Genomic DNA, 57671 nt, shown 5'->3' with positions numbered 1-57671 from the left:
TGTATCTTCCCAAAATTCACCTTCAAACTTACCTGCAAGCTTTGCCAGAGGATGCTGGGGAATTGGAGTTTTTTCATCTTTCTTTTTAGGTAGCTTGTTAGTTGTCATTGGAATTGTAGTTGCTTTATATGCAAATATTATCTTAGCGTGATAAAGTTACGGTTCGCTTGCGCGATCGCATGATGGATTTAGTCCGCTCCACGCTTGATAATAGCTTGAAACATAACGCACCACTCTTTACTATTTCTTCCATCATATAAGTGGAATTTTATGCAAATACCCGAAACTAATCCGCAGATGGCAAATATACCAATGTCTGCACCCAGTCTCTACGAAACTGATTTTTATGGATGGACACAGCAGCAAGTAGATTTGATTCGCAAGCAGCAGTGGAATCAAATTGAGTGGCAAAATGTGATTGAGGAAATTGAGTCTTTGGGTAAACAGCAGCGTCAAGAACTACGTAACCGTTTGAGTGTGTTGGTTGGACATTTATTAAAATGGCAGTTTCAACCCCAATGTCGTAGTCGTAGCTGGTTGGCAACTCTTCGGATTCAACGTCGTGATACTTTACGTTTACTCCAAGATAATCCTAGTTTAAAATCCTATCTTGATGATGGGTTAGTAGAAGCCTATGAAAATGCTAGGGATTTGGCAATGGGAGAAACTGATTTACCTGAGGAAACTTTTCCCTTAGAATGTCCCTATGATTTGGAAGATATTTTTAGCAATAGCTTTTATCCTGGTGAACCTAGCGAGTTAGTTAATCGCCAATAAGGAATGTGGATTAAATAAAGTGCAACAGTAGGGTGTGTATAGCCTGACGGCATACCCTACGGGAAGCAAGCTACAAGAAAAGCCTTGCGTAACGCACCATTCCAAGTTTAGTTATGATTACAGGCTATTAAATTTACGTTCCTAACTGAAAAATATATCTCAAAAAGTAATGCAACCAATTGAATCTTAACCACGACTATTGACTTATGTCGCCTAAATGTTGACTATTGACTATTGATTAATGGCTTTTGGCTACTAATGAAAAATCGAGGTTTTGAGCAGTTTTTTCGAGAACTTGACAAGCGTCCAGTCCTTGCTGTGATGCTTTCTGTGTTATGGTTGGCGGTATTTGGGGGGATAGGGTTCTTCCTGAATTTGGGAAGTGTGGGTTTGGTTGATGAAACTGAACCTTTGTTTGCGGAAGCTTCCCGACAGATGTTGGTGAGGGGTGATTGGATTACGCCATTTTTTAATAATCAGACTCGTTTTGATAAGCCAGCACTGATTTATTGGTGTCAAGCGATCGCGTATTCTATTCTAGGGGTAAATGAGTGGGCTGTACGTTTACCTAGTGCCATCGCTGCTATGGTGGTGGTGGGTTTGAGTTTCTATGTGTTGCAGTGGTACCAGTTGCAACGGGATAATTTAACTGGGATTTCTTCCCCAACTAAACGCTGGGTAACTGCTGCTTTCTGCGGTGCGGTGATATGTTTCACTCCAGAGATGATTATCTGGGGACGCACGGGTGTTTCTGACATGTTATTAACTGGTTGTATTGCTTCAGGTTTATTCTGTTTCTTTTTGGGTTATGCAACTTCCCCAGAAGAAAATCGGAAAAAAACTAATTGGTATATGTTTTTTTATATATTCGTTGCTGGGGCAATTTTAACAAAAGGTCCTGTGGGTATTGTTTTACCTGGTTTAATTATTGCTGCTTTCCTACTTTATGTTGGAAAATTGCGAGAAGTTATGGGTGAAATGCACCTAATTCTCGGCACTTTAACTATTCTAGTTTTAGCTGCACCGTGGTACATCTTGGTAACTTGGCGTAACGGTTGGAGTTTTATTAATTCTTTTTTTCTATACCATAATGTTGAACGTTTTACAAGTGTCGTCAATAGACATTCAGCACCTTGGTATTTTTATTTTTTAGTCGTATTACTACTTTTTGCTCCCTACTCAGTTTACTTACCAATAGCCATCGCCAGGTTGAAATTTTGGCGACGTAGCTGGTGGAGTTCGCAAACGCGATCGCATCAATTACCCCTATTCGCTGTATTCTGGTTTTTGGGTGTGTTTGGCTTTTTTACCGTTTCCATTACCAAACTTCCCAGTTATGTTTTACCCTTAATGCCAGCTGCGGCAATTCTGATTGCTTTACTTTGGGCTGAGTTGCTGCCAAACTCTTCAGATGCACCAAATTACTTTTGGTTAAGAGTTAGTGGTTGGGTGAATGTAGCTTTCATAATTACTCTGGGAGTAGTTTTATTTTACGTCCCGCAAATGCTGGGTAGTGATCCTGCGCTACCAAATTTTGGGGAAGCTTTGCAAAAGTCGAATTTGACGACAATTGGGGGTGTAATTTGGCTGGTATGTGGATTGATACTAGCGTTTTTTGTCATACGTCGTCAGTGGGTAACTATTTTGGGTGTAAATTTAGCAGCATTTTCCCTATTTTTGCTCATCGTCATCACACCAGCCCTATTTTTGCTGGACGAACAACGACAATTACCCCTACGGCAATTATCAGCGATCGCACTCCAAAACAAACAGCCCCAAGATGAGTTAGTTATGGTAGGGTTTAAAAAACCAAGTGTTGTATTTTACACAGGTCGTTCTGTTAACTACATCAGAACAACTCCTGGGGGTAAAGATTACATCAACAGCAAAACTACAAATCAATTAGCTTCTTTATTACTCATTACCCAATCACCGAAAATCCCGCAAATGGGACTACAACCCAAAGATTACACTAGCTTGGGTAAAAGCGGTGTTTATGAGTTAGTCAGATTGGGTAAAAAACAGTAGTTAGGGAAAGGGAAACAGGAAATCTGTTTACTCTTCACTGTTCACTGATAACTGATTCAATATCCCTTTAAACCCAAATTAATCCGATTCAGTAATTCTTCCATGGAAGTTGAACGTGGCAATACTTGAGTTTGTGAATCAAAGGGATTATCATCCTTACTTGTCAGTGAACTAATAGCTACCTGCATAGATTCAGACAGAGTTAGTGGTTCCTCATCACTGACACGTCGATCTAAAACCAGCACTGGTGGGAGTTTAAATGGCAATTTGCTCAAAGCTGTGATAGCTGAATGAATCTGCTTTTCATCTGTAGATTCACTTAGGCACACCAGTAATAGATCAATGCTGCGATGACGGATTTGTTGCAGTAACTCTGCCCAAGAACGAGCCATAGAAGACTTTAAACCCGCTGTTTGTAGGTATTGAATCAAAGCTTGAAACCACTCACAACCATGGGAAACAGTCAAGGGTTGTAATCCTGGGAATAATTCCAGTTCAACATTTTTTCGGAGATTTCCCCGTTTAGCCTTCGGCAAATCTGGTAATACTGTTAAATCTACCACTAAAATGCTTGGGGGACAGCACACACCAGCGGCAATTTGCAGTACCGATAATAAAGCTTCGGTTTTACCAACATCAGAAATATGTTCATTTTCTGATGATGCTAAACATGGAAACACTGAAAGTCCTTCAATTTGTGAAGCAGCTTGAGTGGTTTCAACAGTACAGGTAACTAAGGGAATACCGGATAAACGGGGACGCTTGGCTATTTTTTCCAGAAAATTTAATGCCGTTTGATTTTCAGCATCTAACAAAATGACATCAAACTCCCACACTTTCGACAAAACATCAGCTTGTTCAAAATCATCGACTTCAATGATGCGATGTTCGCAAAGAAATGGTTGCGAATTTGACTCCATATCTGGTTCAACTAACCGAAGAATCCGCAGAGGATTATTAGTTGTAATGGTTTCCCGTTGATCTTTACCAGATTTTTTCGGTTCGGACAAGCTTTGCAAAGCTTCTAAGGTTGGTGCTAACATCTGGTGTTGAACAGGCAAACTCAAGAAACTATCAGCACGATTTGTAAATGCTTGTTCTTTTTCAGCGGCAGTAGCAGTCACAATTACTTTGATTCCCCGCGTTGCTGAGTCAGATTTGAGCAAAGTTAACACATCCCAACCTGATAACAAAGGTAGCAAAGGGTTGAGGAATATGGCTTTGGGTTGTAAACGTCGAGCTTTTTCCACCGCTTCACAACCTGATCTAGCAATGACGACGCGATAACCTAAACCTGTAAGTTGTTCTGTTAAATCTTCAATATATCGTCCCACTGCTTCCACGACTAAAACTAGACGTTGTGATGAATTGGAATTGGGTACAGACTGAGACAGAGGGACTTTCCCATGGAGGATTAAATCCTCGTTTTCGTCCCAGAAAACGTCATTGTTGTTTTGTGATGGTTTGGATGTTTCCCGAAATAAGCCGGCATTTTTAGATGAATTTACGGTGTTATTCTGGTTACTAATATTACTGTCGTTAAAAGCCGACCAACGCCGTACCTGTTGATCTGTAAAGGAATTTTTGGCAGGAGTTGGGGGTAAAAGAAGGGTAAATTGGCTACCTTTACCTTCGCGGGAAAGAAAGCTGACATCTCCACCATGGAGTCGTGCTAAAGCACGGGTAAGTACTAATCCCAAACCTGTCCCCTCAAATTGTCGAGTTAGGGGATTTTCCAACTGTTGAAATTTTTGGAAAATTAGGTGTTGTTGATGTTCTGGAATTCCGATTCCTGTATCCCAAATAGTGAAAGCAATCCAGCCTTCCCAACGGCTAATCTTAAGACCAATTTTACCACCTGTTTCGGTGAATTTTAAGGCATTGGAAAATAGATGGACTAACATTTGTCTTAATCTGAGTTCATCGGCAACGATTTCTTCCAAACCTGGTTGAATGTTGAGGGTAAATTGGTGAGTGGGTGAATTTGAGGAACTACCAATGGGGGCTTTGCTACTTTGTTGATGAATTGTCTTGGCTTCTGCGATCGCGCGATCGCATACTACCTGAATATTAACAGTGGCGGGTGTCAATTCCATCTGCCCGGTTTCCATCCGGGTCAAATCTAAAATATCATTGACAACGGTCATCAAATGCCGTCCACTTTGATGAATTAACCCCGCATATCTGGCTTGACGTTCGTTCAGTTCTCCTAGTTGCTGTTCCACTAGTAACCGTGACAACCCCAAAACAGATGTTAACGGTGTTTTCAACTCATGGCTGATGCAGGCTAAAAACTCATCCTTGAGACGGTTAAGTTGAATCAAATCGGCATTTTTGGCTGCCAATTCTTTACAAAGCTGTTGTTTTTCGGTAACATCTGTTGCCAACATCAACCACAAATTCGCATGAAGAATGGCTTCAGCGGGGGTAAATGTTGTTTCATAATCAATGCCGTAAGCCTTAGATTCTGGACTATCCAAGGGAATTTTGGCAAATTGCCACACCCGTTCCTGTCCACTTTGCACTTCCACCACACAGGTACAAGTACCTAACTCATTATCTAAAAAACAACGTCCTGGCGCATTAACTTCAACAGGTTTAACCTTCTGAGATTTGGTTGCCCTTTTGGTACGAGATACCTGTGGTGATGAACTAGGCGCTACTTTAGTAGAAGAACCTACCGATTGAGAAGCTTGCGGCACTAAATCAGGTGTATATTCCTGTTGTTGTCGAGAAAACGGAGATAGCACCATTTCCACTTCTTGTCTAATTCCTTCAGGATCTTTTAACATACCCAACTGTTGCCACCAAGCTGGGTTTTGTGTCACCACCTCACCACTTGTAGTTTGCAGCATTAAGGGCCAAGGTAAGCGCTCCAATAATTGAATCAATGGATGCTGATGGGGGGATTGGTGACTGCTGCTGACTTTGCTGGGGACATTCAAAGCAGGTGTAGGTAATTTCGCTTTTTGGCGTTGACTGGGGCTAGATTTTGCCGTTGAAAGCTGTTTTTTTCGCTGTGGCTGCTGTTTTGTGATGGTTTGTTGAGAGATATATTTCAATATCCGCAGGCTATCGAGAACTCCTAGTAACCGATTATCAGCATCATCAACAACTATCCAATTTAAATCATGGTGATTTTTGTGATCACTATGTTCTTGCTTCAGGATTTGGCAAAAATCCTCAAATTTAGTTTTAGCTGAGATAACTTGAATCGGTTCAATAAATTCCCCGTTTAAACTTCCATTTAGGAGGTTTCCTAACTGTTGCTGTAAATCAACCTCAGGAAGCAATAATAATTTTCGTAGCAAACAAGCAGAATTGAGTAAGCCAATCGGAATATTTTCCTCGTTTAAAACAATTATGCGATCGCACTGTGTTTGCTCAAACATCTCCAAAATAGTCGCCAATCTCAATGTCCCTTGGCAACTAGGCAAACTTAAAATAAACTCATAAAGTGAATAATGTAACATTAGGTTAAGGCATGGATTAAGTCTAAAATAAGATTTCAAGCACCTAACCCCACCGATTGCCCAAATCGCTAATGGTGTTGTGGCTTAGATGCCATATCTTTACAAAAAAATTCAATTCAATTCAAATCGATACTATAACAACAAAAAAATACAACTTACGTTACAAAAAGCTGCAATCCCTCTTGGAAGAAGCAACGATCCACCTATTGCCATCTAGCATTAGTATCATCCCTACAAGCTCCAATATTTGGAAAACATTGATTCAGCGTTAATAGACAAGCTGATGCTCACAATCTAGTTGTCCTCTCAACGGTAATTCCCAACCATCGCTACCTGCCTGAGGAAAAACACCGACCTTATGCTTAACCAGCTTACTGGTGGTGATACCAACATTGTTTTGGTGCTTTAACTCCACAATTGTATTGATCGATAGAACAATTATGACCTTAGATCATCCCTTTCAAACCTTTAGGAATTATAATGATTTGGAAAGAGACATTGTTTTATTTTTGTTTAATTATCTTATCAACTAGCAAGATAACTTTATCTGAATACAAACAATTTTTGCATAATTCAATTGGTTAGTAGTAAGCAAAGCTAAATTTGGAGTTTTTTGCTGATAATTTTAGAAATTTAACTTTAACCGATATATAAAAAATACATCTCAAGTTAGATACAAATCTTCAGTTTATGTCTTAACTGTTAAGTTAAAGATATCTTAACTAAACCTCATCCGTGTTGAAACATGGAGTTTATTAGCTGTCAAATATGTCATTGCATTAAGTGTTAACCTTTGGTGTTTCCTTTGCGATTTAGGGAAATAAAGCATAAAACCGAAGGGTTCACGCTCCAGAAACGCAAAGGTTGAGATTGCTTCGCTTCATTTGATTACGCTGGCAATGACTAATTTTGGCAAATAGCCCATCAGGCTCAGTAAGTCGGCGGGAATAAACACAACTTCTTGGAAACTATTTTTGGAAGTTTCCGCCCCCAAAATAGTTCCCGCTATGTAACGTAATGTAAATTAGCTTCAAAGTCTGATCCCTAATGACTTGTAAGTGAGTAGTGAGTAGGGAGTACTAGTACGTGAAGGTAGAAGTAAAAAGGCAGGAGGTGTTACCCTGAGCTTGTCCAAGGGCAGAAGGAATAAAGCCCATAAAACAAGCTTTTTGTCTATTTGCAATGGTTGCTTTATTTCCGCCGATCTGTACTAGGAAAATCCCTTACATCCTTGACGGTGAAAAAAATTTTTCATCGTGACTGCTTACTGCCTTGTCATAAAGACGATTTTCAACACCCACCTACTTATGTTGACTCATCAGTCATTCCCCATTCTTCTGGGACTCCTACCCCGCATTTTTACTTTGACAGACTACTAGGATCCCCTTCATCGTCTGACTCATAAGCAAAGTAAATATTAACTACAAACCCTGATTATCAATAGATAAATAAAATTATCTATTACCAGCTAGCTTTACTTGCAGGAGAGTCCACAAACAACAATGAGGTGGTAAGAAAATATGCAAAGATATTGATTGGATTGATCAATCTAGAGTAGGCAAGATATCTATTTCATGGGATAATTAGATATTTGAATTGTATAATCTATAGACATTCGTCCTGGTCTGTCCGATACCCCAAGTTCAAATTTGATTTTTATGAACTTATTCCAGATACACTTTAGATAGGATATAAAACAGCATATTCAAATAAAATATAAAATTGACAGATTTATATATTAATGCTGCCACCAGCACAATAGCCGTTCTTAATAAAAAATGACGAGCGCCGAACAGCAAGTACTATTAAAACAAATTAAATTAGACTACCGCCAGATTTTGATAATTTACTTTGCACCCGATAAAACGCTACAAGATAGGATTGATAAATTGGTCGAGACTCTCTTTCGTGCTAATATTCCTGTGCCACGAATAATTGAAATCCATATGGAACTGATTGATGAGTTTTCCATACAACTAAAACTAGAAGGAAGGACTAATGAAACACTGCTAGATTACCGTTTGACCTTAATCGATCTCCTCGCCAATTTATGCGAAGCATATCGGCGTTCCGTGTCACAATCAAGCCAAATACAACATAATCTTCAATAGCTTTGAGTTGTCAGAGTTAAGATTCTGAGAAAAAATTATTACTCCTGCTCAATCAAGAATAATTTATCCGCTAAATCTCCATTCTCAACTCTAATGTACTAATATTTATGGATAAAGTTAGAAAAACCTACGTTCTGAAATTATACGTAGCTGGGAACACCGCCAACTCAGTTCGAGCATTAAAGACACTAAAGAACATATTAGAAACCGAATTTCAAGGAGTTTATGCCTTGAAAGTAATAGATGTACTCAAAAATCCCCAACTTGCTGAGGAGGATAAGATTCTTGCAACCCCCACATTGTCAAAAATATTACCTCCGCCTGTGCGTAAAATTATTGGTGATCTTTCTGATAGAGAAAGAGTTTTAATTGGGCTAGATTTACTTTATGAAGAACTAAGTGACGATAATTATTTTGAAGAAAATACTTAAGTGGGAACAGAGAATTAACATGATATATAACATCATATAAATTATGGCTTCTATAGCTTCATCACTGATTGGCTAGAGTTTATTTATCTGCTTAAATCAATATTATAGGTATTGAGCGAAATAAACTTGACTATGAATTAAAGGTTATATGTCAATGTGAATTTCACATTTTTGAATATTCAACTCTAGATATGGGCTCTTTTTTTGATAAATTAGGTAAATTGGCAAAAATTAACCGCCAAATCCAAGTTGTTCCAACAGTAATTAATTTATTCCCGTTTGTTAGCGTCAAATAATGAGTGATAATGATTTGCCTTCGCAACAAAATACCAATTTACCTTCACCAAAAGTAGGTGGTGTAGAGAAAATTCGCACGATGATTGAGGGGTTTGACGACATCAGTCATGGAGGTTTGCCTATTGGTAGAACAACTTTGGTTAGTGGTACCTCTGGTACAGGCAAAACTCTGTTCTCCCTCCAATTTTTATACAACGGGATTCATGAGTTTAATGAAGCTGGGGTATTTGTGACCTTTGAAGAATCTCCCAGCGATATTATTAAAAATGCCTATATATTTGGTTGGGACTTACAAAGGCTGATCGAAGAAGGTAAATTGTTTATTGTTGATGCATCTCCAGATCCTGAAGGACAGGACATAATTGGTAGTTTTGATCTTTCTGCTTTAATCGAAAGACTTCAATATGCTATCCGTAAATACAAAGCAACTAGAGTATCAATTGATTCCATTACTGCGGTATTTCAACAGTATGAAGCGGTAGGTGTTGTACGTAGGGAAATATTTCGTCTAGTAGCAAGACTTAAACAGCTATACGTAACTACAATCATCACGACTGAACGTAGTGAAGAATATGGTCCAGTAGCTTCTTTCGGGGTTGAAGAATTTGTGTCTGATAATGTCGTAATTGTCAGAAATGTTTTAGAAGGGGAACGTAGACGCAGAACAATTGAGATTCTTAAGCTACGGGGTACCACTCACATGAAAGGAGAATATCCTTTTACAATTACCAACGATGGTGTAAATATTTTCCCTCTGGGAGCGATGCGCTTAACCCAACGCTCATCAAATATCCGTGTTTCTTCTGGTGTAGAAGCTTTAGACGTAATGTGTGGGGGTGGTTTCTTCAAAGATTCGATTATTTTAGCAACGGGTGCAACTGGAACAGGGAAAACACTTTTGGTAAGTAAATTTATCCAAACTGGTTGTACTGGTAGCGAAAGAGCAATTTTATTTGCCTATGAGGAGTCTCGCGCTCAATTATCTCGTAATGCTTCATCTTGGGGAATCAACTTTGAGGAACTAGAAGAGCAGGGATTACTGAAGATTATTTGTACTTATCCTGAATCTACAGGTTTGGAAGATCACCTACAAATAATTAAATCAGAAATTGCTGAGTTTAAACCTTCACGTATTGCCATTGATTCGCTGTCAGCTTTGGCACGGGGTGTTGGGAACAATGCTTTTCGGCAATTTGTCATTGGTGTAACTGGTTATGCCAAACAAGAGGAAATCACAGGATTTTTTACTAATACCAGCGACCAGTTTATGGGTTCTCATTCCATTACTGATTCCCACATCTCGACAATTACTGACACAATTATTATGCTGCAATATGTGGAAATTCGCGGTGAAATGTCGAGGGCAATTAATGTATTTAAAATGCGTGGCTCTTGGCATGACAAAGGTATTAGAGAATACAATATCACAGCGGAAGGTCCAGAAATTAAAGATTCATTTCGTAATTATGAGCGGATTGTCAGCGGCGCACCAACTCGTGTTGCAGTTGACGAAAAAGCAGAATTGTCGCGTATTGTCCAGGGGATTCAAGAAAAAAGTGACACCAATTCTTAAGCAAGCATTGTGTTATATTTCTCTATGCATGAGAAATGATGTGTGCCGCTTATTTTTTTGTGTGGGGGAATGCGGTGAAAGGATATCGATTGTTTTATAGTTTCTTACCAGGATTCACATTCGTTGTGTTATCCAGTCAATCAGTTTGGGCTAATAAGGTGAAAGTCACAGGTGTACAGCCAGGGATTTTACCAACTACCGAGTTGGGATTTTTAACGACCATGAGAAATGGTTTGCTAGATAATCACTTTAATCCCCAGTTATCAATTGAGGATGACTTGGGTAATTTAGCCAGTTTTAGTTTTGCTGGCGGTAATATGGTGGAAATGTTGGCAAATCCAACTATTATCTCAACTGTGTTGACACCGCCACAATTATCCCAATCAAGTTCTCCTGGGGAGGTTATCGTCAAAGATAATATACCTGTTTCAGGAGTGGTGAAGACAGTCCAATCAGAGCCAAAATTAGATCTAAATAATCGGGTTGAGGCTAAAGCACAATCCCGAATTTCAACATCTGTAAATAAAAAAATATTACCTGCTTCTTGGCAGAAAATACTAGATAGTCAGAAAAAAACAAATACTCTAAATAATTTTTTAGCAACTCGTAAAGTTGATTCAAAGGCATCTGTATTAATTGCTGATAAGTGGTGCGATGATTTACCCAATAATCAACTAACTAATTTGTCAGTTTCTGAGTGCCGGAAGTTGGTGTTACAGAAAGCAGGGCAAACCCGGAATCTGCATCTGGCACAAACAAAGCCAAAGACAGTACCACCCACTGTTACACCAGTAGTGACACCAGTTATGGCAAAACCTGCTGGTGGTTCTACTAAAACACCTAATTCTGGGGGAACAGTACCACCCACTGTTACACCAGTAGTGACACCAGTTACGCCAAAACCTGCTGGTGATTCTACTAAAACACCTAATTCTGGGGGAACAGTGCCACCAGTTATGGCAAAACCTGGTGCTGGTTCTACTCGGATACCCGATTATCTCAACCCAAATCCAAATTTACTGACATTTCCAACCAAACCCAGCGAAGTAAAACTGCAAGCTTCCCAACCACTGAGTTTGGAGCAAGCTTTGGAACTAGCGCGACGTAATAATCGAGAGTTACAGGTGTCATTGTTACAGTTGGAAGGTAGTCGTTCGGCACTGCGGGAACAACAAGCATCGCTTTTTCCTAACTTGAATTTGAGTACTGGTATTAATAAGGTCGAGTCACCTGATTTTTCATCTGGAACAAGTATTGATGGACAAGCGCAGATAAATTATAACTTGTATACTTCTGGTGCTAGACAGGCGGCTATTCGTTCGGCAGAAGAGCAGGTGCGTTCTAGTGAGCTAACTGTTGAGCAGCAATCGGAGACGATTCGTTTAAATGTTACGGGTCAGTATTATGATTTGCAACAAGCTGATCAGAATGTTCGCATATCCAGAAAAGCTGTACAGAATGCTGAAGTGAGTTTGAAGGATACGCAAGCATTGGAAAGTGCTGGAGTTGGAACACAGTTTGACGTGTTGCGATCGCGTGTTAATTTAGCGAACGCTCAACAAGACTTAGTAAACGCACTTTCATCTCAACGGGTTGCTCAGAGGCAGTTGGTGGTGACGTTGAGTTTACCGCAAACTCTGACAGTTACTGCTTCTGACGAAGTTAAACCTGCTGGGTTGTGGGATTTGAGTTTGGAAGAGAGTGTTGTTTTGGCGTTACAGAACCGACCAGAATTACAGCAAACCTTGGTAGCGAGAAATCAGAGCGAACAACGCAGAAGACAAGCACTTGCTCAACTTGGTCCTCAGGTTAGTTTTACTGGTCAATATAGATTGACTGATCAGTTTAAAGACACTATTCCAGTTAATGATACTTATTCGCTGCGAGTACAAGCTAGTTTAAACTTATTTGATGGTGGAGCCTCTCGCGCTCGTGCTGCTCAGGAGAAAACGAATATAGCGATCGCTGAAACCAATTTCGCTAACCAACGGGATCAAATTCGCTTTGAGGTTGAGAGGTTTTATTCACAGCAAGAGTCGAACCGCCAAAATATTCAAACGGCAAATGTGGCAGTTGATGAGGCGGAGCGAGCTTTACAATTAGCAAGATTACGTTTCCAGGCTGGTGTTGGTACTCAAACTGATGTCATTAACTCAGAAAATGACCTGACCCGCGCTGAAGGAAATCAAGTTCAGGCGATTCTTAACTACAATCGTGCTTTGGCGAGTCTTCAACGTTCAGTAACGCTGCGAGGATTACAAAGAAGGTAGCAGGGGGTAGGGGATGCAGGGGGCAGGGAGCAGGGGAGGCAGGGGAAGTGAGTATGTAAGTGACTTTTTTACTAGTAACTACTCACTAGCCACTACTCACTTACAACCCAATGCCTGATGCCCCAAACCGCTCCTAAATCAACTTGACAGCACGTAAGCCAAATAGCAAGCCGATTGCCAAGCCGATAAACGCACCTATGAACAGAACGAAAAGAATAGCGCCCAACATTTATTTTTCTCCATTTTTATTGATCATTCTCTATTGAACCATTAGATTCTGGATAAGGGAATTGGCAGGGTGGTGTAATGGAGTAAGAATATAGAGCAGATGTCAGGTAGTGCAGGGATTTATGACCTATGGCTTCAACGATTACAGTTAGTTTACCGCAGCAATCTTACGAAATAGCGATCGCACCCGGCAGTTTGAGCTTACTGGGTGGACATTTAGCTAAATTGAACTTGGGAAAAAAGATTCTGGTGGTGTCAAACCCAACGGTATTTCCCCTTTATGGTGAAAGTGCGATCGCGTCACTCCAAGAAGCTGGTTTTGATGTCTTTACCTGCATCCTCCCTGATGGTGAACGTTATAAAAATTTGGAGGTTTTGCAAAAAATATATGATGTTTGTTTGCAAAATCGCCTAGAACGCTCCTCCACAATGGTGGCTTTGGGTGGAGGTGTAATTGGTGATATGACTGGCTTTGCTGCTGCTACCTGGCTTCGAGGAATCAATTTTGTTCAGGTTCCCACGACACTTTTAGCCATGGTGGATTCTTCCATCGGTGGGAAAACGGGTGTGAATCATCCCCAAGGGAAAAACCTGATTGGCGCATTCTACCAACCTCAATTTGTGCTAATTGACCCGGATGTGTTGAAGACTTTGCCTGTAAGGGAATTTCGAGCCGGGATGGCAGAAGTAATTAAATATGGGGTAATTTGGGATAGGGATTTTTTTGCTCAGATGGAAGCTAGCTCCCATTTAGATGCGATGGATAATATTAGTCCAGAGTTGATGGAACTCATATTAAAGCGTTCTTGTCAAGCTAAAGCTGATGTAGTTAGTCAGGATGAAAAAGAGTCGGGAATCCGGGCAATTCTCAATTATGGACATACCATCGGACATGCAGTGGAAAGCTTGACAGGTTACACCGAAGTGGTTCACGGTGAAGGTGTGGGGATTGGGATGGTAGCAGCGGGGAAGATTGCGGCTGAATTGGGAATGTGGACACAAGCAGAGGTAGAAAGGCAAGATAGTTTGATTGTCAAAGCTGGCTTACCCAGAAAATTACCCCCAGGTTTGGACATTAGTCAAATAGTTGAAGCGCTGCAAATCGATAAAAAAGTTAAAGCGGGAAAAGTCAGGTTTATTTTACCGACTCAAATCGGGAATGTCACAATTACTGATGAAGTGCCAGCAGATATTATTCTTCGAGTTTTAGCTGAAATGGGAAATTAGGAACTATCGAAATTATGATGATTCCTCCCGGATATCTCTAAAGAACCAGCGGAAAAATAAATAGTAGATGCACCCTGATTAAATTATTGACCCCAGTTACTTGTCGCTGGGGTCTTTTATTAGCTATTTTTACTCAATTTGCAATAAATTAGCTGTTTTTTCCTGATATATCTGGAACTGCCTTGGATAAGTAAATGGTAGATGCACCCTGATTAAATTTTAACCTCAGTCGATTTATTGGCTGAGGTTCTTTATTTTTTAACCAAACTTGGGGAATTCCCCACGGCTCTATAGCCTGGGGATGGATAGCAACAGATGCTCCATCCAGCATCTAAAATATTTGATTTGATCTGATTGTAGAAAAATGGTAAGATCACAGTGGTTGAGACCCACCCATAAGACTAAGAGGCTACGGTACTCGACTAAGATTGGGGAAGAGACATAAACCCAGCTGGTCAGCTGTTTCTGTAATTCCAAGGTAAGTCTGCCGACAAAATAATCAAACAATCTCAGGAAGTGGGATTGCTGCCTGTGGACGCGGTGTAAGACCAAAAGCTAGACGGCTGGTGGAGGCAATTGCGAATGAGACGGGAAACTCCGTAGACGAATAAAACCGTCCTTGTGCTAGTTGAAATTGGAAGCCCCATTTTCAGCCAAAGGCAAGATGGGGTACTTCACAAGGAAACAGGGAACAGGGAATGAGTAATAAGTAATAAGTAATGAGTTTGAAAGTATTTTATAAATTAAACCAAATAAATTGAATCTTCCGGATTGTAGCGCGATCGCATCGGATAACAAGTGTAGATGCACCCTAATTCATCGTAGTCCCTGGTTCCCAAGACCGGGGATTTTTTTAATCAGTTATCAGGTGTATTAATTTTTACTGTTCCCTGTTCCCTGTTCCCTGATTTAATTGGGGACAAATACAGCTATAGCTTTGGGAATAACGCGGAAATGTGCGGGTGTATAGGTTGTAATTTCGCCGTCTGTGTTGATGGGACGGGGCTTGCGGGTGTATACTTCAAATTCTTGACCTTCTAAAGCGCGGACATTTCGCCAATGGATATGTTTACCATCTCGCATTGCTGGTAGTAAGGGGATAATTTGCCACCAGTGTTTCATCTCTAAACTATATAAATCAAGCCTTTGGTCGTCTATATTGGCATCAAATACTACCGCCATTCCGCCTCCGTAATATCGACCATTGCCCACGGCAATTTGGACAGTTTTCACAGAAATGGTTCTACCTTGAAGAATAATATCAGCGCTGAAGGGTCGAGATTCCCAAATAACTTTGAGTGCGGTAGCTGCATAGGCAAGAACACCCCAACGACGTTTAGCTTGTTTGGTTAATCGCTGGGTAATTTTGACGCTTAGTCCTAAACTTGCGACATTGAAAAAGTGTTTACCATTAACCCAACCTAGATCAATGTAGCGGATTTTTCCGGATGCGATCGCATTACAAGCTGCGGGTAAGGAATTTGGTATATTCAAAGTCCTAGCTAAATCGTTTGCGGTTCCTAATGGCAAGACTCCTAGGGGTAATTTAGTTTCTAGTAAACCTTCGATAGCTGCATTTAGGGTACCATCTCCCCCACCGACAATTACCAAATCAACTCGATGCTTATATTGGTGAATCATCTCCGTCATGTGGTGGGGTTCATCGGTAGATTCGATAAATAACTCCAAACCTAGATTTTGCAGATATGCAACAACTTCATCACTGCGTTGTTTACCTTGACGGGAATGATGATTAATTAGAAGCAATGCCCGCTCATTCATAACTTACCATTTTGCTTGCTTGGATATCAGGCGTATTCCCCGATTCTATCTTGTTTTGACATTGACTCCGTTGCTGCTCAAAATGGAGTTTCTACTTGTAAACATAGATTTTCCCCAGATTGAGGATGTCCAAAACACAATTCTTTGGCGTGGAGATGTAAACGCCTACCATCATCACATCCGTACAATGAATCACCTAAAATCGGTATATTTAATCCTGCTTTATCGGCAGCATGAACCCGTAACTGATGAGTGCGTCCTGTTAACGGGTAAAAATTAATGCGAGTATAGTTTCCTTCCCGCTTTATAACTTCAAAATTAGTTACACTGGGTTTACCATATTCCCAGTTAACCTGTTGATAGGGACGATTTTCTGGATTTCCCCATAGTGGCAACTCCACCGTACCTCTATCACTACTTAGCAAACCAGAAAGTAAAGCCTCATAAACCTTCTTTACTTTTCTACCTTGAAATTGCCCACTTAGTTGACGATGGGTTTGGGTATCCTTTGCCAGTAACAAAATACCAGAAGTTTCCCCATCCAAACGGTGTACACTAGCAATCTTATTCCCATCCGGCAATACATTCTGCAAACGACTCACCACACTATCTTGAGTATCGTAATATCTTCCCGGAACTGATAACAAACCAGCAGGTTTATTCACCACCATCAACCATTCATCCTCATAAATCACCGAAATCTCAGCAATTTCAAGTTTCCTGACTTGTAAGTGAGTAGGGAGTAGTGAGTAGGGAGTAGTAGAAAAATCCCTTACATTTTTGACGGGGGAAAAAATTTGTTCATCGTGACTGCCTTCTGCCTCCTGACTTCTGCCTTCATTTAACCCCGACAGTAAAAACCCCATCATGGGTTGGCAACGTTCGACACAAGCACCATAAAATTCACCCGATACCTTCCCAGTAAAAGTTCCAGCACCCCACCAAAATTCAGCCATAGCCAAAGGCTTAAAACCGTTACTAGCAGCATAATTTAGTAACTTAGGAGCGCAACAGTCTCCAGTTCCCGTCGGCAACCCATGGGGCATAAACTTCTGTAAAGATTGAGACATTCCATAAAAATTCATCACTGAATAAGCCGCGTGCATCTTAACTTGAAGCTGACGAGAAAGTTGCCGACGTTGGCTTTTTAACTCCTGAATTCGTGCATCTGCTGCCTTAATCACCAACTCCAAAGGTTCTAAAACACCTCTAATTTTCCGTTTCAGCAACCTTCTTTCAGTTCCATCCTTACGACTTTCATAATCCAACCGAGTCAAAACAGTGATATCCTCAGCAAAAGCCTGTCTTTCTTGACTTCGTTGAGACTTGCGATCGCTATGAACAACAGACATCTGTTGTAACGTTACTTCCCATTCCCGTGCCAAATTTTCATACTCTAAACGTTCCGGCAACTCCCGAAGACGAATCAACTCCTGCTTAATGGCATCCAACATCACCAAAGTTTCCGTCTCATCCACCACCACCGACTCACGTCCCGGAATCGGAGGTACCCAACCCTCCACCAGATTACAACCATTTAGCAACCCAGAAAAAGCCTTCAACACCCTCTGTTCCCCACTTGGCAACTCAACCAACAAAACACCAAACATCTTTCCCTTTTGAGCATACCCCTCATCAACCGCCAAATCAGCCATCAAACCCCGTGCAACAGACTCCACCAAAGCAGTGCGGGGCAACCTCAACAACACCCCCGTCTGTGGACAAACACCTTCATAATAGTAACCCGGCAACAAATCCGGAACTGCAAACCCCTCACCCACAAAATCCGTAACCCGATGTAAAACCATCAACCTCCTCCCCTCTTCCTCTCCTCCTCTCTTCCTCCTCTGCGAAACTTTGCGCTTTCCTCCGCGTGCTTTGCGTTAAAACTCTTAATCATCATAAAACTCCATACATATCAACCAGGTATGACTATAGTAAATCCCTATGATAAAAACGTTACAAAATTTAGTATGATGACAGCATCAAACAAATAAGTATTTCTTCCTATTGACTATGATGGCGGATCAATTTCCTTGGCTGACCGCGATAATTCTACTACCATTAGTAGGCGCTTTTTTGATTCCTTTACTACCCGATAAAGATGGTAAATATGTGCGCTGGTATGCACTAGGTGTAGGCATCGCCGACTTTATCTTAATGTGCCTTGCATTCTGGCTCAACTACGACCCCAATAGTACAACCTTTCAAATGGCGGAAAGCTACAGTTGGCTTCCCCAAATAGGTTTAAGTTGGTCAGTTTCCGTTGATGGGCTATCATTTCCCCTAGTATTACTAGCAGGATTCGTCACCACATTAGCCATTTTTTCTGCATGGCAAGTTGACAGAAGACCAAAACTATTTTATTCATTAATGTTGGTACTTTACGCTGCCCAAATAGGCGTATTCGTTGCCCAAGACTTGCTATTATTCTTTATTATGTGGGAAGTCGAACTGATTCCCGTTTATCTACTGATTTGCATTTGGGGTGGACAAAAACGCCGCTATGCAGCCACAAAATTTTTAATATATACCGCTGCTGCTTCTATATTTATTATCGTCGCTGCGATCGCTATGGCGCTGTATGGAGGTAATGACGTTACTTTCGATATTGTTGCCCTTAAACTCAAAGATTATCCCCTCGGTTTAGAACTATTCCTCTACGCCGGATTACTCATTGCATTTGGTGTTAAATTAGCAGTCTTCCCCCTACACACCTGGCTTCCAGATGCTCATGGTGAAGCTTCTTCACCAGTATCAATGATTTTGGCTGGTGTCCTCCTAAAAATGGGTGGATATGGAATCATTCGCCTCAATTTAGAAATGCTGCCCAATGCACATATCTACTTTGCCCCAGTTTTAGCGATTCTTGGTGTTGTTAATATTATCTACGGCGCTTTAAACTCCTTTGCTCAAAACAACATGAAGCGTCGTTTAGCATACTCATCCATATCTCACATGGGATTCGTCCTGTTGGGTATTGCTTCTTTTACCGACTTAGGCATCAACGGGGCAATGTTACAAATGATATCCCATGGTTTGATTGCTTCAGTTCTATTCTTCCTTGCTGGTATTACTTACGACCGTACCCACACAATGATGATGGAGGAAATGGGCGGTGTAGGTCAAGCTATGCCCAAAGTTTTCGCCCTATTTACCATCGGTGCTATGGCATCTTTAGCACTTCCAGGCATGAGTGGTTTTGCGGGTGAGCTTTCAGTATTTCTAGGTATTACCACCAGCGATATTTACAGTTCCACCTTCTGTACAGTCACAATTTTCCTTGCCGCAGTGGGAGTTATTCTTACCCCAATTTACCTTCTCAATCTTCTCAGACAGGTATTTTATGGAAATGGGAAAAGCCTGATTTGTGACATAAATAACACCACATCAACAAATTTGACAGACGAAGAAGTTGCCTGTTTTGGAACAGACTGTCTTTTACCCAGTCAATCCATCTATCGAGATGCTAGTCCCCGCGAAATATTTATCGCTGCTTGTTTCATAGTGTTGATAGTTGGAATTGGTTTATATCCCAAGGCGGCAATGGGAATGTATGATGCGAAAACTGTGGCTATAAATACTCAAGTCCGCCAATCTTACACCCAAATTGCTCAAACCAATCCTCGTGTATACGCTAATGGCTTTTTGAATCCTCAAATTATTGAGTCGGAGATGCCTTCGGTTTTAGGAACTTTGAATCAGTAAGCAGTAAATAGCAGCCCTTTCAACGCGAACTAGTGTACTAGCTTTTCTGTCCAAAATACACGTCCAATTAACCCCCTAAAAATAAGGCTTGTGATAAATCTTCGACAAAACGAATAATTTAATCGGCGGTATATTGATCGTTTTTGATCTGCGGAGATCGTAAATTTGTATGGATAACTAAAAAACTTAATTTTACGGTAACGCAAGAATGAGGGTTTCAGCCGGAAAAATGGTAGTACGTATGAACGCGTTGAAAGGACTGGCAGTAAATAGTTATCAGGTACATTTTTTGTAGGGTGTGTGACACTTAGAGAGATTCTGAATGTAGTAATAAAGCTTTTGGTGTCACTCACCAAACGAGTGTTGTGACAATACAGTAAGTCCTGGTAGTATAATAATCGTTTGTCTCTGAACTAGATCATTGGCGCGTGACACAAGATTGATATTCCTCTTTGAAATGAGAATCTTTCGTGTCACACACCCTACAAGTTTATTTCAGGTTTTCAGAAAAGAAACTCATTGTCAATTGCCATGCTTCCTTTGCCGCAGGAGCGACATAGCTATCACGACGATCACTAAAAAAGCCATGTCCTGCTGCGGGGAAAACTGTTAGGGTGTAACGTTTTTTGGCAGACGACAGTGCTGTGGCAATTCTGCCATGTTCATCAGGGGGAATTAAGTTATCCTCAGCACCATATATCAACATAATTGGTGCTTTCATCCCAGCGACTTGATCTAAAAGTGATTTACGTCCTAATTGATCTTTCGGGTTATCGATTCCCCCACCATAAAAAGCAACTGCACCTTTAAATTTATCAGCGTGAACTGCATTCGCTAAAAATGTATAGCGTCCACCCATGCAAAAACCCATCACACCAACTTTATTAGCTGTAACCTCTTTACGTTTAGCTAAAAATTCTAATCCCTTACCAACTTCAGACATAACTGTGTCATCATTGAGGGTTTTTAATTTAGCGATCGCATTTTGAATATCTGTATAGTTATAGGTAGCACCATGATAAAAGTCTGGGGCAAGCGCTGCATACCCTGCCCTTGCCAAGCGATCGCATACTTCTTTAATATAGCTATTTAAGCCGAAGGCTTCCATAAATACCATCACCGCAGGGGCTGACTTTTTACCTTGGGGATAGACGTAATATCCTTCTAATCCCTCAGCTAAAGTAACAGTTTTGCCTTTTACAGCTTGTGCCGCTATAGTTTTATCCGTTCCAAATTTAGCAATGAGTGACGTTGAAGCAACAGCAGCAGATGTAATTAATAAGTCTCGTCTTTTCATCAATTCTTCAAGGGACAATAGTCAAAGTAGCTCTGTAATTATATATCCCTGGCGGTAAGTCTTGAGGAGCTTTCACTAAAGTCTGTAGTTGTAAGTCTACTTTACCTGCGGGTATAGTTGTAAAGTTTTTGCCACTGGTATCACTACTATCTTGCTCAAATTTCAATAAGCTTGTATGAACTGTTCCACGGGGTTCAGGGTGAGAACCAGATACAAATTCCGGAGGAGAAACTATAATATTGCTTGGTTGGGTGGAATCAAAATGCAGAGTTGTAGATCTTTGTCCTTGAGGTGACTTAATGATTTTCAAACTCGAAAGTAACTCAGAATTAGGTGTTGGTGAAATCCTAACAGATGTTCTTTCTGGAACCACTCCACTAAAATGAATTTGAACCTCAGTGCTTTCTGCCCAAGTAGCTGGGGTTACTATCAGTATATTTGTCAGTATTAAACCAGAAGTGATGGCAAAACGCTGAAGCATAAGTAATTTCTCTAATATATAAGCTATCCTCCGAGGATACATTCTGGGTAAATACTCTTACAACCGCGAAAACGCCAGAGAAAAAAGCCAGAATAGGAGTTTTTGAACACCTAATTTGGTTAAACTTAAAGTCAGTATCTATTACTTATTCAGTATATACTTAATCAATAATTACTTATTAAACAAGCTTTTAGATTCAAATCTATAAATTTCTTTTTTAGTATAATTTATTGTTTATTTATACTATTATGCTGAAAACTTTAGTTGAACATCCACGCAAAAAAAGTGAGACATACTTTTGTATATATGTCTCACTTAAGCGTCTGAAGGCAATTAAACTTAATAATCCTAAATTTCCTGGTTAACCACCAGCAACAGCAGGAACAATACTCACTTCATCCCCATCTTTGAGGGGGGTAGATGTTCCATCCAAGAAACGAATATCTTCGCTATTTACATATAAATTCAAAAATCTGCGGGGTTTCCCGGCTTCATCACACAAACGCGCTTTAATACCAGGACAAACATCCTCTAAGGAATTGATCATCTCATCGATGTTAGTACCACTACATTCAAGGGTAGCTTGGTTGTTGGTGAATTTTTGCAGCGCAGTGGGGACTAAAACTTTTATCGTCATAAATTTAGAAAGTTGTGGAGGATGATGGTTGAAGATTTTGGACTATATCTTAGTAAATCCAAAATCTGGAGGTGCTGTCAATTAAACCAAGACTTGCTGCCATTCTAAGCGATCCAAAGTACGCGATCGCTCAAGCGCACTTTCAAAGCTATCGAGTTTTGCATCAATTGTGAAGGGTTCACCAATGTAACCTTGAACAGCTTCTTGGGTTTTCAAACCATTACCAGTAATGTAAACCACGGTAGTTTCATCTGGATCGATTTTTCCAGCTTCCACCAACTTCTTCAATACAGCAACGGTGGTTCCACCTGCGGTTTCCGTAAATATGCCTTCGGTTTCAGCCAGTAACTTGATGGCTTCGATGATTTCGGCATCAGTTACTGATTCAATATTACCACCTGTCTTCTGTGCCAGTTCCACCGCGTATACACCATCTGCGGGGTTGCCAATAGCGAGGGATTTAGCGATTGTGTTGGGTTTAACTGGTTTTATGAAGTCTCTTCCTTCTTTGAAAGCTTCAGCGATGGGTGAACAACCTTCTGCTTGAGCACCACTGAAACGGACTTTTTTATCTTCGACTAAACCAACTTCGACAAATTCTTGGAAGCCTTTGTAGATCTTAGTAAACAACGAGCCAGAAGCCAAAGGTGCAACAACGTGGTCTGGGAGTTTCCATCCCAGTTGTTCGGCAACTTCAAAGCCTAATGTTTTGGAACCTTCAGAATAATAGGGGCGAAGATTAATATTGACAAATCCCCAACCATGTGTGTTAGCTACTTCTGAACACAGGCGGTTAACTTGGTCGTAATTACCTTTTACAGCCATCAAAGTTGGACTATAAACAAGACTACCTAAGACTTTACCAGCTTCTAAATCAGAAGGGATGAATACACAACAATCCAATCCGGCGTAGGCAGCGATCGCAGCTGTAGAATTAGCTAGGTTTCCTGTACTTGCACAGGATACAGTTGTAAAGCCTAGTTCCCGCGCTCGACTCAAAGCCACAGATACCACCCGATCCTTAAAGCTGAGGGTAGGCATGTTTACAGCATCGTTTTTGATGTAGAGATTTTTTAGACCTAAACGACGTGCCAAGCGATTAGATTTAACTAATGGAGTCATCCCCGTACCCACATCTATATAGTTGTCGGTAGCAACTGGGAGAAAATCACGATAGCGCCAAATTGAGTTGGGACCAGCTTGAATACTTTCGCGGGTTACAGAAAGGCGCAAATTACTATAGTCATACTTTACTTCCAAAGGACCAAAGCAAAGCTCACACACATGTAGTGCTTTGGGTTCATATTCAGCACCACACTCCTTACACTTCAACGCTTTGAAGTTACCAGTATTTACGTGAGCCTGTTTTGCTATCGCTTGAGTCATAAAAGTCGCCTTCCCTGTACTTCCATCAATCGTGAAACGATGCTATCACGAGTAAAAATACTAGTCAAACATACCCGACTATTTTTGTCGGGTATATCTGATTCCTGTTTTCTATAGCGATTATCAATTGAGTTAAATAAAAAGCCAGCAGGAACTAGGCAGTTTAAATCAAAAAAATGTCAGCAGACATACAAGTATCTTTTATTACTATCTACTACTCACTCATCGTAGAGACATAGCTTGCTTTTTTGGGATTGGTATAACTTTCCCCATATTTTTTGTAATCAACAAAAAACCAGCCAATCTAAAAGATTTGGCTGGAATGAGGATTCAAGGAACATTTAAAACTTACTATTTTCTGCTGAACCGAGATTTAAAAACTGAACTATCAGACTTGTTTATAACTACTTCATATATGCTTGAGCTCTAGCTTTAACTTTATCTAATATTCCTTCTACACCGCTATTTTGAGACTCTTTTAAAGAAGCCAGAATTTGGTTCTCTCGTTCTTGATCTTCTGGAGTACGGGGTCTATCAAAAAATAGACCACCAGAAATTCTTTCTAGTTCATTAACAGATAATTCAATCATTTCATTGTTAGTTTCGTTAATCATAATTAGCTCCGAATTAGTTGTATTAGTTAGTTAATTTGGGGTGCGGTGAGTAATCACCGCGTTGACTTATAAAATTAGAATGAGAATACTGATTTTCCAGCGCTGGAATCAACTTTTTCTTGAGCAATTTGAGTTAAAGATTGGCTTCCACCAGAACCATTAACTAAAACTGAGTTAATTACGTTCTTTTCAGCGAAGAAGTTAGCAAATTCATTTAAACTTGCTCCACCACCTGCAACTGTATCTAGTTCGTCAGTGGAAAGTTCGATTGCTTCGTTGTTGATTTCGTGTGACATGATTTTGACTCCGTTAATTGTTTGTATTAGTTAGTTAATTTGTGGTGCGGTGAATAGTCACCGCTTTGACTTATAAAATTAGAATGAGAATACTGATTTTCCAGCGCTGGAATCAACTTTTTCTTGTACAACTTGAGTTAAAGATTGGCTTCCACCAGGACCATTAACTAAAGCTGAGTTAATTACGTTTTTTTCAGCGAAGAAGTTAGCAAATTCAACTAAACTTGCTCCACCACCTGCAACTACATCTAATTCGTCAGCGGAAAGTTCGATTGCTTCGTTTTTGATTTCGTGTGACATGATTTTGACTCCGTTAATTGTTTGTATTAGTTAATTTGGGTTGCGGTGAATAGTCACCGCGATTAGTAATAATTCAGCTTATTTAGAAAACACGTAGTTGTTTTTCAGCTTCAGATAAGATATCAAAGTCAGATACCTGGCTCAAAGACTGGACTCCATTAGGACCAACGTTTAAAATTGAATTGATACCAGTTGCCTGAAAGTTGAAAAGAGCTTTTTCATCTAAACTTGCTGCACCACCTGCGACTACATCTAATTCGTCAGCGGAAAGTTCGATTGCTTCGTTGTTGATTTCGTGTGACATGATTTTGACTCCGTTAATTGTTTGTATTAGTTAGTTAATTTGGGTTGCGGTGAATAGTCACCGCTTTGATTTATAAAATTAGAATGAGAATACTGATTTTCCAGCGCTGGAATTAACTTTTTCTTGAGCAATTTGAGTTAAAGATTGGCTTCCACCAGAACCATTAACTAAAACTGAGTTAATTACGTTCTTTTCAGCGAAGAAGTTAGCAAATTCATCTAAACTTGCTGCACCACCTGCGACTACATCTAATTCGTCAGCGGAAAGTTCGATTGCTTCGTTGTTGATTTCGTGTGACATGATTTTGACTCCGTTAATTGTTTGTATTAGTTAGTTAATTTGGGTTGCGGTGAATAGTCACCGCTTTGATTTATAAAATTAGAATGAGAATACTGATTTTCCAGCGCTGGAATTAACTTTTTCTTGAGCAATTTGAGTTAAAGATTGGCTTCCACCAGAACCATTAACTAAAACTGAGTTAATTACGTTCTTTTCAGCGAAGAAGTTAGCAAATTCATTTAAACTTGCTCCACCACCTGCAACTGTATCTAATTCATCAGCAGAAAGTTCGATTGCTTCGTTTTTGATTTCGTGTGACATGATTTTGACTCCGTTAATTGTTTGTATTAGTTAGTTAATTTGGTTTGCGGTGAATAGTCACCGCTTTGATTTATAAAATTAGAATGAGAATACTGATTTTCCAGCGCTGGAATCAACTTTTTCTTGTACAACTTGAGTTAAAGATTGGCTTCCACCAGGACCATTAACTAAAGCTGAGTTAATTACGTTTTTTTCAGCGAAGAAGTTAGCAAATTCAACTAAACTTGCTCCACCACCTGCAACTACATCTAATTCGTCAGCGGAAAGTTCGATTGCTTCGTTTTTGATTTCGTGTGACATGATTTTGACTCCGTTAATTGTTTGTATTAGTTAGTTAATTTGGTTTGCGGTGAATAGTCACCGCTTTGATTTATAAAATTAGAATGAGAATACTGATTTTCCAGCGCTGGAATCAACTTTTTCTTGAGCAATTTGAGTTAAAGATTGGCTTCCACCAGAACCATTAACTAAAGCTGAGTTAATTACGTTTTTTTCAGCGAAGAAGTTAGCAAATTCATCTAAACTTGCTCCACCACCTGCAACTGTATCTAGTTCGTCAGTGGAAAGTTCGATTGCTTCGTTGTTGATTTCGTGTGACATGATTTTGACTCCGTTAATTAGTTGTGTGTGTTTTGATTGTGTTTTGCGGTTTTCACCGCCATGATTACACTTAGGGAGAGGTTTTTGGTTTCATGCAGTTTTTTTGGGGTAGAACCAAATTTTGTGTCATAAAAATGTCTGTAATCCTTATCCAGACAGGAAAAAACTTTTCAAGATTAATAAAATTCTGAAAAAATACCCCCCTGTAGTTATTCCGATACTTTAGAGAAACTACAAGGGGGTGAATTAAGTCACATTTATAGAGAAGTTGTCTAAAACTTTTGTACTAGCGATGTTTTAGGCTGTTCGAGGTTTTCGGATTTGGAGGAAAATAGCGATCGCTAAAACAATCCCACAACCTAATGACGTTGTTTTCAAGGTGGAATAGGTTGAATGTTTAATAGCAACCGCAACAATTGCCCAAATAATCACACCTGGGTAAGCTATATCTTGACGACGTAATGCCACAGCACATCCTAACCCAGTGGCTACAATTACCATAATTACAGCCCAAAGTTCCCCAGATATACCCCAACCATCCCAATTTTGTGAATACAATGCACAGGCTACATTCACGATACTAGCAACGCTAATCCATCCCAAATATATGCTAATTGGCAGATGTACACACCATTTTCTGACACGAGACACAGGGGTGATAGCAATTCCCAAACGTAAATAAGCTGTAATTAAAGATAAGACAATTACCAGCATTGCCAAAACTGAAGGGATAAATAAACGGGACAGAAACAAATATACCCACACGCATTGAGCAACACTTGCCAGTACAATCGGGTATCCAGCTTGCCGCAGATTCCCATCTTCCCTTTGGGCTGGTAATATTTGATAGATTCCCAAACCAAATAAACCCAGGTAAATTAATCCCCAAATTGCAAATGCATAGTTTGCCGGAATAATCAAGACATCTCGAAAAACCGTATTGGAAATTTCCCCGATACTCTGTCCACCAAAGGGGAAAATATTCGAGATAGCATTAATGCCAAAAGCAGCAATAATCGCAGCGATGGTAATAATTTGGCGGAGGAAATCTTGGTGATTTTTGGAGGTTGATTCCTGCATGGCAGTACCCTATGAAGTGATAGCCAATAACTATAAAATTGAACTGAATTGAAATCTGTTTTGGCTTAACCCCATTCTCCCTTAATTTTTTCTCAACGTGGTTGAGAGTTTAAAGCTTGTATTTGCTGCAACATTTGCTGAGATTTTTGCGACCATTCTGGGTTATTCTGTGATGCGTATAAATTGCGAGCATGTTCAAAAACTTGTGCAGCGTCAGAGTTGCGATTCATCTGCATAAACGTTAAGCCAGCACCATAATAGGCATTTGGATAATTAGGATTGGATTCAGCCGATTTTCTAAAAGCGTCCAAAGCATCAGGAAATTTGCGTTGCTGAAATAGCACCATTCCCAAATTATAATGTGCCTCGGTATATCGGGGATTTATCTTAGCGGCTTTGCGGAAAGAATCCTTTGCTTTATCCAGCTTATCTTGCTGGAGATAACAGATCCCCATGTGGTAGGCTGATTCGGGAGCATTTTTACTAAACTCCTGTGCTTTCTTGAATGATTCAATTGCGCGATCGCATTGTCGTTGTTGTTGCTGCAATAACCCCAAATTATAATGAGCAATTCCCAATTTTGGTTCAATCTCAATTGCCCGCTGTAAATAGTCATTTGCTAATTGCCAATTATTTCCCTCCAGTAATGCACCCCCCAAATTGGCATAAGCTAAAGAAAACCTAGGATTCTCCTGAGTTGCACGGTAAAATGCGTTAGCTGCTGGTTGTAATTGCCCAGCTTGTCGCAAAGCTAATCCCAAATTATAGTGTGCAGCTGCCAATCTCGAATCTAATTCGGTGGCTTTCTCAAAAGCATTTATTGCTTCTTGTAACCTTCCAGCTTGAATTAACTGCAAACCCTCATTTAAGAAGTCTGTAGCTGTTTTTCCAATATACCCTTGAGCAATAATATCTACAGATGGGGGAGTTACAGAAATAGCTGGAGTGGAAGCCGAAACAAATACCATTGTCATCAGCAGTAAACTGATTAGTTTTAACACTTGTTGTCTACTGTAAGAAACTTTCTCCCGACTATTAGCCTTCAGCTTTTTCCGGCTTCTATAAAAATTTATCCACATAATTCTTAATCTTGGCTATCTTCAAATAGTTGTTCAATCTTATGACTAATGAATAATCAATTTGAATGCTGAGATTGATAAAACTTAAAACTTAGTTACAGCAGATTTTAACTTCGTTAGGTACAAAAATACCCCACCCGCGCTATCGCGCACCATCCCCCTGCCAAGGGGGAGGGTTGAGGAGGGGTGTACTAGTTGCAAAAAGCTGTATTTTCTTTAACAAGACAAACTGATTGAGCTAAATATTACACCAAAATATCCAAATCTTCTCAATTTTATTTCTGATATTCACCAGAGCAAACATGGTGAGTAGATGGTTACAAATTTCAGGAGGCAGTGGGAAAGGGGTCATCCAAGTCCCAAAACCTGCCTTGTCGAATCCCTCCCCCCTCGTACACCGTAGCTATTTAAGACTGGCAATACTTTTATCAGCATTGCCACGTTCTCGCTCGATTTGTCTGACTAAACCTGATGGTAGCTGTGTTTTTTTGGCTAAAGCTTTGTCAAAGTTGCTTACTGCTTCGCGCATCTGTTGACTGCTTTTTTCTTTATTGGCTTGAGCGCGGAGAATTTGAGCTTTGAGATAGTATACTTCTGGGTTATTAGTTGTCACCTTCAGAGCGCGGTTAGCATATTCTAGAGCTTTGGGATATTGCTTCAAATCTCGATATGCGATCGCTATTCCTCTATCAACTAGATATTGGGGACTTGCATTTTTTTCTAAGCGCTCAATTGCTTGGGTAGGATTCGCAAATGGTAAATTTACAGCTAGCATCAAATCCATATAACCTTTAATTAGGTTCAATTCCGAATCTTGGGGGGAAACTGCTTCCGCTTTGTCTAAATTTTCATATACTTGTCTTAGCTTACTCATCGCTTGGGGAGCACCGTTAACGGTTCCTTCCCGACTCAGAATTACAGCACCCGATAAAAAGTGACCAACCGCAGCATACAGATGTCCCCGTAATGTATCGGTAGGAATCAATTTTTCGGCTGTTTCCAGAGTTTTTTGACTATAGGTTTCCAACATAGCAAAATCCTTGTTACTGTAAGCCAAGGAGGCTCGCATTGCATAGGCTAGTGGTTCATCAGGTTCAGAAGTCAGTGCTTTTTGAAGATAACTATCAGCAGCTTGGTAGTTTCCTTCTTGGAAAATAGCCTTAAACGCAGCTTCGGTGTTGTCACCAATATTGCGGGTTTCTTTCGTCCGGAAAGGGTCAGCCCCAACAGTAGGACTAACTTGGAGGGTAACGGCTAAAACACTGCAAAACAAAGCTGCTGCAAGTCTATTGATGTTAATTGGCATGATCTTTGATTGTGGGAATACAAACTTATTCTTCATAGCTGACCTCAGAATAATCACTATGGTGATAGTCTTTAATATTACTTATAATTTTAGAATACGAATATAATAATATGTGTTTTTTTGCTAGTAGTTATTTTTGCCTCACTCCCCAAATGGCTATTAGCATTTAGTGGTTAGCTTTTGGCTAGGAGCTAATAGTTAACAACCTTGAGTATAACTTCTCAGTTTTTTGCGGAACTTTATAGTTATTTACGGTGTACTTAATTAATAAGTAAGTTGCGGACTTTTTGGTAATCTGAACAAATGCTCTATCTCAGAAATTTAACTTATCATCCGACTGCCTGCCCAAATGCGATTCTCAAATCCGTCAACCTCGATTTGGCACCTCAACAATTGGGTTTGATTATTGGACCAAGTGGTTCCGGCAAAAGCACAATGCTGGAAATACTTTCAGGATTGGCTGCACCTTCCTCTGGGGGGATGTTTTGGCGGGAACAGGAACTAGTTGCCGAGCAGATGCAGCAACTAGCTGGATTGGTGTTTCAGTTTCCTGAAAGGCATTTTTGCGGTGGTACGATTTTAGAAGAATTGCGTTTAGGGCATCCGGAGATAGGAAGCGATCGCATATCGGAAGCGTTAGCCGAAGTTGGGTTAGATCATTTATCTTTAAGTGCCTCTCCCCATGACCTCAGCGGGGGACAGCAACGGCGTTTAGCCCTGGCAGTCCAATTAATTCGTCAGCCCCATTTGTTACTTTTGGATGAGCCTACAGCCGGCTTAGACTGGTCAATCCGGCAGCAATTGGTGCGTTTATTGGCAAAACTTAAACAGAATTGGACATTATTAATTGTCACCCATGATGCCGGAGACTTGTTAGCGATCGCTGATCGTTGTTGGAGTATTCAAAATGGTCATCTAGAATCTATTGATCCGACAACGCTGCAAGAAAGAACGAAAGAACCTCAACCAGCAGCGTAGTGAGGGAAAGACAACTGTATCGGTTATAATGGTTAAGATACAGTTGATTCTTCTTGTTGAGATATCAGTTTTGTAATCATCGATAATTACTTTTGTAGAATACAGTCGCCACAGGGGATTGCGATGCACTTTGCAACCAGTTCGTGGTATTGCACTCACTCTCTTGTACCGCCCACTAGAGCCTACTGATTAATTTATCGTACTCTGCATGAGTGCCAATCCAAAACCATGAAACACCCCCTTCTACCTCAACACTCAAGGCTCGATAATCTAGTCCTACTCGAACTGACCAATACCTTTTCCCAATCTTTTTGAAGTGCAAGGATGGATGAGACGGATCAGCTTTCAGAAGCTTATAACACTCGTCTGCGGTATCCTGAACGCTTTCGGGTAGAGCGTCATAACACTTCCAAAATCTTCGTGTTGCGTAATGCATTCAAATTTCCCGACAATGACCTGCTTTGAATTCAGCGATCGCTTCCTCTGCCAAAGCCTCTAATTTGCCCTCCGCTATGTCTTGCTCTAACTGCTCATCCCAACGCTGGTAATCCACATCAAAAAACCACTGTCTGAGTCGCTGAAACTCATCTGATGGAAGTGTAAGGATAGCTGCTTCAATTTGCTCAAGGGTTGACATATCAGTTTAAAATTCTTTGTTTTTGCTCACATTATAGCTTTGCAGTGAGGATCAATTCTCTATTATGCTTGGTTTCGCAAAGCCTTGATCCAACCTACGGACGAAGCGCGAGGAAGACAGTGGTACGATACCCACTGTCTTTTACTGTTTTAATAACATGGGGAAATTGGTTCCAATTCTGCTAGAACCGAATCTACTGTTTATTCTCCATGTGCAAACTTCTTTCAGGTTTGTTTTCCCCATGATCCTTCGATAAAGGAGCATCATGCAGCCAAATTGTTTGTTGTGCTACAGGAATTTTAATTCCTCCAATATCCAAAGCAATTTTTAATCGACGACGAAACTCCCTAGCTACATCCCATTGTTTCAGGGGTTGGGTTTTGATCCATACCCTTACCATTAAACCGCGATCGCCAAAGTGATCTACTCCCAAAACTTCAGGATTATCTACAATTCGGTATTTCCATGCGGGGTCTTGCTTCATATCAAAAGCGACCTTTTTAATCACTGCTAGAGCTTGATCAATATCTTCTTCATAAGCAATAGGTATACTTAAATCAGCCCGTGACCAACGGCTAGAAAGATTAGCAACAACTTTGATTTCACTATTGGGAATAGTAATTAAACGTCCCTCAGCATCTCGAAGTTGGGTTATACGTAAATTCATATTTTCGACTAACCCCCCGACATTTCCCACCGCAATCACATCACCCAAAGCATACTGGTCTTCCAATACAATTAAAAAACCGTTGATTGCGTCTTTAATCAAACTTTGAGCGGCTAAAGATACAGCAACACCCACCAAACTTGCACCTGCTAGTAAAGGAATCACATTTATTCCCACAGCAGTTAGAGCAACTATTGTACCAACTCCTGTCCAAACAATGGTGACAATACTTTTTGTGACTCCGGAAACTGTAGAAGCCCTTAATTGTAACCTTTCAGCGGTTTCGGGAGTTAATAAACTACTGCTTTTAATGAGAGCAGATGTAAAGCGGTCAATCAAAACATAACTAAAACGTACTCCCACATAGGTTAAAAGTCCTACTATTCCTAATCTTAAAGGAATCTGGGCGACGGCGGGAATGGCTATTTGTAGCCATCGAGTATAGGGCAATAAACCGAGAATAAAGTAACCTCCACTGCCCCAAATTCCGACTTGGGCAAATTGAAAAAGTCTTCGCTTGACTTCTTGGCTATTTTGGTGTTGTTTTTGATGTAGTTCGCTGGTGATGGGTTGTGTTGTTGTGGCGATCGCATTCACCGGATGAGGTTGATTTTCTTTTGAACGTCCTCTGAGGTAACAAATTCCCCAACTAATAAAAATAATACCTGCTCCTGTGGCTAAGGAAATTATCCCTTGACGAACTAAAAAACTGGGTTGTCTTTCTTGCTTGGCTGTTTGGAAACGCTGTTCTAATAAACCTTGGATTTCTTTTTCAAAGCTGTCAGTGTTGAAGTTTTGCGCTCTCATATCTTGCTCAGAGAGAGTTACCAAATACTGACCATTAATATTGATTTCCTTAGAACCATTTACGGTCTTGATTGATACATCAAGTTCGGTTTTTGGGTTCCTGAGATAATTAGTCTGGATTTTCGCCAAACTATTTTGGATGATATCTAAACGATTGGGAAGATTTTCCTTGGTAGAAGTAACTTGAAATAAAGGTTTCCCATCCAAATAAACCCAACCAGTAACGATTTCATTCTCCGAATCATTGACCTTTAGAGGTGATGTTTGTAAGTTGGGAAGGGGAAAAACTATGTTCTGGGCTGTAACTTTTGGCACTATTCCAATAGTGATGGCTTGTGCTAACCCCATTGAAATCACGGTTATTGCCACAGATTTTAAGCGCAATGGATACCTCCCATCTAACTAAAAGACCTTGAACTGCGTCGTTTTTAGGTTTGCAGATCAATCCTGTAATTGTACCTATCTAAAGTAGGGATTTTGCCTAGGTACAGATGATGAAGTAGCACAAGTACATCTGCTCAAGTCGTTAATCGGTTTCCGAAGGTGGGAAAACCAGCCAGATTTAACAAAATGTTTGTTTCTGTTGCGAAATGAGTCACCTAGGATGCAGTGGGGGGTAAACTTAACAATTAGATTAAGATGCCCTATTAAAAAAATCTATGACAACTCCCTCCATACCCTCACTACGCGAACAACAACATCCACTCATCCGCAAACTTGCCAACACCATCGAAGCTGCTTGGCAAAAGCATCTGGATTTGTCCCTGTATGGTTTACCTGAAGAATTGGGGTATGTAGAGGGCAAACTGGAGGGTGAGAAATTAATCATCGAAAACCGCTGCTATCAAACACCACAATTTCGGAAAATTCACCTGGAATTGGCAAGGGTGGGTAACATGTTGGATATTTTGCACTGTGTGATGTTCCCCCGTCCAGAATACGATTTACCAATGTTTGGTTGTGATTTGGTTGGTGGTAGGGGACAAATCAGTGCTGCGATCGCTGATCTTTCTCCGGTAAGCTTAAGACGTTCCCTACCCAAGTCCTATTTATCTCAGTTATCAGCACTAGAACCTGTAAATTTCGCTCAAACCCGCGAATTACCGCAGTGGGGAGATATTTTTTCTGATTATTGTATATTTGTGCGTCCCACGAATTTAGAGGAAGAAACTGCATTCTGCGATCGCGTTGCCAGTTTCTTGGATATACACTGTCAAAATGCCATTAATTCCCAACCTGTAACCCCCGAAGAGATGGCGGAAATAATCGCTGCACAAAAAAATTACTGCACCAAACAACAGCAAAACGACAAAACCCGTCGCGTCTTAGAAAAAGCCTTTGGTTCTGCTTGGGCTGAACACTACATGACTACGGTATTATTTGATTTACCTGAAGAAACCCCGGTAGGTGGATGTTGACAATTGTCGTTATGACAAGGGGGTAGGCAGTAAGAAGTAATGAGTAAGAAGTAATGAGTAAGAAGTAATGAGTAAGAAGTAATGAGTAAGAAGTAATGAGTAAGAAGTAATGAGTAAGAAGTAATGAGTAAGAAGTAATGAGTAAGAAGTAATGAGTAAGAAGTAATGAGTAAGAAGTAATGAGTAAGAAGTAATGAGTAAGAAGTAATGAGTAAGAAGTAATGAGTAAGAAGTAATGAGTAAGAAGTAATGAGTAAGAAGTAATGAGTAAGAAGTAATGAGTAAGAAGTAATGAGTGGCAAAAAAAGATACTTAAACCTCGTCTATCCTGAGAACTGTAGTTTTCCATTAAGACCTTGAGATTGCTTCCTTACGTCGCAATGACGGATGTAAATCGCTCAAAAACTCAGGGTTTCATCATGGACGACTTACTTATACCAATTTGAAAAACAACGCGACAGATAGATATTTGTAGAGACGTAACACTGCTACCTCTCTACCGTTGAACGTATTGCAATCATTATTTGAACTGGTATTAGATAAAGATTCCTTGTTTACTGCTTACTGCTTAGTGTTCCTTGTTCCTTGTTCCTTGTTCCTTGTTCCTTGTTCCTTGTTCCCTGATTTTAAACCAGCCGATAATCACTCAATTTGCCATTTTTCACCTGCACAACTCGACAGTCGCAGCGTCTAACTAGTTGTTCGTCGTGGGTTGTGACAATTACTGTTGTTCCTAATTGGTGTAATTTTTGCAAAATTTGGATTACCTGCCAAGAGTTATCAGGATCGAGATTTCCGGTAGGTTCATCGGCTAAAATTAGTGGAGGTGTAGCTACAATTGCCCTAGCAATACTTACGCGTTGCTGTTCTCCTCCCGAAAGCTGATCAATAAAACAATCATCTTTGGAGTGTAAACCAACTAACTTTAAAGTCGGTTCTAAGCGTCTTTGGATTTCTTTACGGGTGTATCCCCGTGCTTTTAGCACCACAGCAATATTTTCGGCTACAGTTCTTTGGGGAATCAACTTATAGTCTTGGAAAACAATCCCAATTTGTTGCCTTAAATGAGATAAGCGATCGCCTTTCAGTCGGGAGACGTTAAAATCGTTGACAATCACCTCTCCCTGAGTTGCTAACTCTTCACCATAAAGCAATTTCAGTAATGTAGATTTCCCTGAACCACTACTTCCAGTAACAAATAAAAATTCTCCTCTCTTAACCTGTAGATTACTTCCTAAGAGGGCATCACGTCCATTTGCATAGGTTTTTGTCACCTCATGCAACTGCACCATGAGGTTAGTGGACTGTTTTTCGGGGTTGACTTGACGATTCTTTTCAAGAACTGTTTGATTTGGAGTTTTCTGGTTTGTGACAACTGACATTAGCTGAATCTTGGGTTGCAAAGGCTTTATCAACTAAGAATTCCCAAGCTGTCCACGAAAGTATCACACTTTGACAACAAATTGATGAATTTACTGAGTTTTTGATGATTTTGTTTGATTATTTCCCTTTCCCTAGTCGCTGAAACTCATCCACACTTAGGGATACTATCAGTTTTTCGGCTGCAACTTCCACTAGCCAATTCCCGCTAATTTTTCCATCATTTAATATTTCCTCCGCAACAACCATACCAATTTTCCCGGCAGCATACTCAGGAACTAAGATTAAAACCTGTTCTCCCACTCGTGGAGTTTCTGGAGTATTCAAACAACTCTCCTCAACCGAAATTCATCAAAATTAACCAATAAAAATTATTTTACTAGTTTCATAACCTTGCCTTAATGTTGAGTTTAGCGCTAAATTCACCGATGAAATCTAATTTCGACAGACTTTTTCACAATCTTCTTGAAAACTATTTGGGGAGTAAAGCACCCCAAATGTTTCCGTTTCTTAAAATCTAAGTCTAATTGAATTACCTGCCCTTAACCAACGCATTACTACCTCCACATCCTGGTGTGACATCAGTATCTAAAGTCACACAGTAAGTGCTTTTGAATCCAAGCAAATCTACTCAGTTTGCCGTCGCAAGCGATCGCAATAACGATAAACTGGCGATATTCCAAATAAATGCCAACGGTAGCACCAAGGGCAACTATTTAAACTTGTTGACAAAGGAAATGGTAGAATTGGCGCAGAGTTGGTACGGCAATTGACCATACCTTCCCCCACAGCAGTTGGACGTTCACCCCAAACTCCGTGGAGACGTTCTGGTGGAACCTCTCTCTTGAGAATCAAATAATTAAATTTGCAATTAAACCTGTAAAGTAGGATAATCAGTATACCCTGTCGCCCCTCCACCGTAAAATGTCTTTGGATTTGCTTGATTTAAAGGAGCATCCAAAGCTAAACGCTGCGGCAAATCAGGATTAGAAATAAACAAAGTCCCAAAAGCCACTAAATCAGCTTGTCCAGTTGTAATTACTGCATCTGCACGGTGACGATCATAACCACCATTCACCATCAAGGTTCCATTGTAAAGCGATCGCAAATAGCTAGTAGGTAAAACTCTTCCTCCATGACGAATATCTGCTTCCACAGCTTCAAAAATGTGCAGATATGCCAAGTCAAAGGAATTCAAAGCTTCCGTCGCATAACCAAAAATGGCTGCCGGGTCAGAATCTGCAATATCATTAAAGGTGCCACTAGGAGAAAATCTCACACCTACGCGGTTTCCACCCCAAACACTGGTTACAGTTTCCGTAATTTCCAATAGGAATCTCGCACGATTTTCCACAGAACCACCATAATTATCCGTTCGTTGGTTTGTGGAATTACGTAAAAATTGATCAATTAAATAACCGTTTGCCGCATGAATTTCCACCCCATCAAAGCCCGCCGCTAAAGCATTTTCTGCACCTCGGCGATACTGTTGGATTATTTCAGCAATTTCCTCAGTTTCCAAGGCTCTTGGTGTCACATAAGGCTTCATCCCCTCGAAAGTTAGAGCCTCCCCACTAGGTTTAATAGCCGAAGGAGCCACAGGTAAAGCCCCATCCGGCTGAAAATCAGGATGGGAAATCCTGCCCACATGCCATAACTGTAAGAAAATTCTCCCCCCATGTTGATGCACTGCGTTGGTGACTAACTTCCAACCTGCCACCTGTTCTGGAGAATGGATACCTGGTGTATGGGGATACCCCTGCCCTTGGGGGCAAACTTGGGAAGCCTCAGCAATAATTAATCCGGCACTAGCACGTTGAGCATAGTAGGTAGCATTTAGCTCATGGGGGACATTCCCCTCACCCGCCCTTTGTCTGGTCAACGGTGCCATTATCACCCGGTTAGGCAGCTCTAATTTAGCTAACTTGTAAGGGGCAAACAAATTTACATCAGTCGTATTCATATTCACACCTCTGGAGGAAATAAGTTAGGAGGGAAGCACAATTAATATTGCTTTCAAGCCATTTTGCTATGTTGATTTTTCTTGACTTCAAATAGATATCATATTCCCAAATGCTTTCAGACAAAGAGTTTGGGCTGAGTGAAGATGTATTGGATGCAAGAGAAAACCCCTCTTACTTTTGGCTTGAACCATAGACAGCATAGTTCCCTCCAAGTCAAATCAAAATCTTTCTTTAGGTATGGATTTTGCCATCAGCCACAAATTTCTAATTTCCAATTACCCAATACTTATTAACTTTGTTATAAATACTGTGATAAAGTTTTAGATAAAGTTGTTTTTGGCACTGCGCCGACAACCGTATCTACCTGACGACCGCCTTTGAATACCATCAGTGTGGGAATACTGCGAATCCCATAATGGCTAGCAACCGTAGGATTCTGATCAGTATTCAGCTTTACCACTTTCACCTGTCCCTCGTACTCGACAGCAACTTCATCTACTACAGGGGAAAGCATCCGACAAGGACCACACCAGGGTGCCCAAAAATCTACTAATACTGGTATTTCACTTTCCATGACTTCCTGCTTAAATGTGGCTTCTGTAACATGAGTAACGGATGACATATCTCAAGTACCTCTAAAATTCATTTGTTCGGTTTTATCGAATAAATAAAATATAGTCCCTTTTGTTAGATAATGCAAGTATGAGATTTTTGTATCACCCAGACCGGAAAGACATGACCTTAGCAGGTGTATTATACGCCTTTGGCGACCCAGTTCGCCTCGAAATCGTGCGACAATTGGCAACAATTGGTGAGCAATGTTGCGCTGGATTTGATTTTGCGATCGCAAAATCAACAATGTCCAACCATTTCAAGATTTTGCGCGAATCTGGAGTAGTTTTGACCAGAAAAGAAGGAACACAACACATCAACACTTTGCGACGAGATGATTTGGAAATATTATTCCCAGGTTTGCTAGATGCGGTGTTACGTTCAGCACAACCATTGCCGATTTGTACTGAAGAGGCACCAGAAGTCCCGGTTTTAGTCAGTAACTAAAGGGTAAAATAGTTAACCAATTAACTTCTAAGTAAGCAATCAGTAATGGGAAAATCCATTACATACCTGATGGTGAAATTCTTTTCATGTGGACTACTTAGGCAAAGACGACAGCTTAGTAGCTTTAGTCGGCTTCAGTATGTTTAATTAAACTTCAATCTGTGTCTATTTATAGGCTAAATCTGATGTAAATATATTTTACCCTTAAGGTAGTTCAAATTTTTGACCAAAATTCATGCTTTAGTATCATTGATGAAATTGCTTTCAGCAGTAATATACCCAGAATCAATGATTAATTAAGCAGTCAATAATAACTAGCTACGAGAAAAATCTGTCTTATTGAGCTTTTCTCATAGCTTAGGGTGCATCTTATCAAAAAAACGATGATTTTTGAATGGCAAAAAAATTAACTTGACGATATCTAAATCCTGATTATATTCAAACAATCCTAATTGAATTTTTTCAGGATATCTTGGATAGCGGTAAGATTTAAATACTCTATCCCAGATAGTAAAAAAGCTGGCATAATTGGATTGACTATCTTTGATTGATTGCGAATGATGTAAGCGGTGGTAGTTGGGAGTTACAATCAAATAGCTTAGATATTTATCTAACTTCCAGGGTATTGACCAATTACTATGATGGAAAATTAATCCCACCGACAAAATTACCTCATAAAATAGTAAATAATTAGGTTTAATTCCCAAAAACCAAATTAACAATAACTTAGGTAAACCTGACATTAAAACTTCGATTGGATGGAATTTATAAGCGGTAGATGTATTCATTGACATCTCCACATGATGAACTTGATGAAATCGCCATCCTAATGGAAAAATATGTATTAAACGATGCCACCAATACATATATAAATCTAAAACTAAAAAAGATATTACCGCTGCTACCCAAGGTAATTGAATCCAGTTTAGTAAACCATACCAAGAATTTTGCTGCCAAATCCAATTGAGTAAAACTACTAGAGAAAAGTTACTCAAAGTGATGTTAATTATCGCTAATAGTAAGTTAGGGTAAGTTCTTTGGGAAAAGCTAGACCTAAATTTAAAAAACGGGAAAGTATTTTCGAGGCTGATAAATAATAAAATACTAATTATGAGTGTTAAATCTGGCAAATCCATATTTATTAATGATTTTGACTAAGATTTCGGCATAGTTGGCTCAATTTTTGTTCTCCATTCCCGGATTCCTCCTTGAAGATTAATTCCGGAAATTCCAGCTTGATTAAGTAATTTTAAAGCTTTAGCTGAACGCACACCCGCTGAACAATAGAGAATTATTTTCTGATTTTTAGCTATCGATTTTACTTTTTGAATTCCTGTACCTTGTTGAATATCTGCCAGAGGTATATTTACAGCATCCGAAATTTTGGTAATTTGATATTCTTGGGGGGTGCGAACATCTACAATTATAAAATTGGTTGCAAAATTATTAGCTTGACTATCAATAAAACTTTTTAAACTTTCCACAGTTATTTGAAAAATTTGAGTAGCTTCAGATGAATCACCAAAAAATTCCACCTCTGGAAATGTACTTAAGGTAAGGTTAAATTCTATATTCGCAAATAAGAATAAACTGACTCCAAATAAAAGCCACTTTTTTAATTTACTCAATTTTGGCATCGATATATGATTGATATAACTTTTTCTCATGACTAAGTTTAGCTCCAAAAGTTGAAAATCAGAATTCGGACAATATAGAATTTATACTTGTTCGTAACTATAACTATTATTCAGCTATGCAACCAGAGCGAATTCAGCCTCAAACAGGACAAGAATCAGTATGGGATTACCCCCGTCCACCACGTCTTGAGGACACAAGTAAACACATTAAGATTATATTCAACGGTGTTGCGATCGCTGAAACAAACAAAGCCAAGCGGGTACTAGAAACCAGTCATCCCCCAGTATATTATTTACCTCCCGAAGATATCAAAATGGAATATCTAATTCCAGTACCCCAATCGAGTTTTTGCGAGTGGAAAGGAAATGCGGGATATTACACCCTACGTGTGGGTGACAAAGAAGTTCAGAAAATTGCTTGGTACTATCCCAACCCGACACCTAATTTTGCCTCCATCAAAAATTATGTCGCATTTTACGCACACCCAATGGACGCTTGTTATGTCGATGGGGAATTAGTGACACCCCAACCCGGTAATTTTTATGGAGGTTGGATTACCCAAGATATCCTCGGACCTTTCAAAGGTATTCCAGGTAGCTGGGGATGGTAATAAATAATTACCTAATTTCAAAAATAACAAAACCCAGTACCTTGAAGATGCCGGGTTTATGTCTTGTTCAGAAGTTATTTAGAAGTACATACCCAGAATCACAGATTTTGAGTTGTTTGTTGTTGTTTCTTTTTCAATCCTGCACCAATAGCTCCAGCAATGAAAATAGCAGCTAAAGTATTGGATTCAGGAACTTTGCCCTTTGGTTTTGGTGAATTACTAACCATATTTTAAATTTCGACCTATCACCCTAAATAAGCTTTCTTCACCCGCTCATCAGTAATTAACTCTGAAGAAATACCTGTTAATGTCATCACACCCGCTTCTAATACATAAGCTCTATCAGCAATTTTTAATGCCAAATTTGCATTTTGTTCTACTAATAAAATAGTCATCCCTGTAACCCGCAAATCTCGAATAATATTGAATATTTCCTTAACGATTGCAGGTGCTAAACCCAAACTTGGCTCATCTAATAGTAACAGTTTGGGTCGGCTCATCAAAGCACGAGCAATTGCCAACATTTGTTGTTCACCACCGCTTAATGTTCCTGCTAGTTGATGACGACGTTCAGCTAATCGAGGAAATAATTCAAACTGCTGTTTAATATCACTTTGAATTCCCGCTTTATCTGAGCGGACAAAAGCACCAAGTAGCAAGTTATCATAAACGCTTTGCTTTGCTAAAACTCTTCTACCTTCGGGTGAATGGGCAATTCCTAATTTCACAACTTCATGTACTTGACGATGGGTAATATTATGTCCGTTGAAAATAATTTGCCCTAACTTCGGATTTATAACCTTAGAAATAGCACGGAGGGTAGTAGTTTTACCTGCACCATTCGCACCTAACAAAGTTACAACTTCACCCTTATTAATATATAAGTTTATATCTTTCAGGGCTTTGATTCCGCCATAATTAACATCAAGACGATTTATTTCTAATAGTTTAAAGTCGGTAATCATAATTGAACTTTCAAAACAATATTATTAATAGTTATCAAGCAACATTGAAGAATCTGTAAGAGATAATTTTAAAAAACTTGGATTTACTCATTTCCCAAATATGCTTCAATGACAGCGGGATCGTTTTTCACCACTGCGGGTTCCCCCAAAGCGATGAGTTGTCCAAAGTCTAAAACAGCTATGCGATCGCATAATCCCATAACTAAGGGTACATGGTGTTCAATTAGAATCATCGTCAGGTTAAATAAAGCGCGAATTTCCCGAAGAAAATCACTCAATTCCTTCTTTTCACTGGGGTTCATCCCTGCTGCTGGTTCATCCAATAATAATATTTGCGGTTCCAATGCTAAAGCACGCGCTATCTCTAAGCGTCTTTGATTCCCATAGGAAAAATTCTTAGCCTGTTCATTAATCCGTTCTGATAAACCTACCAATTCTAACAATTCTAAAGCTTTTTGTCGGCTTTTTCTTTCCTCACTGGGTGCAGGATGAATCCCAAAAATTCCATTCAGTAGATTACTTTTAGTATGTAAATATCTACCGATAATTACATTCTCTACTGCCGAAAGTTCACCAAATAAACGAATATTTTGAAAAGTTCGAGCAATACCTAAACTGGCAATTTCATGTGATTGGAGACGAGAAATATCTTGATTGTGGTAAATCAAATTTCCGGCAGATGGAGAGATAAAGCCTGTAATCAAATTAAACAAAGTAGTCTTACCAGCACCATTTGGACCAATCAAACCAAATATTTCATCTTTTCTTACGTCAAAAGAAACACTATTAACTGCAATCAATCCACCGAAATTTCTACTAATTTTTTTTGCTTCTAAAATAGTTTTACTATGTTTGATGGTATCTTGATCTTCCATTTTTAAATCTCTATTCAAAAGAAGTTATATTTCTAATTAATGATGTTTGTGTTTTTGAAACAAAGCAAAATCGTCAAAACATCAAGAATGTGATTTATACTTGTCCCGTTTTCGTAATAACTTAATTTTCTGTAAAAGTTTAGGTGTAATTAATCCTTGTGGGAAAAATATCGTGCCGATCACAATTAGGAAACCAAAAACAATAAATCTACCATCTCGGAAAAATTGAGATAACCAAGTAGGTAAACCATCTATATTGGCTAAATCTCTTAACAATTCCGGCAAATAGGTAAAAACTATTCCTCCAACTACCGAACCCCAAACAGTTCTCGAACCACCAATTAACACAAAAGTTAAGTAAGTAATGCTACTATCAAAAGTACCTTGACGAGAGTTCCAAGTATTAGTAAAGTGGGCGCTAACTGCACCAACAACACCAGCCAAAATAGCACCTAAAACAAAAGCCAAAACTTTATAATATGTAGGATTAATTCCCATTGCTCCTGCTGCTAATTCATCTTCACGAATAGCAACAAAAGCTTTACCAACTCGCACCCGTTCTAGACGATAAATTAAGATGGTAGCGATCACTAATAATGGCAAAGTAATCCAAAGATATTCGATGGGACTAGAAAAAGGTTGAGGAATTGTGGGAATTCCGGTAGCACCACCAGTTATACTGATATTTAGAGCTATTACACGCAAAACCTCCACAAAAGCAATAGTAGCGATCGCTAAATAGATCCCACGCAGTCGCAGAACAGGAATCCCCACCGCAATCCCCAGCAAACCCGATAAAACTCCCGCAATCAACATTTCTAGTAGTAGCAGCGGAATTGGAAACAACCCCTCACTCACAAAAACCTTTGTCGATAAAATTGCCGCAACATAACCACCCAAAGCATAAAAACCTGGACTTGCCAAAGACAATTGTCCAGCCATTATTGGTAAATATAGCGATAGTCCCAAAAGCGACCCCAGTACCATCGACACAATTAACGAACCGTATGCCGCAAAAAAAGTATCCATCTGAATATAGTTTTTGGATTATCTATTCTGTGGATTATGGCATGAACCAGAGGACACGGGAAGTTGATGTATGTACATAAATAAATATCTTCCTGATTTATACAGCATATTTCAGATAAATTAGGTACACAACCACGTAGAGACGCGATACATCGCGTCTCTCTGTGATCAAATATGATGCTTATTTCACAAATTGAGCATCGATAAATTACTTCTGCAAGTTACCTGCATGTAATCCACACTCTTTCTGAGTCGCTTCCTCCCACCACCAACGTCCTTCCCGTTCATGTTGATTGGGCAATGTAGCTTTAGTGCAAGGTTCACAACCAATACTCACAAAACCCCTTTCATGCAAAGGATTATAAGGTACACCCAAAGCGCGAATATATTCCCAAACCTCAGATGAAGACCAATTTGCCAAAGGATTAAACTTAATCAATTGATGTTCTGGTGTCGAAAAAGCTGTATCCACCTCAATGACAGGAATACTATTTCTAGTTCCCGGACTTTGATCTTTGCGTTGTCCAGTAATCCATGCGTCAAGGGTATTTAATTTACGACGTAATGGTCTAACTTTCCGTACACCACAGCATTCTTTGTGACCATCTTGATAAAAGCTAAACATTCCTTTTTCTTCCACCAAAGCCTGAACTTCAGCAGCATCAGGAAACATCACCTCTAATTTAATCCCATAATGCTCTCTTACTCGATCCAAAAATTGATAGGTTTCAGGATGCAACCTTCCAGTATCGAGTGTAAAAACACGGAAGTTCTTAGTAATTTTTGAAGCAATATCAACTAAAACTACATCCTCAGCACCGCTAAAGGAAATCGAAATATTATCAAATGTTTCTAAAGCAAGTTTCAGAATTTCCTTTGGTGTTTTCTGACTATATTCAGCTTCTAAACCAGCAATATTTAAATCTGTGTGGGTAGCAACCATGTTTAAATTTTCTCCTCTCTTTCACCCTGAATTTTACCTAATTTAGGGTGTTATTGCTTAAACATATTTAATAAAGTCTAAGCAAATTTAATTTAAACCTGCTACGGACAAAAAAAGGCAGCATTCAGTTTTGGCAAATAACCCATCAGCCTAGAAACCTGATGGGATAAGGAGATTCTAGCCCACGAATTTTGGCTCTGGTCGTGTAGCGATACCCTTCTAGGGTGTTTCTTCCAAAACGGAATGCTCTCCAAAAATGACACCATAGAATAGAAAATCACGCTTTATAATCCCAGTGATTGAACTACAGTTAATAATTCTTGTTTCCCAAAAGGTTTCGTCAAATAGACATCTGCACCCTGACGCATACCCCAAACTTTATCAATATTGCCATCCTTAGAGCTACAAATAATGATCCGAATTTTTTGAGTTACAGGGTTACGTTTTAGTTGACGACACAGTTCAAATCCACTCATTCCCGGCATGACAACATCAGTAATCACTGCATCGGGCAAATTAGTCATAGCTATATCAAAGCCGTCTTTAGCATTATCAGCTTTGATCACTTTATAGCCACTATCTTCAAGATAGGAGTTAATTAGCTCTAGCTGAGAGGGTGTATCGTCAACAACCAAGACCGTTGTCATATTAGTGTTTTCCTCATGATCTGTAATTGAGTTGCAACATTTGATTAAAGTATCTAAACATATTCAGATTACCCCTGCATTAATCTGGTCAAATTTACTAACTGATGATTTCTCACAAATATTATGCTAACTGTTGCATAAATTTAGCAGGCGCAAAAGCAAATATTACAAGCTTTTGCCAGCCATTTAAGTCAGATGCATAAATACTATTTTCAGTAAATCTGCTTGGGAAAATGGCTTAGTTAGATAACCTGATGCACCAACAAGTCTAGCTTTCACCTTATCTACTAGTCCTTTATTTCCCGTCACCATGATGATTGGTGTTTTTTTGAACATCGAATTATTACGAATAATTCGACATAATTCATAACCATCAATCCCATCCATATTTAAATCCAACAAAATCAAATCCGGCTTATTCCGAATAATTGACATCACGGCTTTAACGGGATCATTAATTGCCAGCACTGAGCAATTTTCCTGTTCTAAAAAGCGGCTAATTTCCCGAAGAACTGTAGGACTATCATCTACTGAAACGATTTTATAAGCTTTTCGGCTGGTTGCAGTCGTAGTTGGGGTTGGGACTGGTATTTCCCGCTGTACTTGTTGTTGCTCGGATTGTGGTTCAGCAGTGGTTTGGGATAGTCGCTGAACTATGCTCAAAGGCTGAGTCACCGTTTCTGCAACACCTTGAGGTACTTTTAGTTGTGATAAAAGCTTGCTATCTGATAGCTGTGTATTTGCATACTCAGCCATGTAATACTGATTATCTCCTACCCCTTCAAATACCTTTGGCAATTTATCAAATGGTGGGTCAGGTTCATGTAAAACAATCTCACCTTTAACGATGTGAGAATGCAAATTACGAGACATTTGTAACTCATCTTGATTTGTGATCACCGCCAAATGACGTAGGCTAAATCCTTTCATCCAGGTTGTTAAATCTTGCTGGAGATTGGGAAAGCTATCTTGATTTTTAGTAGATTTGACACGTACATAAGGGCGTTGGTAAGGGGATGAAATATAAGGAGCTAAAGATTGCCAAACTTTTAATCTTTCCTGACAGCCTCCAATTATTATTTCTGTGTCAATCCGGCAAATAACCGGGATTTTATTGCTAATATCAATTAATGTATAGTTTCCAGTTGTTATTAGTAATAGTTCTTCTAATACTTCTTTAACTAGTTCTTGAATTAGAAGCGCTGCTTGTGTGGGGTTAATGTGCTTTTGACTCACTAACCAGCAGATTGCCTGATACTCAGGAGGTTGTTCAGGAACAAGGGCTTCATTTTCATCATTTTGATGATGCCAATTAGGTAAACTTGCTGCCTCCGTTTCAAACATTAATCTCAATTGAACCCTGGTTTCACTACTGAGATCAGGAATTTGTTGACTTAAACGACGTAAGTGACGCTCAAGTCGATCAAAGGGTTCAATTGAATGAGTTCCATAGATAATTTTGCCCTGTTCGAGGTAGATTAACCAAGATACTGAGTTAGATATGACACGTACACATGTACTGTCATGGCAGTTGGCTAGATGTCGTAGTAAGCTCAGTGGAGATAACTTTGTAAATGTGCCAGAAGTATTCATTTCTCTAAATTATTCTGATGAATTAAGCCATAAATAAATCAAATTGTCATTTTCTTCTTCATGGTTTTTGTAGCCACTGCGATCTGATTAGAATTAATTCCAAGTGTACAGATGCATCAATGTTACAAGGAATCACAACTAACCGCCAGGTAGTTTACTACATTTAATGGGAAATCGTTCTATTTTAGTGAATAATTGCAATTTTGACTTTCGGTATTTATTTAGGTATTGATAAGATGGTAATGTCTGAATAGCGGTATTTACTTAATGGTAAATTCATCGAATATAAAAATCTTCTACATGAAAATTTTAAAAAACATTGCCTGTAGGGGTGGAAAATTATTGTATTGTATATGGTCTATAGATGATTATGGTAAAACCTGCCACCATATGTGAAGCAAAATGCTGCTAAGTTTACTTTGATTAAGAATTGATTAAAAAAACGGTTACCTTTACAGAAATGATCTCTTTATTAAAAGTAAGCTACCTACGATAAAAATTAGCCGCAATCTAAACGCCGATCCTCAACTATATAATTTTCGTGAAAGGAAAAGATAGCTTTGAACTCGAATATAACACAAAAAGTTATACCTGATACATTGACACTAGATGAAGTTGTGGAGTTTGCGGAAAACCCAGAACCGCGTTGTCCATGTGTATTGCTACTTGATACTTCCGGCTCAATGCAAGGAACAGCAATAAGTGCGTTGAATGAAGGTTTGATTAGTTTTCGGGATGAACTATCACAAAATTCGTTGGCAGCGAGAAGAGTGGAGGTTGCAATTATTACTTTTGATAGTAAAGTTGATGTAGTGCAAGATTTTGTCACAGTCGATCAGTTTACTCCTCCACAATTAACAGCTCAGGGTTTGACCACGATGGGGTCGGGAATCAATAAAGCTTTGGATTTAATTGCTGATCGCAAAAATCAATATCGAAGTAATGGCATAGCTTACTATCGTCCTTGGATATTTATGATCACCGATGGTGAGCCACAGGGTGAATTTGAAGACGTTGTGGAGAAGGCAGCACAGCGTTTACAACTAGATGAAGCAAATAAACGTGTTGCTTTTTTTACAGTTGCCGTGGAAAATGCTAATATGAGCCGCCTGGGTCAGATCACAGTGCGGGCACCATTAAAGTTAAAAGGGTTGAATTTTGTGGAGATGTTTGTGTGGTTGTCGGCTAGTATGTCGGCAGTATCCCACTCAAAAGTAGATGATCAAGTAGCGCTACCACCCATTGGTTGGGGTACAGTTTAACCATAATTATTGTTAAGTGCTAATGCGGCTTTTAGTAGATTTCCCTTATGAATAGTTCAAAACAATTGCTTCATTGGCGGGTTGTAGCCGCTTCTGTTTGCGGTACGAGTCATGTAAAAAATAAGCAGCTGTGTCAAGATGCTCACCATTGGCAAGTGTTGCCAGATAATGTGTTGGTGGCAGCGGTGGCAGATGGTGCGGGTTCGGCTAGTTTAGGCAAAGTTGGGGCGATGATTGCTGTGGAAACAGTGGTTGAGAAGATTTCGCTGCAAGATGTGACTAGACAAAAAATGCTAGATGATGAGTTTGTGCGATCGCTACTGAATCAGACTGTACTATTTGCAAGGGAAGCCGTAGAAGCAGAAACAGTTGCTAGCAATAAACAAGCCGTAGATTTGGCAACTACTTTGATTGTGATGGTGGCAACACCAGAAGTAGTGGCAGTCGCCCAAATCGGTGATGGTTTGGCAGTGGCAAAGGATTATCAAGGAAATCTCCTAGCATTAACATTACCCGATAGCGGAGAATATATTAATGAGACTGTTTTCTTGACTTCGCCAAATGCTTTAGAACAACTGCAATTGAGGATTTTGCGTCAGCCAATTGTCAGCGTTGGTGCCTTAACTGATGGATTGCAAATGCTAGCAATGAATATGACAGTACAAGCACCTCACAAACCCTTCTTTTTCCCCTTGTTTGACTTCGTTGCCAATACGGAAGATAAAGCATCGGCAAAGGAACAATTGGTCAGGTTTTTACGTTCAGAGCGGATTACACAGCGAACTGATGATGATTTAACGCTGATACTGGCTGCACTGGGTAATTAGTAGTGGAACGCTGAACCATTTGTAATGTATTGTGCTGCTGGACTGATACTGAACCAATATTCAATCAGTTTGTGAGTTGCAGTTGCAGCTATTGCTTGAGAGGGAGTGCAGAATACCGCTGGGGAGAAAATCAACATGTAACTACGTGGATATTCTCCCAAAGCTATAGGATTTGAAGATAGGTAGCTGATTGATGCTTGCCCATAATTAATTAGCCAATTTAATAATTCTGCCAACTTGGCACCGAAAAACCTCTTAGTTTAGACATAATTTTAACATGCAGGTACTACGTCGTCTCCCCAACCAAGAAGAAGTTGCAATTAACCTCACCATCAGTCTCGGACGTGGAGGTGAAGCTTGCGTGTATACAGTACCGACAGATACAAATATAGTCGCTAAAGTTTATCACAAGCCAACCGAGAGCCAAGCTCAAAAGTTGGCAGTCATGTTGGCTTATCCACCAGAGAATCCGACAGTTTCCCTGGGACATACCTCCATTGCTTGGCCCCATGAAATTATCCGGGCGGCTGATGGTAGCGATCGCATAGTGGGATTTCTAATGCCACGGATTCGGGGAATGCGTCCCATCATCGATTTCTATAATCCCAGAACCCGCCGTCAGCATTGTCCACTCTTCAGCTATCAATATTTACTACGTACAGCTCGCAACTTAGCTTCGGCATTCTCGGCACTCCATAACCGAGGATACTGTGTTGGGGATGTTAATGAGTCCAATATCTTAGTCAGCGATACGGCTTTAGTGACGTTAGTGGATACTGATTCATTTCAAGTCAGTGACCCCCAAAGCCGCTTAGTGTATCGTTGCCCAGTGGGTAAACCAGAGTTTACTCCCCCAGAACTGCAAAACAAAGTCTTTGCCGAATGCGATCGCGCGATCGCACATGATCTGTTTGGGCTATCAGTCATCATTTTCCAACTATTAATGGAAGGTACTCACCCGTTTTCCGGGATTTATCAAGGTGCTGGAGAACCACCACCCTATGAGGCTCGCATTGCCGCTGGACACTTTACCTATAGTCAGAAACGCCACGTCCCCTACATCCCTACACCCATCGCCCCCAGCTGGCAAACTATTCATCCCGGCTTACAGGAACTATTTCGTCGCTGCTTTGAGGATGGACACAATAACCCACTTATGCGTCCTAGTGCGGCAACTTGGATTTTAACTCTTCGGGAAGCTGAAGAAGCTTTAGTAAGTTGTACCAAAAACCCCCAACACCGCTATGGTAGCCATCTCCACGACTGCCCTTGGTGTGAGCGAACAGTTCGATTAGGCGGAAGAGATCCCTTTCCCTCACCACAAGCGATCGCAAATAAAGAACATCTTCAAACCCGTACCCCCCAACGTCAACGCCAACGTCAAAATAAACAGGTTCCCAGCACTGTTTTACCACTGAACCGATTTAATTATCTCCAACAACATCCCACAGCCCAAAACAGTTCCTACTACAAAGCAGCTAAAAAGCCCAAATATTACCCAGTTATTTTTTGTTTACTCGCCTTCGGGTTTTTGGGATACATAGACTTTGTGACAAAATTAACTAGTCGTTCTATTGCTAACCAAACAGCTTATATCCAACAGAAACTAGCCAAAAATCCCAAAGATAACCAAAGTTTCGAGGATTATTACAAACAAGGTCACGCATCATATAAAATTCAAGACTACGACCAAGCAGCAATCAAATTCAGCCAAGCAATTCAAAAGGATCCTAGTAACGCCAAAGCATATATTAACCGAGGGAATGCTCGTTACAATCTCAAAGAATATGAAGCAGCCCTCGCAGATTATAGCCGAGCATTACAAATCAATCCAGACGAGATTAAAGCTCATGTCAATCGAGGCAATGTCCGGTTGATTTTGGCTGATTATAGCACTGATCCAGATCGAGATTATAAGTTAGCTCTGACTGATTTCAATAATGCCTTACGAATTAACTCTAACGAAGTCGAAGCTTATATTCGTAGAGGTATAGTTCGTGCCCAAATTGCTAAATATAGCGGAGAATCGCAACAAGACTATAGCAAAGCTATTGAAGATTTTAATCAAGCATTAAGTATTAATCCATCACGGGCAGAAGCGTATTTTCAACGTGGTACTGTACGTTATCAAATAGCTCAATACAGTAGTCAGTTTGAGAAAGAATATCAACGTGCTATTGAAGATTTTAATCAAGCTTTGAATTTCAATTCCCAGTTTGCGAAAGCCTATCTCAAACGCGGTATTGTACGATATGAACTGGCTCAGTACGGGGGTAAAAATTCCCGCTATTACCACACGCAGGCTGTTAACGATTTGCAACAAGCTGCAAGAATTTCTCGTCAGCAATCAGATACAGAGAATTATCAACAAGCTGTTAGTAGTATTTGTGTAGTTGTAGAAAGTAAGTGTGATGCACTATTGCAAAATCAAAGCTATACCGAAAAATCAAACTGATACCAATTTGAAAGATATATATTTGTAGAGACGTAGCAGTGCTACGTCTCTAATGTTGATTGACAAAGTTGTACTAATAGGCTAAATTTTCGAGCGTTTCGCGTAAATAACGCTGTACTTGCTCATCCAGACGAAATGATTGGATTTGAGCAGTTGATTCTGATAACCAGCGTTGGAAACCGGAACTAGATGCGATCGCGTTTTTCAAACTTTGCCAGATTTCGGTATCTGCAACTCTAGAGCGATCGCTTGAAGCTTGGATGTTAATCATATTCCTAGCACCTCAGTTTTGCTTGTTGGGTTAACTGGGGTAAGGTTGAATCAACTCACACCCCAACATTATTAAATTTTACTTAGTTTTCCTATCTAGGATAACTGCTACCTGGGTGCAAATTCTGTTACATCGGAGACTAAAATCAATACTTATATCTTATAGAACCCATTTGACAAGGATCAATAGAGGTTTTCGCCCAATATTCTACCTTAGTTGCAACTGAAGCTAATAGTGATTCTTTGCTTGTCGTTGGTAGTAATTGTGACCAGCTAGTGCCAGAGCTAGGAAAGCCCACAAAAATATGCCTGAGAAACCCAGCATGATACTAAAGATAGGGATTCCAGTCACACAAGCAATACCAATAGCCCGCGAAGCTGCCATAAAGGTGTCGAAACGGGATTCTGTTGCTTGTAATACTTTTACCATTAGTAGTAATAAACCGGATACATAGGGGATTGCCCCCAACCAACCGAGTGTAAAAAATGTCTCCAGAATTCCGCTATCTACCACTATTGATTCTAATACGCCCTCTTTATTGATAATGAAAGTATTACCAATACCATTACCCATCACATTAGTAATGGCATTGTTTAACCCTTCTTCATAGATTTTTTGGCGAATTTGGGCACTATCATCATTTTCCAGGTTAGTGAAGCTTTGTAAGCGAGTGTTGATGGCAGTAGCAAATGGCTCCATCGTACTCAGGGGAACAACACACAAAGCCATGATGATAATTGTGATCATTAGCCGCATCTGTAAGCGAGGTTTAATGGAGGTAATCATCCCTAGTAAACCCACAACCCAACAACCCCACATTACCCGTACCATCGTGAGGAGAAATGCTAGATATCCAACCCCAGCTGCGGGCATTGCTAAGGCACCACCACCATTGAAAATTAATAGTAATCCTGACATCATCATCACAGCAAAGGGACCTGGCGATGCCATGGTACTCCAAACCCGAATTTGTAGGGGTGCGGGTTCTCCCATACTGGTGAGTTTGGTGCTAATTAGCCAAAATTTATCCCATTCTGGGGCAACAATATATTGAAAAATACCATAAGCACCTGTAACTATTACTCCCCAAAGAAAAACTCGTAGGATATTTTTACGGTATAGGGGATAATTTCGCCAATTAATAAATAGGTAAAAACTGAGACTAAGTGGAGTAATCCATTCAAGAAGCGCTCGCGCTGCGGTAACGTAGGTAGGTGCTTTAATCAAACCCACCATAAAAGCATAAAATACACCAGATAGTGCCAAAATGAAGGGTAAACCACCCTCACGAGATGCTCTGGGTAAGTGTTTAAAGACACTATATAAAGTAATTAATGTAACTAAATAGGGGGCAACCAGGATAAAACGACTTTCATCAAAGTTGGTACGCACATCAATTAGACGGGAAAGCAGTGATGTGAGAAACCACATCCACCAAGTAAAACCCAAATACATGATTGGGTATCGTGCATAGAGAAAAATACCCACCACAAAGGACACGACTACAAAACCGGGGCGAAAAATGCCACCGATACCCCCTGCAATACATACTGTAGAGAATAAGATCAGCGATGCGATCGCTAACCAAGCATAGAGTGGTTGATTTTGGGGTTGAACCACTTCTGAGGGGTTTTGAAGGGGAAAAGTTAATCTGTATGTCATAGGGATGGGGTTAGGTATCAGTTATCAGTTACCAGGTATCAGTTCACTGTTTACTGCTTTAAATCCTGAGTTCGATATTTCTCATTTCTCGCCAAGTTTGCAATCCTTGCCAGCGTCCACGTACTGATGCAACCCATTTAAGCTTGGCGACTTCGCCTTCACTAAGTAGTAATCGCAACAATTGTACAATCCCAAGGGCTTCGCGGGTACCAATTAAAAAAGCCCAGATTATGAATACTAAGCGCTGAAGTGGGGAAAAATGCTCTAGTAAAACTAAGGTTTCATTATGTACTGCATTTGACCAGGCTTCTCCGTTAAAGCGATCGCGTTGATCTTCATCAAATCGCTGTGCAGGATAATGATCTACAGCTACTGCGGGATCGAAGATGATTTTCCAACCCCGACGACGTAGGGCTAAATTAAATGCCAATTCAAAGTGAACCTGGGCACCTGTTCCCCGCATTCTTTCGTCAAATAGCAACCCTTGGATAGCTGTACGGCGAAAGCTCATATTCACGCCTTTGAGAACATCCACTTCGCGGGCATCTCCCACTGCAAAGTGGTGGTTGCCAATGACTCTACCGAACCACTGCAAACGCCCCACATCCTCACTTTCGCCGATTTCTTTAAGTTCTTCCCCCACCCATTGCCAATCTCTGCCACCCACAGCAGCAGTCTGGGAATCAGCTTGGAAATAAGCTTCTATTTTCTCCAGCCAATCGGCACGGGGGGCTGCATCATCATCGGTAAAGGCGATAATGTCCCCGGTGGCGGCATCCATCCCTGCATTCATAGCGGCTACCACCCCTGTGACGGTGACAGTGACTGTTTTGAGGTTGAGGGCAGATAAGCAGGGGGCAGGGGGCAGGGAGCAAGGGGAAATACCTGTTTTTGCCAGATCCTTTTCCCCGGTACTGCTAGAGTTTTCTAGCTGCTGGAAAAAGTCCCAGGTTTGGGTATCAATATCTCGCACCGTGACGATGACTTCATTTACTGGTCTAGTTTGTTTAGTTAGCGCTACCAAGCACCGCGCTAGATCTTTGGGACGGCGAAACGTCGGTATAATTACGGAGATTTTCATTATTAACTAACTCCTCAAACAAATCCACATAATTTTTAGCTTTGGCAGTCCAGGTATTTTGTTCGGCAACTTGACGCGCAGCTTGCCCCATAGTTTGTCCGAGAGTGCGATCGCGTGATAACGTTTCCATAGCTTTTGCTAAGGCATCAGCATCATCGGAATTTTGCAGCACAAAACCACTTTCTGGTGTTACTAGTTCCGCACCTCCGGCGCTGGTGGCAGTAATTACGGGTAGTCCTGATGCCATTGCTTCTAAAAGTACTAGGGTACAGGCTTCATATCGTGATGGAAACACGAAAAAGTCCACCGCTTGCATAATTTTAGCGATGTCACGGCGAAATCCGAGAAAATGTACCCTATCACTAATTCCTAATTCGGCTGCCATTGCTGGATATGGACTGCCTTCAGTGGTTCCCACCACAGCTAAGTGTAAATCGGGAACTTGAACCAAGGAACGTAGAACTGTATCTAAATTTTTGCGGTTGGTGCGGATATCACCAGCAAACATTCCTAAACTCACATCTGTGGGTAATCCAAATTGTTCCCGCGATTCTACCCCCGGAACAAACTCTTCTACATCTACTCCATTGTGAATTACATGAATGCGATCGCCTACTAATCCCAATTCATGAATTAATTCTTGCTTAATTTTGTCAGAAACGGCGATGGAAATTTTGGCTTTTCTAAAGGCGGTTTTTTCCCAAGCAGCATTTAAAGCGCTATACAGCCAGTGATAAACCCCATACAAACTGCGGTGAATTCGAGATGTATGTACAGGAGATTTGCGCCAAGCTGTATGTACAAATTGTGAGGTGTTAATATCCCCAACTGCCGAAGTTACAGCCCCATAAACCTGGACTAAATCAAACTCATGTCGATGTTGCCGCAACCACCCAGCACTACGACCAGAAAAAATCATCTCATTTAATAATGCAGTGGGGAAATTTGTGTTAGGAAACTTAATCCATTTAATTTGTGGATGTGTTTCTAATTCTGGGGAAATTTTCACTGCAACTAATGTTAGTTCATAACCACGGCGAATCGCTTCCCAAACAACTTCATAGTTTGCTCTTCCTTGCCCGTCACCTTTCATCACATAGGGTGTAACAATACAAATTTTCATCATTTAACCTTTGATCTAAATAAATTAAATATACTGAAAGTCTCTTGCACAATTAGTTTGACATCAGATACTTGAAGAGAGTAAAAATCATGCTAAATTTTGACCGATGTCCAGAGGTTGCCACAACCGTTCAATGTGAGAACGACGCACAATTTCTGGTAACACTGGTAATGCACCACGCTTCAACAAGTATGCCGTCATATGTACGAAATACAAAACCAAGAAAGCAACAAGTTTGAAAAAATTTGGGAATAAATCTTTATAGCGTTTAATTCCTACATATAATCTTGCCGCTTCAATAGAAATTTCATAGTTACTCATATTCCCCATATCGGGAACATGTAAACTACTCTGATTATCGTAGGCTAGATGTAAAACATTTAATTCTGGACATTCTAAAATCTTGTATCCCCTTCTTAAAGCACGTAAACACAATTCTGCATCTTCGTAACCAAAAAAGATATTCTCGTCCCATTTTTCTGCTTCTAAGAAAGCAATCGGAAAAATTGCAGCATGGATTGCTACAGTTTCGGGGACATCAGAGTCGGAAAAATATCCTCGGAAATTAAGTTTACCCGATGACATAATATCTCCATTGGGAGCTTTACTAATTCCAGAAATTATGGTTTTATTAACATCTTCCACAGGCATTTTCTGGTAGCGTCCAATTGCCAAATCAATAAAATTTGGCTCAACACAAATGTCATCATCAATGAAAGCGACTAAATCAGTTTCTCCTGATGGAATTGCGTTCAGAGCGTTATTTCTGTTAGCGCATACACCAATTTGAGGACCAAGGATATAATTTGTTCCTGGGTATTTTTCAACAATTTGCTGGTTTTGCAACTTCATATCTGAAGATGCAGAATCATCAGACACAATTATCAAATGAGGTTTGCAGGTGGAATTCCACAATGCTTTCAAACATTCATCAAGTCTTTCCGGTCGATTTCTTGTAGTAATACAGGCAGATAAACGCATATTCTTTATTTTGGATAAATCCTTAACTAAACATAACAAGTTTTAAATATTCTCTAGGGAAGGGCATAAGTGAATATGCAAAAATCCCAGGTTAAAATTTACTGGCGAGTGATGGACTTGTAAAACTTAAGATTAATCCAGCAAAGCTGCGTAAGCTGAAGTGTTGCTGTAGAGAACGCCACAAATAAGGACGGGCTTCAGGTAATTTTTGTGCCCGAATTAAACCAATACCAAGGGTTGTATTAATATGTGCCCAACGCTCTTTAAAATAGGGGTGAAGTTCTTCTAAAGCTGGGTCTGCTATAAATTTTTCATAGCAAAATAAATCACCCTGTGCTTTGCGAATTTTGGTTTGATAATTGCGGCTGCCACTTTGCATAGTTTCGGTATTTTCATGTTCGCGGTAGCGTGTTAATCTTTCAGGACAATAGTAAGCACCTAAACCAGAACGACAACACAAGTAAGTGATATACATATCCCATGAACCCTCCACCTCTATTGGGAAATTTTCCCAATCAATGATATCACGCCGGATGACAGCGCACATAGCTGTGGGGATAGCTTTATCAACCAAACCCAACTTGTCAAAAGGTTGATGAACTCCCTCTTTTAATTCAGAGCGCTTGTACAATTTTGAAAATTCATCAGCAGCAGCAACATCAAATGTACCATCAGCAGTGATCACATGATGATCGGAAAATGCCAAGGCTAAATTATCATTTGCTTCTAGGTGGGGAACTAACTTGGCTAAAAAGTCAGCTTCCCATATATCATCATCTAGTAAACAAGCAATATATTTACCTCGTGCCATTTTAAAGGCTTTAAGGGTATTGGCAATCATACCGAGGTTTTGAGAATTGCGAGAAAAAACAATGCGTGAATCCCCGAAAGATTCAACAAGCGATCGCGGATCC

General features: G+C 40.0%; 61 protein-coding genes (2 of these 61 only partly in view). 15 read left to right on the top strand and 46 right to left on the bottom strand.

Going from position 1 to position 57671, the window contains the following annotated elements:
- Positions 1-108: the 5' portion of a hypothetical protein gene (locus CAL6303_RS30265; protein WP_015197568.1), read on the bottom strand. The gene continues 69 nt to the left of window position 1, outside the view; only the first 108 of its 177 coding nucleotides appear in the window; it begins with the start codon at positions 106-108; the stop codon falls past the left edge of the window.
- A 162-nt stretch (positions 109-270) separates the two neighbouring features.
- Here CAL6303_RS30265 and CAL6303_RS09175 point away from each other — a divergent pair, with 162 nt between their 5' ends.
- Positions 271-777: a DUF29 domain-containing protein gene (locus CAL6303_RS09175; protein ID WP_015197567.1), complete on the top strand. Its 507-nt coding sequence runs from the start codon at positions 271-273 to the stop codon at positions 775-777.
- A gap of 258 nt (positions 778-1035) precedes the next feature.
- A complete protein-coding gene (locus CAL6303_RS09170) occupies positions 1036-2805 on the top strand; it encodes an ArnT family glycosyltransferase (protein ID WP_015197566.1) in 1770 nt (589 codons plus the stop codon).
- A gap of 56 nt (positions 2806-2861) precedes the next feature.
- On the opposite strand, the gene CAL6303_RS09165 is transcribed toward CAL6303_RS09170, so the two are convergent.
- Together CAL6303_RS09165 and CAL6303_RS30260 are read right to left on the bottom strand one after the other, a co-directional pair.
- Entirely contained in the window at positions 2862-6278 is a 3417-nt protein-coding gene (locus CAL6303_RS09165) for a hybrid sensor histidine kinase/response regulator (RefSeq protein WP_015197565.1), read from the bottom strand.
- Positions 6279-6546: 268 nt separating this feature from the next.
- Positions 6547-6693, bottom strand: a complete 147-nt coding sequence (locus tag CAL6303_RS30260) for a hypothetical protein (RefSeq protein ID WP_158333136.1) — start codon at positions 6691-6693, stop codon at positions 6547-6549.
- A 1363-nt stretch (positions 6694-8056) separates the two neighbouring features.
- Between CAL6303_RS30260 and CAL6303_RS09160 the strand changes: the two genes are divergently transcribed.
- The 4 genes from CAL6303_RS09160 (at position 8057) to CAL6303_RS09145 (ending at position 12960) form a co-directional block, all read left to right on the top strand.
- Positions 8057-8389, top strand: coding sequence for a KaiA family protein (locus tag CAL6303_RS09160; RefSeq protein WP_015197564.1), 333 nt, complete (start codon positions 8057-8059; stop codon positions 8387-8389).
- A gap of 107 nt (positions 8390-8496) precedes the next feature.
- Complete coding sequence (kaiB, locus tag CAL6303_RS09155) at positions 8497-8820, top strand: circadian clock protein KaiB (protein WP_015197563.1); 324 nt, start codon at positions 8497-8499, stop codon at positions 8818-8820.
- Positions 8821-9115: 295 nt separating this feature from the next.
- Positions 9116-10690 (top strand): circadian clock protein KaiC, encoded by a 1575-nt coding sequence (gene kaiC / locus CAL6303_RS09150; RefSeq protein WP_015197562.1) that lies wholly within the window; start codon positions 9116-9118, stop codon positions 10688-10690.
- Between the two features lie 125 nt (positions 10691-10815).
- Complete coding sequence (locus tag CAL6303_RS09145) at positions 10816-12960, top strand: TolC family protein (protein WP_321572299.1); 2145 nt, start codon at positions 10816-10818, stop codon at positions 12958-12960.
- 133 nt (positions 12961-13093) lie between these two features.
- On the opposite strand, the gene CAL6303_RS29845 is transcribed toward CAL6303_RS09145, so the two are convergent.
- Positions 13094-13189 carry a cytochrome b6-f complex subunit PetL gene (locus CAL6303_RS29845; RefSeq protein WP_144051017.1) on the bottom strand — a complete coding sequence of 32 codons (96 nt, stop codon included), beginning with the start codon at positions 13187-13189 and terminating at the stop codon, positions 13094-13096.
- Between the two features lie 128 nt (positions 13190-13317).
- Here CAL6303_RS29845 and aroB point away from each other — a divergent pair, with 128 nt between their 5' ends.
- The gene (gene aroB, locus CAL6303_RS09140) at positions 13318-14415 is read left to right on the top strand and encodes a 3-dehydroquinate synthase (RefSeq protein ID WP_015197560.1); all 1098 of its coding nucleotides are present in this window, start codon (positions 13318-13320) and stop codon (positions 14413-14415) included.
- A gap of 148 nt (positions 14416-14563) precedes the next feature.
- On the opposite strand, the gene CAL6303_RS09135 is transcribed toward aroB, so the two are convergent.
- The 3 genes from CAL6303_RS09135 to CAL6303_RS09125 all read right to left on the bottom strand — a co-directional run bounded on the left by CAL6303_RS09135 (position 14564) and on the right by CAL6303_RS09125 (position 18005).
- Positions 14564-14746: a hypothetical protein gene (locus CAL6303_RS09135; RefSeq protein WP_015197559.1), complete on the bottom strand. Its 183-nt coding sequence runs from the start codon at positions 14744-14746 to the stop codon at positions 14564-14566.
- Between the two features lie 578 nt (positions 14747-15324).
- Positions 15325-16197, bottom strand: coding sequence for a lipid kinase (locus tag CAL6303_RS09130; protein WP_015197558.1), 873 nt, complete (start codon positions 16195-16197; stop codon positions 15325-15327).
- Between the two features lie 77 nt (positions 16198-16274).
- On the bottom strand, positions 16275-18005 hold the full coding sequence (locus CAL6303_RS09125) for an RluA family pseudouridine synthase (RefSeq protein WP_015197557.1): 1731 nt from the start codon (positions 18003-18005) through the stop codon (positions 16275-16277).
- 208 nt (positions 18006-18213) lie between these two features.
- On the opposite strand from CAL6303_RS09125, the gene CAL6303_RS09120 reads away from it, so the two are divergent.
- Complete coding sequence (locus tag CAL6303_RS09120; RefSeq protein WP_015197556.1) at positions 18214-19905, top strand: NAD(P)H-quinone oxidoreductase subunit 4; 1692 nt, start codon at positions 18214-18216, stop codon at positions 19903-19905.
- A gap of 490 nt (positions 19906-20395) precedes the next feature.
- On the opposite strand, the gene CAL6303_RS09115 is transcribed toward CAL6303_RS09120, so the two are convergent.
- The 15 genes from CAL6303_RS09115 to CAL6303_RS09045 form a co-directional block, all read right to left on the bottom strand.
- Positions 20396-21202, bottom strand: coding sequence for a dienelactone hydrolase family protein (locus tag CAL6303_RS09115; RefSeq protein WP_015197555.1), 807 nt, complete (start codon positions 21200-21202; stop codon positions 20396-20398).
- A gap of 7 nt (positions 21203-21209) precedes the next feature.
- The gene (locus CAL6303_RS28410; RefSeq protein WP_015197554.1) at positions 21210-21683 is read right to left on the bottom strand and encodes a hypothetical protein; all 474 of its coding nucleotides are present in this window, start codon (positions 21681-21683) and stop codon (positions 21210-21212) included.
- 361 nt (positions 21684-22044) lie between these two features.
- Positions 22045-22320: a MoaD/ThiS family protein gene (locus tag CAL6303_RS09105; RefSeq protein ID WP_015197553.1), complete on the bottom strand. Its 276-nt coding sequence runs from the start codon at positions 22318-22320 to the stop codon at positions 22045-22047.
- Positions 22321-22401: 81 nt separating this feature from the next.
- Positions 22402-23706: a threonine synthase gene (gene thrC / locus CAL6303_RS09100; RefSeq protein WP_015197552.1), complete on the bottom strand. Its 1305-nt coding sequence runs from the start codon at positions 23704-23706 to the stop codon at positions 22402-22404.
- 404 nt (positions 23707-24110) lie between these two features.
- Entirely contained in the window at positions 24111-24320 is a 210-nt protein-coding gene (locus CAL6303_RS09095; RefSeq protein ID WP_015197551.1) for a hypothetical protein, read from the bottom strand.
- 74 nt (positions 24321-24394) lie between these two features.
- Complete coding sequence (locus CAL6303_RS09090; protein WP_015197550.1) at positions 24395-24616, bottom strand: CTB family bacteriocin; 222 nt, start codon at positions 24614-24616, stop codon at positions 24395-24397.
- A 78-nt stretch (positions 24617-24694) separates the two neighbouring features.
- A complete protein-coding gene (locus tag CAL6303_RS09085) occupies positions 24695-24916 on the bottom strand; it encodes a CTB family bacteriocin (RefSeq protein WP_015197546.1) in 222 nt (73 codons plus the stop codon).
- Positions 24917-24998: 82 nt separating this feature from the next.
- Positions 24999-25220 carry a CTB family bacteriocin gene (locus CAL6303_RS09080; protein WP_015197549.1) on the bottom strand — a complete coding sequence of 74 codons (222 nt, stop codon included), beginning with the start codon at positions 25218-25220 and terminating at the stop codon, positions 24999-25001.
- 78 nt (positions 25221-25298) lie between these two features.
- Complete coding sequence (locus tag CAL6303_RS09075; protein ID WP_015197548.1) at positions 25299-25520, bottom strand: CTB family bacteriocin; 222 nt, start codon at positions 25518-25520, stop codon at positions 25299-25301.
- A gap of 78 nt (positions 25521-25598) precedes the next feature.
- Positions 25599-25820, bottom strand: coding sequence for a CTB family bacteriocin (locus tag CAL6303_RS09070; RefSeq protein WP_015197547.1), 222 nt, complete (start codon positions 25818-25820; stop codon positions 25599-25601).
- A 78-nt stretch (positions 25821-25898) separates the two neighbouring features.
- Positions 25899-26120, bottom strand: a complete 222-nt coding sequence (locus CAL6303_RS09065) for a CTB family bacteriocin (protein WP_015197546.1) — start codon at positions 26118-26120, stop codon at positions 25899-25901.
- A gap of 78 nt (positions 26121-26198) precedes the next feature.
- A complete protein-coding gene (locus CAL6303_RS09060) occupies positions 26199-26420 on the bottom strand; it encodes a CTB family bacteriocin (protein WP_015197545.1) in 222 nt (73 codons plus the stop codon).
- A gap of 297 nt (positions 26421-26717) precedes the next feature.
- A complete protein-coding gene (locus CAL6303_RS09055) occupies positions 26718-27500 on the bottom strand; it encodes a hypothetical protein (protein ID WP_015197544.1) in 783 nt (260 codons plus the stop codon).
- Between the two features lie 92 nt (positions 27501-27592).
- A complete protein-coding gene (locus tag CAL6303_RS09050; protein WP_015197543.1) occupies positions 27593-28579 on the bottom strand; it encodes a tetratricopeptide repeat protein in 987 nt (328 codons plus the stop codon).
- A 403-nt stretch (positions 28580-28982) separates the two neighbouring features.
- Positions 28983-29921, bottom strand: a complete 939-nt coding sequence (locus CAL6303_RS09045) for a Sll0314/Alr1548 family TPR repeat-containing protein (protein ID WP_015197542.1) — start codon at positions 29919-29921, stop codon at positions 28983-28985.
- Positions 29922-30188: 267 nt separating this feature from the next.
- Here CAL6303_RS09045 and CAL6303_RS09040 point away from each other — a divergent pair, with 267 nt between their 5' ends.
- Positions 30189-30863 carry an ABC transporter ATP-binding protein gene (locus tag CAL6303_RS09040; protein WP_015197541.1) on the top strand — a complete coding sequence of 225 codons (675 nt, stop codon included), beginning with the start codon at positions 30189-30191 and terminating at the stop codon, positions 30861-30863.
- 175 nt (positions 30864-31038) lie between these two features.
- Here CAL6303_RS09040 and CAL6303_RS31050 read toward each other — a convergent pair whose 3' ends face one another.
- The 3 genes from CAL6303_RS31050 to CAL6303_RS09025 form a co-directional block, all read right to left on the bottom strand.
- Complete coding sequence (locus CAL6303_RS31050; RefSeq protein ID WP_015197540.1) at positions 31039-31299, bottom strand: hypothetical protein; 261 nt, start codon at positions 31297-31299, stop codon at positions 31039-31041.
- Positions 31300-31500, bottom strand: a complete 201-nt coding sequence (locus CAL6303_RS09030) for a hypothetical protein (RefSeq protein WP_015197539.1) — start codon at positions 31498-31500, stop codon at positions 31300-31302.
- Between the two features lie 193 nt (positions 31501-31693).
- A complete protein-coding gene (locus CAL6303_RS09025) occupies positions 31694-33358 on the bottom strand; it encodes a mechanosensitive ion channel family protein (RefSeq protein WP_015197538.1) in 1665 nt (554 codons plus the stop codon).
- 275 nt (positions 33359-33633) lie between these two features.
- Here CAL6303_RS09025 and CAL6303_RS09020 point away from each other — a divergent pair, with 275 nt between their 5' ends.
- A complete protein-coding gene (locus tag CAL6303_RS09020; RefSeq protein ID WP_015197537.1) occupies positions 33634-34392 on the top strand; it encodes a phycocyanobilin:ferredoxin oxidoreductase in 759 nt (252 codons plus the stop codon).
- Between the two features lie 626 nt (positions 34393-35018).
- Here the strand turns inward: CAL6303_RS09020 and ftsE are convergent.
- From ftsE to trxA, 5 genes are all read right to left on the bottom strand, one after another.
- The gene (gene ftsE, locus CAL6303_RS09015) at positions 35019-35774 is read right to left on the bottom strand and encodes a cell division ATP-binding protein FtsE (RefSeq protein ID WP_015197535.1); all 756 of its coding nucleotides are present in this window, start codon (positions 35772-35774) and stop codon (positions 35019-35021) included.
- Between the two features lie 118 nt (positions 35775-35892).
- Positions 35893-36099 carry a hypothetical protein gene (locus tag CAL6303_RS09010; protein WP_015197534.1) on the bottom strand — a complete coding sequence of 69 codons (207 nt, stop codon included), beginning with the start codon at positions 36097-36099 and terminating at the stop codon, positions 35893-35895.
- Positions 36100-36399: 300 nt separating this feature from the next.
- A complete protein-coding gene (locus CAL6303_RS29840) occupies positions 36400-36627 on the bottom strand; it encodes a hypothetical protein (RefSeq protein WP_144051016.1) in 228 nt (75 codons plus the stop codon).
- Positions 36628-36643: 16 nt separating this feature from the next.
- Positions 36644-37735 (bottom strand): alkene reductase, encoded by a 1092-nt coding sequence (locus CAL6303_RS09005; protein WP_015197533.1) that lies wholly within the window; start codon positions 37733-37735, stop codon positions 36644-36646.
- Between the two features lie 299 nt (positions 37736-38034).
- The gene (gene trxA / locus CAL6303_RS09000) at positions 38035-38358 is read right to left on the bottom strand and encodes a thioredoxin (protein WP_015197532.1); all 324 of its coding nucleotides are present in this window, start codon (positions 38356-38358) and stop codon (positions 38035-38037) included.
- A gap of 80 nt (positions 38359-38438) precedes the next feature.
- On the opposite strand from trxA, the gene CAL6303_RS08995 reads away from it, so the two are divergent.
- Complete coding sequence (locus CAL6303_RS08995; RefSeq protein ID WP_015197531.1) at positions 38439-38795, top strand: ArsR/SmtB family transcription factor; 357 nt, start codon at positions 38439-38441, stop codon at positions 38793-38795.
- Positions 38796-39145: 350 nt separating this feature from the next.
- Here the strand turns inward: CAL6303_RS08995 and CAL6303_RS08990 are convergent, their stop codons facing one another.
- Both CAL6303_RS08990 and CAL6303_RS08985 read right to left on the bottom strand, forming a co-directional pair.
- A complete protein-coding gene (locus CAL6303_RS08990) occupies positions 39146-39931 on the bottom strand; it encodes a sterol desaturase family protein (RefSeq protein WP_015197530.1) in 786 nt (261 codons plus the stop codon).
- An 18-nt stretch (positions 39932-39949) separates the two neighbouring features.
- Entirely contained in the window at positions 39950-40462 is a 513-nt protein-coding gene (locus tag CAL6303_RS08985) for a rhodanese-like domain-containing protein (RefSeq protein WP_083866298.1), read from the bottom strand.
- 86 nt (positions 40463-40548) lie between these two features.
- Here CAL6303_RS08985 and CAL6303_RS08980 point away from each other — a divergent pair, with 86 nt between their 5' ends.
- Positions 40549-41043, top strand: coding sequence for a DUF427 domain-containing protein (locus CAL6303_RS08980; protein WP_015197529.1), 495 nt, complete (start codon positions 40549-40551; stop codon positions 41041-41043).
- A gap of 98 nt (positions 41044-41141) precedes the next feature.
- Here CAL6303_RS08980 and CAL6303_RS29080 read toward each other — a convergent pair whose 3' ends face one another.
- The 7 genes from CAL6303_RS29080 to CAL6303_RS08950 all read right to left on the bottom strand — a co-directional run bounded on the left by CAL6303_RS29080 (position 41142) and on the right by CAL6303_RS08950 (position 47095).
- The gene (locus CAL6303_RS29080; RefSeq protein ID WP_015197528.1) at positions 41142-41270 is read right to left on the bottom strand and encodes a PEP-CTERM sorting domain-containing protein; all 129 of its coding nucleotides are present in this window, start codon (positions 41268-41270) and stop codon (positions 41142-41144) included.
- Between the two features lie 18 nt (positions 41271-41288).
- A complete protein-coding gene (locus CAL6303_RS08975) occupies positions 41289-42008 on the bottom strand; it encodes an ABC transporter ATP-binding protein (protein WP_015197527.1) in 720 nt (239 codons plus the stop codon).
- A gap of 83 nt (positions 42009-42091) precedes the next feature.
- Entirely contained in the window at positions 42092-42883 is a 792-nt protein-coding gene (locus CAL6303_RS08970; RefSeq protein ID WP_015197526.1) for an ABC transporter ATP-binding protein, read from the bottom strand.
- An 81-nt stretch (positions 42884-42964) separates the two neighbouring features.
- Complete coding sequence (locus CAL6303_RS08965) at positions 42965-43912, bottom strand: branched-chain amino acid ABC transporter permease (protein WP_015197525.1); 948 nt, start codon at positions 43910-43912, stop codon at positions 42965-42967.
- A gap of 208 nt (positions 43913-44120) precedes the next feature.
- Entirely contained in the window at positions 44121-44855 is a 735-nt protein-coding gene (locus CAL6303_RS08960) for a phosphoadenylyl-sulfate reductase (protein ID WP_015197524.1), read from the bottom strand.
- 284 nt (positions 44856-45139) lie between these two features.
- The gene (locus CAL6303_RS08955) at positions 45140-45502 is read right to left on the bottom strand and encodes a response regulator transcription factor (protein WP_015197523.1); all 363 of its coding nucleotides are present in this window, start codon (positions 45500-45502) and stop codon (positions 45140-45142) included.
- 186 nt (positions 45503-45688) lie between these two features.
- On the bottom strand, positions 45689-47095 hold the full coding sequence (locus CAL6303_RS08950) for a response regulator (protein WP_015197522.1): 1407 nt from the start codon (positions 47093-47095) through the stop codon (positions 45689-45691).
- 560 nt (positions 47096-47655) lie between these two features.
- Here CAL6303_RS08950 and CAL6303_RS08945 point away from each other — a divergent pair.
- Both CAL6303_RS08945 and CAL6303_RS08940 read left to right on the top strand, forming a co-directional pair.
- Positions 47656-48357, top strand: coding sequence for a vWA domain-containing protein (locus tag CAL6303_RS08945; protein WP_015197521.1), 702 nt, complete (start codon positions 47656-47658; stop codon positions 48355-48357).
- 47 nt (positions 48358-48404) lie between these two features.
- On the top strand, positions 48405-49184 hold the full coding sequence (locus CAL6303_RS08940; RefSeq protein ID WP_015197520.1) for a PP2C family serine/threonine-protein phosphatase: 780 nt from the start codon (positions 48405-48407) through the stop codon (positions 49182-49184).
- On the opposite strand, the gene CAL6303_RS08935 is transcribed toward CAL6303_RS08940, so the two are convergent.
- Complete coding sequence (locus CAL6303_RS08935; protein ID WP_041739313.1) at positions 49181-49420, bottom strand: hypothetical protein; 240 nt, start codon at positions 49418-49420, stop codon at positions 49181-49183. The genes CAL6303_RS08940 and CAL6303_RS08935 overlap by 4 nt on opposite strands.
- Before the next feature lie 41 nt (positions 49421-49461).
- On the opposite strand from CAL6303_RS08935, the gene CAL6303_RS08930 reads away from it, so the two are divergent.
- The gene (locus CAL6303_RS08930) at positions 49462-51639 is read left to right on the top strand and encodes a tetratricopeptide repeat protein (RefSeq protein WP_015197519.1); all 2178 of its coding nucleotides are present in this window, start codon (positions 49462-49464) and stop codon (positions 51637-51639) included.
- A 73-nt stretch (positions 51640-51712) separates the two neighbouring features.
- Here CAL6303_RS08930 and CAL6303_RS08925 read toward each other — a convergent pair whose 3' ends face one another.
- The 6 genes from CAL6303_RS08925 to CAL6303_RS08900 all read right to left on the bottom strand — a co-directional run.
- Positions 51713-51910 (bottom strand): hypothetical protein, encoded by a 198-nt coding sequence (locus CAL6303_RS08925; protein WP_015197518.1) that lies wholly within the window; start codon positions 51908-51910, stop codon positions 51713-51715.
- 228 nt (positions 51911-52138) lie between these two features.
- Positions 52139-53572: a hypothetical protein gene (locus tag CAL6303_RS08920; protein ID WP_015197517.1), complete on the bottom strand. Its 1434-nt coding sequence runs from the start codon at positions 53570-53572 to the stop codon at positions 52139-52141.
- Between the two features lie 58 nt (positions 53573-53630).
- The gene (locus tag CAL6303_RS08915) at positions 53631-54653 is read right to left on the bottom strand and encodes a glycosyltransferase family 2 protein (RefSeq protein ID WP_203225945.1); all 1023 of its coding nucleotides are present in this window, start codon (positions 54651-54653) and stop codon (positions 53631-53633) included.
- Positions 54580-55776: a glycosyltransferase family 4 protein gene (locus CAL6303_RS08910; protein WP_015197515.1), complete on the bottom strand. Its 1197-nt coding sequence runs from the start codon at positions 55774-55776 to the stop codon at positions 54580-54582. Before CAL6303_RS08910 ends, CAL6303_RS08915 begins: the two co-directional genes overlap by 74 nt.
- A gap of 87 nt (positions 55777-55863) precedes the next feature.
- Positions 55864-56757 (bottom strand): glycosyltransferase family 2 protein, encoded by an 894-nt coding sequence (locus CAL6303_RS08905; protein WP_015197514.1) that lies wholly within the window; start codon positions 56755-56757, stop codon positions 55864-55866.
- 91 nt (positions 56758-56848) lie between these two features.
- On the bottom strand, positions 56849-57671 hold the 3' portion of the coding sequence (locus CAL6303_RS08900) for a glycosyltransferase family 2 protein (protein ID WP_015197513.1). The gene runs 143 nt beyond the window's last position; the window shows 823 of its 966 coding nt (coding positions 144-966); the start codon falls outside the window, past its right edge — the gene reads right to left on this strand; its stop codon occupies positions 56849-56851.

The organism is Calothrix sp. PCC 6303 (assembly GCF_000317435.1).
GTDB lineage: Bacteria > Cyanobacteriota > Cyanobacteriia > Cyanobacteriales > Nostocaceae > PCC-6303.
Note: the sequence above shows the minus strand (reverse complement) of the source record. Positions and strands in the feature narration are given on the sequence as shown.

Coding starts and splice junctions, on each gene's coding strand:
- CAL6303_RS09125 (WP_015197557.1), bottom strand. CDS start 18,005: ATGGTTTTACATCGGGTTACGGATTTTGTGGGTGAGGGGTTTGCAGTT.
- CAL6303_RS09045 (WP_015197542.1), bottom strand. CDS start 29,921: ATGAAGAATAAGTTTGTATTCCCACAATCAAAGATCATGCCAATTAAC.
- CAL6303_RS09165 (WP_015197565.1), bottom strand. CDS start 6,278: ATGTTACATTATTCACTTTATGAGTTTATTTTAAGTTTGCCTAGTTGC.
- CAL6303_RS08955 (WP_015197523.1), bottom strand. CDS start 45,502: ATGACAACGGTCTTGGTTGTTGACGATACACCCTCTCAGCTAGAGCTA.
- CAL6303_RS09090 (WP_015197550.1), bottom strand. CDS start 24,616: ATGTCACACGAAATCAACAACGAAGCAATCGAACTTTCCACTGACGAA.
- CAL6303_RS09040 (WP_015197541.1), top strand. CDS start 30,189: ATGCTCTATCTCAGAAATTTAACTTATCATCCGACTGCCTGCCCAAAT.
- CAL6303_RS09170 (WP_015197566.1), top strand. CDS start 1,036: ATGAAAAATCGAGGTTTTGAGCAGTTTTTTCGAGAACTTGACAAGCGT.
- CAL6303_RS09120 (WP_015197556.1), top strand. CDS start 18,214: ATGATGGCGGATCAATTTCCTTGGCTGACCGCGATAATTCTACTACCA.
- CAL6303_RS08965 (WP_015197525.1), bottom strand. CDS start 43,912: ATGGATACTTTTTTTGCGGCATACGGTTCGTTAATTGTGTCGATGGTA.
- CAL6303_RS09055 (WP_015197544.1), bottom strand. CDS start 27,500: ATGCAGGAATCAACCTCCAAAAATCACCAAGATTTCCTCCGCCAAATT.
- CAL6303_RS08980 (WP_015197529.1), top strand. CDS start 40,549: ATGCAACCAGAGCGAATTCAGCCTCAAACAGGACAAGAATCAGTATGG.
- CAL6303_RS08925 (WP_015197518.1), bottom strand. CDS start 51,910: ATGATTAACATCCAAGCTTCAAGCGATCGCTCTAGAGTTGCAGATACC.
- CAL6303_RS08940 (WP_015197520.1), top strand. CDS start 48,405: ATGAATAGTTCAAAACAATTGCTTCATTGGCGGGTTGTAGCCGCTTCT.
- CAL6303_RS08915 (WP_203225945.1), bottom strand. CDS start 54,653: ATGAAAATCTCCGTAATTATACCGACGTTTCGCCGTCCCAAAGATCTA.
- CAL6303_RS08995 (WP_015197531.1), top strand. CDS start 38,439: ATGAGATTTTTGTATCACCCAGACCGGAAAGACATGACCTTAGCAGGT.
- CAL6303_RS08920 (WP_015197517.1), bottom strand. CDS start 53,572: ATGACATACAGATTAACTTTTCCCCTTCAAAACCCCTCAGAAGTGGTT.
- CAL6303_RS08985 (WP_083866298.1), bottom strand. CDS start 40,462: ATGAGAAAAAGTTATATCAATCATATATCGATGCCAAAATTGAGTAAA.
- CAL6303_RS09085 (WP_015197546.1), bottom strand. CDS start 24,916: ATGTCACACGAAATCAAAAACGAAGCAATCGAACTTTCCGCTGACGAA.
- CAL6303_RS09105 (WP_015197553.1), bottom strand. CDS start 22,320: ATGACGATAAAAGTTTTAGTCCCCACTGCGCTGCAAAAATTCACCAAC.
- CAL6303_RS09020 (WP_015197537.1), top strand. CDS start 33,634: ATGACAACTCCCTCCATACCCTCACTACGCGAACAACAACATCCACTC.
- aroB (WP_015197560.1), top strand. CDS start 13,318: ATGGCTTCAACGATTACAGTTAGTTTACCGCAGCAATCTTACGAAATA.
- CAL6303_RS08990 (WP_015197530.1), bottom strand. CDS start 39,931: ATGGATTTGCCAGATTTAACACTCATAATTAGTATTTTATTATTTATC.
- CAL6303_RS09065 (WP_015197546.1), bottom strand. CDS start 26,120: ATGTCACACGAAATCAAAAACGAAGCAATCGAACTTTCCGCTGACGAA.
- CAL6303_RS31050 (WP_015197540.1), bottom strand. CDS start 31,299: ATGCATTACGCAACACGAAGATTTTGGAAGTGTTATGACGCTCTACCC.
- kaiC (WP_015197562.1), top strand. CDS start 9,116: ATGAGTGATAATGATTTGCCTTCGCAACAAAATACCAATTTACCTTCA.
- CAL6303_RS29080 (WP_015197528.1), bottom strand. CDS start 41,270: ATGGTTAGTAATTCACCAAAACCAAAGGGCAAAGTTCCTGAATCCAAT.
- CAL6303_RS08905 (WP_015197514.1), bottom strand. CDS start 56,757: ATGCGTTTATCTGCCTGTATTACTACAAGAAATCGACCGGAAAGACTT.
- kaiB (WP_015197563.1), top strand. CDS start 8,497: ATGGATAAAGTTAGAAAAACCTACGTTCTGAAATTATACGTAGCTGGG.
- CAL6303_RS08950 (WP_015197522.1), bottom strand. CDS start 47,095: ATGAATACTTCTGGCACATTTACAAAGTTATCTCCACTGAGCTTACTA.
- trxA (WP_015197532.1), bottom strand. CDS start 38,358: ATGTCATCCGTTACTCATGTTACAGAAGCCACATTTAAGCAGGAAGTC.
- CAL6303_RS09135 (WP_015197559.1), bottom strand. CDS start 14,746: ATGCTGGATGGAGCATCTGTTGCTATCCATCCCCAGGCTATAGAGCCG.
- CAL6303_RS09005 (WP_015197533.1), bottom strand. CDS start 37,735: ATGAATACGACTGATGTAAATTTGTTTGCCCCTTACAAGTTAGCTAAA.
- CAL6303_RS09070 (WP_015197547.1), bottom strand. CDS start 25,820: ATGTCACACGAAATCAAAAACGAAGCAATCGAACTTTCTGCTGATGAA.
- CAL6303_RS29845 (WP_144051017.1), bottom strand. CDS start 13,189: ATGTTGGGCGCTATTCTTTTCGTTCTGTTCATAGGTGCGTTTATCGGC.
- CAL6303_RS09095 (WP_015197551.1), bottom strand. CDS start 24,320: ATGATTAACGAAACTAACAATGAAATGATTGAATTATCTGTTAATGAA.
- CAL6303_RS09175 (WP_015197567.1), top strand. CDS start 271: ATGCAAATACCCGAAACTAATCCGCAGATGGCAAATATACCAATGTCT.
- CAL6303_RS09075 (WP_015197548.1), bottom strand. CDS start 25,520: ATGTCACACGAAATCAACAACGAAGCAATCGAACTTTCCGCTGACGAA.
- thrC (WP_015197552.1), bottom strand. CDS start 23,706: ATGACTCAAGCGATAGCAAAACAGGCTCACGTAAATACTGGTAACTTC.
- CAL6303_RS08975 (WP_015197527.1), bottom strand. CDS start 42,008: ATGATTACCGACTTTAAACTATTAGAAATAAATCGTCTTGATGTTAAT.
- CAL6303_RS09115 (WP_015197555.1), bottom strand. CDS start 21,202: ATGAAAAGACGAGACTTATTAATTACATCTGCTGCTGTTGCTTCAACG.
- CAL6303_RS08910 (WP_015197515.1), bottom strand. CDS start 55,776: ATGAAAATTTGTATTGTTACACCCTATGTGATGAAAGGTGACGGGCAA.
- CAL6303_RS08930 (WP_015197519.1), top strand. CDS start 49,462: ATGCAGGTACTACGTCGTCTCCCCAACCAAGAAGAAGTTGCAATTAAC.
- CAL6303_RS09060 (WP_015197545.1), bottom strand. CDS start 26,420: ATGTCACACGAAATCAACAACGAAGCAATCGAACTTTCCACTGACGAA.
- CAL6303_RS08970 (WP_015197526.1), bottom strand. CDS start 42,883: ATGGAAGATCAAGATACCATCAAACATAGTAAAACTATTTTAGAAGCA.
- CAL6303_RS09050 (WP_015197543.1), bottom strand. CDS start 28,579: ATGTGGATAAATTTTTATAGAAGCCGGAAAAAGCTGAAGGCTAATAGT.
- CAL6303_RS08960 (WP_015197524.1), bottom strand. CDS start 44,855: ATGGTTGCTACCCACACAGATTTAAATATTGCTGGTTTAGAAGCTGAA.
- CAL6303_RS09130 (WP_015197558.1), bottom strand. CDS start 16,197: ATGAATGAGCGGGCATTGCTTCTAATTAATCATCATTCCCGTCAAGGT.
- ftsE (WP_015197535.1), bottom strand. CDS start 35,774: ATGTCAGTTGTCACAAACCAGAAAACTCCAAATCAAACAGTTCTTGAA.
- CAL6303_RS09080 (WP_015197549.1), bottom strand. CDS start 25,220: ATGTCACACGAAATCAACAACGAAGCAATCGAACTTTCCGCTGACGAA.
- CAL6303_RS09030 (WP_015197539.1), bottom strand. CDS start 31,500: ATGTCAACCCTTGAGCAAATTGAAGCAGCTATCCTTACACTTCCATCA.
- CAL6303_RS09160 (WP_015197564.1), top strand. CDS start 8,057: ATGACGAGCGCCGAACAGCAAGTACTATTAAAACAAATTAAATTAGAC.
- CAL6303_RS28410 (WP_015197554.1), bottom strand. CDS start 21,683: ATGCTTCAGCGTTTTGCCATCACTTCTGGTTTAATACTGACAAATATA.